Raw genomic sequence first — 57,671 nt, forward strand, 5'->3', positions numbered from 1 at the left:
TGGGTGTGTGTTCTTTGAGAACTCGATAGTGTGTTGATGGATTGTTTATGCCATTTTTTGTGGTGTCGGTTTTGAGTCCGGCACTGTTTTTTGTTGATGCCGCCCTTTTTGGGGTGGTTGTCAGTTGTTTTTTTGGTTGGGATTTTTTCTCTGCTGGGAAGATTGTGTTGAAATCCGCGTTGCCTTCTCTTTTTGGGGGGGTGCGTGTTTTTCTCTGGTTTTTCATGGAGAGTTTGATCCTGGCTCAGGACGAACGCTGGCGGCGTGCTTAACACATGCAAGTCGAACGGAAAGGCCCTTCGGGGTACTCGAGTGGCGAACGGGTGAGTAACACGTGGGTGATCTGCCTCGTACTTTGGGATAAGCCTGGGAAACTGGGTCTAATACCGAATATGACCTCTGGATGCATGTCTGGTGGTGGAAAGTTTTTCGGTACGAGATGGGCCCGCGGCCTATCAGCTTGTTGGTGGGGTAATGGCCTACCAAGGCGACGACGGGTAGCCGGCCTGAGAGGGCGACCGGCCACACTGGGACTGAGACACGGCCCAGACTCCTACGGGAGGCAGCAGTGGGGAATATTGCACAATGGGCGCAAGCCTGATGCAGCGACGCCGCGTGAGGGATGACGGCCTTCGGGTTGTAAACCTCTTTCACCAGGGACGAAGAGTGATTGACGGTACCTGGAGAAGAAGCACCGGCCAACTACGTGCCAGCAGCCGCGGTAATACGTAGGGTGCGAGCGTTGTCCGGAATTACTGGGCGTAAAGAGCTCGTAGGCGGTTTGTCGCGTCGTTCGTGAAATCTTGATGCTTAACATCAAGCGTGCGGGCGATACGGGCAGACTTGAGTACTACAGGGGAGACTGGAATTCCTGGTGTAGCGGTGAAATGCGCAGATATCAGGAGGAACACCGGTGGCGAAGGCGGGTCTCTGGGTAGTAACTGACGCTGAGGAGCGAAAGCGTGGGTAGCGAACAGGATTAGATACCCTGGTAGTCCACGCCGTAAACGGTGGGTACTAGGTGTGGGTTCCTTTTCACGGGATCCGTGCCGTAGCTAACGCATTAAGTACCCCGCCTGGGGAGTACGGCCGCAAGGCTAAAACTCAAAGGAATTGACGGGGGCCCGCACAAGCGGCGGAGCATGTGGATTAATTCGATGCAACGCGAAGAACCTTACCTGGGTTTGACATACACCAGAAAGCTGTAGAGATACAGCCCCCCTTGTGGTTGGTGTACAGGTGGTGCATGGCTGTCGTCAGCTCGTGTCGTGAGATGTTGGGTTAAGTCCCGCAACGAGCGCAACCCTTGTCCTGTATTGCCAGCGGGTTATGCCGGGGACTTGCAGGAGACTGCCGGGGTCAACTCGGAGGAAGGTGGGGATGACGTCAAGTCATCATGCCCCTTATGTCCAGGGCTTCACACATGCTACAATGGCCGGTACAGAGGGCTGCGATACCGTGAGGTGGAGCGAATCCCTTAAAGCCGGTCTCAGTTCGGATCGGGGTCTGCAACTCGACCCCGTGAAGTCGGAGTCGCTAGTAATCGCAGATCAGCAACGCTGCGGTGAATACGTTCCCGGGCCTTGTACACACCGCCCGTCACGTCATGAAAGTCGGTAACACCCGAAGCCGGTGGCCTAACCCTTGTGGAGGGAGCTGTCGAAGGTGGGATCGGCGATTGGGACGAAGTCGTAACAAGGTAGCCGTACCGGAAGGTGCGGCTGGATCACCTCCTTTCTAAGGAGCAAACAACATGCCTGTTTCGTGGCCGTTTGTGTCACGGTGGGTGTTTGTTCATTGGGTGAAACATAAACAAGCTTCTGCTGCTACAACATCATGTTGTGGTGGTGGGGGTGTCGTGCCTGGGTGACTGGGTGCGGGGTCAACACACTATTGGGTCCTGAGAGAACACACGTTCTTTCTGATGCTCATCATTGCGCTGCCTTGGAAGCAGCCGGCCGTGGGTCGGTGGGGTGTGTGGGTGGTGGGTGTGTGTTGTTTGAGAATTGCACAGTGGATGCGAGCATCTTTATTTTTTGAATGTTTTGTAGGTTGTTGTAAGTGTGTAAGGGCGTACGGTGGATGCCTTGGTACCAGGAGCCGATGAAGGACGTGGTAGGCCGCGATAGGCCTCGGGGAGCTGTCAAACGAGCTGTGATCCGAGGGTGTCCGAATGGGGAAACCCAGCACCCGTGATGGGGTGTTACCCACTGCTGAATGTATAGGCGGTGTGGAGGGAACGTGGGGAAGTGAAACATCTCAGTACCCACAGGAAGAGAAAACAACAGTGATTCCGTGAGTAGTGGCGAGCGAAAGCGGAAGAGGCTAAACCATGCAGATGTGATACCCGGCAGGGGTTGTCTGTGTGGGGTCGTGGGGTTCATCTTCTCAGTGCTGCCGTGCTGGGGGTGAGTAAAAAAATCACATGCTAGGTGAAGTGGCCTGGAATGGTCTGCCGTAGACGGTGAGAGTCCGGTAGCTGAAAGTGTGTGGTCTCACTTGATGGGTTCCCAAGTAGCAGCGGGCCCGTGAAATCTGCTGTGAATCTGCCGGGACCACCCGGTAAGCCTGAATACTCCCTGGTGACCGATAGCGGACTAGTACCGTGAGGGAAAGGTGAAAAGTACCCCGGGAGGGGAGTGAAATAGTACCTGAAACCGTGCGCCTACAATCCGTCAGAGCCGTTGGGTCCTTTGGTGGGCCGGTGGTGATGGCGTGCCTTTTGAAGAATGAGCCTGCGAGTTAGTGGCACGTCGCGAGGTTAACCCGTTGTGGGGTAGCCGTAGCGAAAGCGAGTCTGAATAGGGCGACCTTCAGTGGCGTGTTCTAGACCCGAAGCGGAGTGATCTACCCATGGCCAGGGTGAAGCGTCGGTAAGACGACGTGGAGGCCCGAACCCACTTCAGTTGAAAATGGAGGGGATGAGTTGTGGGTAGGGGTGAAAGGCCAATCAAACTCCGTGATAGCTGGTTCTCCCCGAAATGCATTTAGGTGCAGCGTCGCATGTTTCTCACTGGAGGTAGAGCTACTGGATGGCGGATGGGCCCTACAAGGTTACTGATGTCAGCCAAACTCCGAATGCCAGTGAGTGAGAGTGCGGCAGTGAGACTGCGGGCGATAAGGTTCGTAGTCGAGAGGGAAACAGCCCAGATCGCCGGCTAAGGCCCCTAAGCGTGTACTAAGTGGAAAAGGATGTGGGGTCGCGAAGACAACCAGGAGGTTGGCTTAGAAGCAGCCACCCTTGAAAGAGTGCGTAATAGCTCACTGGTCAAGTGATCCTGCGCCGACAATGTAGCGGGGCTCAAGTACACCGCCGAAGCCGCGGCACTCACACAAGACACTCCAGCGGATCTACGGGTCTGTTGGTGGTGGTGTGGGTGGGTAGGGGAGCGTCCTGCACCCAGGGAAGCCACGGAGTGATCCAGTGGTGGAGGGTGTGGGAGTGAGAATGCAGGCATGAGTAGCGAAAGCGAAGTGAGAAACTTCGCCGCCGAATGATCAAGGGTTCCTGGGCCAGGCTAATCCGCCCAGGGTGAGTCGGGACCTAAGGCGAGGCCGACAGGCGTAGTCGATGGACAACGGGTTGATATTCCCGTACCCGTGTTTCCGCGCCCGTGATGAATCACATGTACTAACCATCCAAAACCGCCGAGAAGACCTTCGGGTCTCGAGTGTGGGGCTGCATGGGACCTTGTGTGGTAGTAGTCAAGCGATGGGGTGACGCAGGAAGGTAGTGGGGCCAGTCAGTGGTTGTACTGGTGTAAGCCTGTAGGGCGAACGGTAGGCAAATCCGCCGTTCACATAGCCTGAGAGGTGATGCGTAGCCGATTGAGGCGAATTCCATGATCCTATGCTGCCGAGAAAAGCCTCTAGCGAGTGGTGACACGGCCCGTACCCCAAACCAACACAGGTGATCAGGTAGAGAATACTAAGGCGATCGAGAGAACTGTGGTTAAGGAACTCGGCAAAATACCCCCGTAACTTCGGGAGAAGGGGGGCCATTGCTGGTGACGACTTTTGCGGTCTGAGCTGGTGGTGGTCGCAGAGACCAGAGAGAAGCGACTGTTTACTAAAAACACAGGTCCGTGCGAAGTCGTAAGACGATGTATACGGACTGACGCCTGCCCGGTGCTGGAAGGTTAAGAGGACCGGTTAATCCTTCGGGGTGAAGCTGAGAATTTAAGCCCCAGTAAACGGCGGTGGTAACTATAACCATCCTAAGGTAGCGAAATTCCTTGTCGGGTAAGTTCCGACCTGCACGAATGGCGTAACGACTTCTCTGCTGTCTCAACCACAGACTCGGCGAAATTGCAGTACGAGTAAAGATGCTCGTTACGCGCGGCAGGACGAAAAGACCCCGGGACCTTCACTATAGTTTGGTATTGGTGTTCGGTTCGGTTTGTGTAGGATAGGTGGGAGACTGTGAAACCCGCACGCCAGTGTGGGTGGAGTCGTTGTTGAAATACCACTCTGATCGTATTGGATACCTCAACCTCGGACCATGATCTGGTTCAGGGACAGTGCCTGATGGGTAGTTTAACTGGGGCGGTTGCCTCCCAAAATGTAACGGAGGCGCCCAAAGGTTCCCTCAGCCTGGTTGGCAATCAGGTGTTGAGTGTAAGTGCACAAGGGAGCTTGACTGTGAGACGGACATGTCGAGCAGGGACGAAAGTCGGGACTAGTGATCCGGCACCGGCAAGTGGAAGCGGTGTCGCTCAACGGATAAAAGGTACCCCGGGGATAACAGGCTGATCTTCCCCAAGAGTCCATATCGACGGGATGGTTTGGCACCTCGATGTCGGCTCGTCGCATCCTGGGGCTGGAGTAGGTCCCAAGGGTTGGGCTGTTCGCCCATTAAAGCGGCACGCGAGCTGGGTTTAGAACGTCGTGAGACAGTTCGGTCTCTATCCGCCGCGCGCGTAAGAAACTTGAGGAAACCTGTCCCTAGTACGAGAGGACCGGGACGGACGAACCTCTGGTGTGCCAGTTGTTCCACCAGGAGCACGGCTGGTTAGCTACGTTCGGAAGGGATAACCGCTGAAAGCATCTAAGCGGGAAGCCTGTTCCAAGATGAGGTTTCTCACCACCATTGCGTGGTTAAGGCCCCCCACAGACCATGGGGTTGATAGGCCAGAACTGGAAGCCCAGTAATGGGTGTAGGTGACTGGTACTAATCGGCCGAGGACTTACAACACATAAAACCCGCAAACAGTTTTCAACTGATACAAGCGTGTTACGCATCCACTGTGCAATATCTGAAACAACACACGACCCCTGATAAAGGATCGTGACCACCCCACCACGTGGGGTGTGACGGTTTCACATTGTTACGGCGGCTATAGCGGAGGGGAAACGCCCGGCCCCATTCCGAACCCGGAAGCTAAGCCCTCCAGCGCCAATGGTACTGCACCCTAATCAGTGTGGGAGAGTAGGACACCGCCGAACACAACTTGTATCGAGGCCCCGAAGACATCGTCTTCGGGGCCTCGGTCATTTCTGCTTGGATGGCCCCATGGCGTCCGTGGTCGAGACCTATCTGCACCGCATCCAGTCCGCGTGCACCCCGATGGACGCCGGCACACTCGCCGATTACATCCCTCAGCTCGCGGCGGTGGACCCGGACCGATTCGGTGTGTCGGTGGTCGTGCACGACGGTCACGTCTACTCGGTCGGCGACAGCACCATCGAGTTCACCATCCAGTCGATATCGAAGGCACTCACCTACGCATTGGCACTCCGTGAACGTGGATTCGACGACGTCGACGCGCAGATCGGTGTCGAACCCTCCGGTGAGGCGTTCAACGAGATCAGCGTCGACCACCGGACGCGTCGTCCCCGCAACCCCATGATCAATGCCGGCGCCATCACCGCGACAGCGCTGCTCCTGCAGCGCCCGCACGACGACGAGGGCACTCGCGATGACTCCGGCACAGCGGTGGACGAGGCGTTCGCGCTCATCCTCGAGTTCTATTCCGGCTGCGCCGGGCGACACCTGACCATGGACGACGAGGTATATCGGTCCGAGATGGCGACCGGTTCCCGGAACCGGGCAATCGCCTACATGTTGGAGAGCTTCGGGGTGTTTCCCTCCGATCCCGAGGCGGCGGTCGACCTCTACGTACGGCAGTGTTCGGTGACGGTGACCTCCGACGACCTCGCCGCCATCGGGTCCACTCTCGCCAACGGTGGGGTGAACCCTCGAACGGGTCGTCGGATGCTCGACACCGCGGTCACGCGGCGTGTGTTGAGCGTGATGACCACATGCGGGATGTACGACGGAGCCGGCGACTGGGTCACGACCGTGGGATTACCGGCCAAGAGCGGGGTCGGCGGTGGGATCCTCGCGGTGCTACCCGGTCAACTGGGTATCGGCGTGTATTCGCCCCGGCTCGACGAGCACGGCAACAGCGTTCGCGGCGTCGAGGCGTGTCGACACCTCTCCGACGATCTGGGCCTGCACATGTTCAACGTCGCACGCGAGAGCCGTGTGACGATTCGTTCGACCTACGACGGGCACGAGCTCGACCTCGGTGCCGGTCGGTCGGAGGTCGAGCGCGCCTACCTCCGGGCCCATCGGCATCGTGTTCGGGTGTTGGAACTCCAGGGTGACCTGACGTTCTCCGGCGCCGAGAGTGTCGTCCGCCGTGTGGAGTCGTTGCGCCCCGACGCCGATGTCATCCTGATCGACCTCACCCGGGTCGGGGTGATCGATGACGTGTCGCGCCGGTTCATCGTGGGCCTGCGCGCCACGCTGTTGGCCGACGACACCGAATGGGTGATCGTCGACCCCGACGGTGTGGTGGACGCCGGGGCCCGGCAGACCGCCCGATCCGCCGCGGCCGACGCCCCGGTCTCGTCGATGGCCGAGGCCATCGAGCGTGCCGAGGACATCCTCCTCAAGAGGGCCGCCGACCGCACCGCCTGACCGACCGCATCATCAGGCGTCGTACACCGACAGGCAGGCCCAGGCGGCCAGGGTCTGTGCATCGACGACGCCGCCTGTCCGGATCGCCTCGACGATCTCGTCTCGTGTCCACCACCGGCCGAGCAGGTCCTGCTCCTCGTGTTCGAGGCGTGCGGTCCCCGGTCGGGGATCGTCGGCGAGCACCACGGCCGAACGCTGGGAGGTGAAGCCCGGTGCGACGTCGATGACCGACAGGACCCTGAGGTCGTCGGACTCCAATCCGGTCTCCTCGAGCAGTTCTCGCCGCGCAACAATGAGTGCGTCGTCGCTGTCGGGGGAGGTCCCGGCGGGGAACTCCCAGCGTCGCGCCGACACCGGGTAGCGGAACTGCTCGACGAGGTAGAACTGCACGACGTCGTCGTGTGTGCGACGTGCGATCACCACCGCGCCGAGTGGTCGGTCGACCACACCGAAGATCCCGGCGGTGCCGTCACGCCGACATATCTCGTCCTCACGCACCGACATCCACGCATTGCGGTAGACCTCCCGCGAGGTCACGGTCGCGACGTCGACGGGGGTGGCGTCTGCAGCGGTCGGGTCTGGGGACTGGCGGTCGGTCGGCACGTCCACAGCATCACCTCCGACGCGCGCCGCCCACAAGCGGAGAGCCGGTGCGATGACCGGCGGTGCATGCACCCTAAGGTGAGGTGGTGCGTCTGGTGATCGCTGAGTGCCAAGTGGACTACGTGGGTCGGCTGACGGCCCATCTGCCCATGGCGCGTCGGTTGCTGTTGATCAAGAACGACGGTTCGGTCAGCGTGCACGCCGACGACCGTGCCTACAAGCCGCTGAACTGGATGAGTCCACCGTGCTGGCTCGTCGAACACCCGGCGCCTGCCGAGAGCGACGCCTCGGCGTTGTGGGTGGTGACCAACAAGGCCGGCGAGGAACTACGGATCCTGCTCGGACAGATCCATCACGACTCCGTCCACGAGCTCGGCGTCGATCCGGGATTGATCAAGGACGGCGTGGAAGCGCACCTACAGGAACTGCTCGCCGAACACGTCGGGACCCTGGGCCCGGGCTACACCCTCATCCGTCGCGAGTACATGACCGCCATCGGCCCGGTCGACCTGCTGTGTCGCGACGCCGCCGGTCGCACGGTGGCCGTGGAGATCAAGCGTCGCGGCGAGATCGACGGCGTCGAGCAACTCACCCGCTACCTGGAGCTGCTCAACCGCGACACGACCCTGGCCCCCGTCGCGGGGGTCTACGCCGCGCAGCTGATCAAGCCGCAGGCACGCACGCTCGCCGAGGACCGCGGCATCCGCTGCCTGGTGCTCGACTACGACGCGCTCCGGGGAACCGAGAGCACCGAGTTCCGTCTCTTCTGAGCCGTGCCCAGACATAACAGGCGCGATCGGGGAACGCCACCGACACCACCGTCCGGCGCCCTGCACCGGGTGGAGCGCGGTCCGGCCGGCCTCGGCATCGACCACCACGTCCGTCCGATCCCGGGGTCGCGCGCCACGAAGCCCTACCTGTGCCCGGGGTGCCGTCAGACGATCGCCCCGGGAACCGCCCATGTGGTGGCCTGGCCGGTCGACGACCCCGACGGCGAGGACCGGCGCCACTGGCACACCGGCTGCTGGAACGGCCGCATCACGCGCACCGGATACCGCTGACCCAGGACCTGCGCCGCCTACCGAGAGCGAAGGTCGACAGAACGGGGTGTCAGCGCGTCGATTCGCTGAGATCGGCCTGCGCCCCGGCCGTGTCGCCGCCACGACCGTCGTCGGTGGAGCGCACGACCTTGGCGTCGTCTGACAGGCCCCGGTTGAGCAGATCGGTGCTGTCGGTGTCGACGACATCCTTCTCGTCCTCGAGCTCGGAGAGCAGTCGCGGCAGGTCGTCGAGATGCGTGCGGACCTCGGTGAGCTGGGCCAGCATGCGCGAGCGGAGTTGCCGGGCGCTCTCGACGAGTTCGCCGGACCGGGTGACGCGCTCGGTCGCGATCGAACGTGACTGTGCGAGAAGGCGTTCGGATTCCGCGTTCGCGTTGTCGATGAGTTCGCGCGCGGTGGTCTCGGAGCTGATCTCGAGTTCCTTGATGGCCTGCACGGCCTTGTCGCGGCGGGCGGCCATCGTGACGTCGAAGTCCTCCTGGACCCGCTCGCGCTCGCGGCGGGCCTGCACGTCGATCTCCTCGGCCTCGGCACGGGCGTTCGCGACGATCCGCTCGGCCTCGAGACGCGCGGCCTTCATGGTCCGCTTGTGCTCGGCCTCCATCGCTGCGGTGCGTTCGGCGATGAATGTCGCGTTGGCCTCGCCGGCCGCACGGGCCTCGGCCTCGAGGCGCGTCGCGTCGCCGCGCAGGCGCTGCGCCTCGACCTTCGCCGACGCGAGCTGGGAATTGGCCTCCTCGGAGGCGTCCTCACGCAGCTGCGCGGCCTCTTGTCGGGCCACCGACAGGAGTTCTGCGGACTCCGACTGGGCGTCGGCCCGCATCTCCGACGCCTCGTCGGCGGCGAGCTGCAGCATCCGCGAGATGCGGTCGCTCATGCCCTGGGCGGTGGTGACCGGAACCGACAACGAGTCGACCTCGCGCCGCAGTTGCTCGACCTCGTCGCGCGCGTCGTCGAGGTGCTCGGCGAGTTCACGGGCGTTGGCGGCCGCGGCGTCCCGATCGGCGGCGATGACGCGCATCTCGGCGTCGGTGCGGGCGAAGAACTCACCGACCTGTTCGCGGTCGTACCCGCGCATCGCGATGGCGAACGGCAATCCGGACGACGAGGTGTGGGTCTGATCGGACATGCGGAGGAGTTTACGCGGAGCGGGTCGCGCTCAGACGTCCAGTGCGGCTGAACCGGACGATCGGCCGACCACCGTTGGAGGTCGTCCCATGAGGTCGCGCGCCCGCGGTGACGGGTCCCCGGCGCGGCAGCGGGACGTCGTCAGTGCGCGGCCGGTTCGACCAGCTCGAGCAGCACCCCGCCGGCGTCCTTGGGGTGGACGAAGTTGATACGCGACCCGGCCGTGCCCCGACGCGGTTGTGGGTAGAGCACACGCAGGCCGGCGTCGGTGAGTCGTCGCACCACCTCGTCGAGATCGGTGACCCGCACGGCGAGTTGCTGCAGTCCCGGACCGTTGCGGTCGATGAACTTCGCGATCGTCGACGACTCGTCGATCGGGGACAGGAGTTGGATCTGGGTGCCGCCGGTCGCCGGTGCGTCGGCCGGACCGACCATGGCCTCCACGACTCCCTGTTCGGTGTTCTCCTCCTGATGCAGACACCCGAAACCGAGGTGGTCGGCGTACCAGGTCTTGGCCGCCTCGAGGTCGGGTACCGCGATGCCCACATGGTCGACCGCGGTGACGAGATCGCCGATCAGGGCGGTGGGACCTGAGGCGGGGTTCGGTGCTGGTGAGACCATCGGACAACGGTAGCGTTGGAGTGTCGGTGGCACCACACGCACCACATCGCCCTGCCATCGGTCGGCCCGCCCCGGGTCGCCACATCTTCTCGAGAGGTCGCCATGACATCGGTCATCGTCGCCGGAGCGCGCACACCCGTCGGACGCCTGATGGGCTCGCTGAAGGACTTCAGTGCCGTCGATCTCGGCGCCATCGCCATCCGCGGTGCCCTCGAGAAGGCGAAGGTGCCGGCGTCGGCCGTCGAGTACGTGATCATGGGCCAGGTCCTGACCGCCGGCGCAGGCCAGATGCCTGCCCGTCAGACGGCGGTCAAGGCGGGCATCGGGTGGGACGTCGCCGCGCTGACCATCAACAAGATGTGTCTGTCCGGCATCGACGCCATCGCACTCGCCGACCAGCTCATCCGTGCGGGCGAGTTCGACTGCATCGTCGCCGGTGGCCAGGAGTCGATGACCCAGGCGCCGCATCTGCTCCCGGGGAGTCGCGGCGGGTTCAAGTACGGCAACACCGAACTCGTGGACCACATGGCCTTCGACGGCCTCTTCGATCCGTTCACCGACCAGCCGATGGGCGCGTTGACCGAGCAGGAGAACGACCGCGTCACCTACACCCGTGAGCAGCAGGACGAGTTCGCCGCGCGGTCGCATCAGCGCGCCGCGACCGCCTGGAAGAACGGTCTGTTCGCCGACGAGGTCGTTCCCGTCTCCATCCCGCAGCGCAAGGGCGACCCGATCGAGTTCGCCGAGGACGAGGGCATCCGCGCCGACACCACCGCCGACTCGCTGGGGCGGCTGAAGCCGGCGTTCCGCAGGGACGGCACCATCACCGCGGGCAACGCCTCACAGATCTCCGACGGTGCAGCCGCCGTGGTCGTGATGAGCAAGGAGAAGGCGACCGAGCTGGGGCTGGAGTGGCTGGCCGAGATCGGGCCGCACGGCGTGGTGGCCGGACCGGACTCGACGCTGCAGGCGCAGCCGGCCAACGCCATCGCCAAGGCCTGTGCGCGTGCGGGCATCAGCCCGACCGACCTGGATCTCATCGAGATCAACGAGGCGTTCTCCGCGGTCGGACTCGCCTCGACCGATCAGCTCGGCGTGGACCCGGAGATCGTCAACGTCAACGGCGGCGCGATCGCCATCGGGCATCCCATCGGCATCTCCGGCGCCCGGATCACGTTGCACCTGGCCCTGGAGCTGGCGCGACGTGGCGGCGGCACCGGTGCCGCGGCGCTGTGTGGGGCGGGTGGGCAGGGCGACGCCCTCATCGTCACCGTGCCGAAGGCGCGATAGGGCGACTGTGCCGAAGGTGCGGTAGGGCGACCGTCCCGAGGCGCGACCGAGGTCTGTACTACACGCGGTAGTAAATCGCGGGTGCGTTCGGGCACAATGGTGGGCATGGAATCCTTCTTCGACCTGCGGACCACCGCCAAGCGTTTCCGATTCGTGGCCGTGCTCGAGGCCATCACCTGGTTGGCGCTGCTCATCGCGATGTTCTTCAAGTGGGTCCTGGGGCACACCGAGGCGGTCGCCGTTCCCGGCATGGTGCACGGCATCGTCTTCGTGGTGTTCGTGATCGTGTCGCTGCTGACGGCGATGTCGTTGAAGTGGGCGGGGAAGGTGACGCTCCTCGCGCTGATCTCCAGCATCCCGCCGTTCGGCACGATCGTGTTCGAGCGTTGGGCCGTTCGCCACGGTCACCTCGCCGAGCTGTCGGACACCGGCACGACCACTGCGCGCGTCGCCTGAGCGCACACCCGGTTGCGGCGGCGGTCGGACCCGTGTGACCGTGGGGTCATGATCGTCGCCTTCAGTGTCTCCCCGTCCGGTGCCGACTCGGTGGACGCCGACGGTGGCATGAGTGAGGCGGTGGCCGCCGCGGTCCGCGTGGTCCGTGCGTCCGGCGTGACGCACCAGACCACGGCGATGTTCACCTATCTCGAGGGCGACTGGGACGAGGTGATGGCCGTCGTGCGCGATGCCACCGACGCCGTCGCCGCCCTGGCACCGCGGGTGTCGCTCGTCCTCAAGGCCGACATCCGGCCGGGTTTCGACGGTCAACTTGCCGCGAAGGTCGAACGGATCGAGAGTCACCTGCGATGACGGTCGCCCCCGGCGACACCCTCACGCGGACCCTGCGTCGGCGCCGCATCGCGGTGTCCGCGGTGTTCGGCATCAACGGGTTGCTCGCCTCGATGTGGGTGTCGCACATCCCGGTCATCTCCGACCGGACCGGCGTCGACCACAACACCCTCGGCGGGCTGCTCCTCATCCTCGGCGGGGCCGCGTTCCTGGGCATGCAACTGTGCGGTCCGATCGTCGACCGATGGGGGTCGCGTGGGCTGATCGTCACCGCCGCCGTCGTGCTCGCCGCCGCCACTCTCGGCCCGATCCTGTCGCACTCGGCATGGCAGCTCGCCCTGTCGCTGGCCGTGTTCGGACTCGCCAACGGATCGATCGACGTCGCGATGAACTCCCAGGCCGTCGTCGTCGAGCAGTCCTACCGGCGTCCGATCATGTCGTCGTTCCACGCCTACTTCTCGCTCGGAGGCGTGATCGGCTCCGGCATCGCCGCGGCCGCCCTGTTCGCCGACGTCCCGGTGATCCTCACCGTGAGCATCGTCGCGGTGCTGTCCGTCGTCGCGATCCTCGGCGTGCGGCCCTCCCTCGTCGTCGGATCGGCGCGGACCGACGACGGTCCGGCCGACGCGGGCGCCAACAAGCGCTTCCCGCCGGGACGTCGACTGCGCATCGCGCTCATGGCGGTCGTCGCGTTCGCACTCATGCTGGCCGAGGGCACCGCCTACGACTGGAGTGCGCTGCACCTCGTCGAACGATTCGGCACCACCGACGCCGCCGGGGCGGTCGCCTTCGGCGCGTTCAGCGCGACGATGCTCATCGGTCGCTTCGCCGCGGACTCCGTCACCGCCCGGTTCGGTCCGGTCGCGGTGGTGCGCGCCGGCGCCGCGACCGCTGCGGTCGGCATGGCCGTCGTGATCTGTGCGCCCGTCCCCGCTGTGGCGATCGTGGGGTGGGCGGTCTTCGGCGTCGGCGTGGCGGGCGGTGTCCCGCAGCTGTTCACCGCCGCGGGCAACGTCACCGACCAACCCAGTGGACGGGTCATCTCGACCGTCGTGGGCAGCGGGTACCTGGGGATGCTCGCGGGGCCGGCACTCATCGGGTTCATCAGCCACGAGACCACCCTCGGCTCGGCGCTGTGGCTCGCGGCGGCAGCGATGCTGTTCGCGTGTCTCGCCGGTTCGGTGGTGCGTCGACCGGCGTCGGCGTCGGCGGAGGGGACCGCACGACGGGATGGAACACCGTCGGCGGGGCGTGCCAAAATGGACGTGTGACCCGACCCCAACCACGTCAGCAGGCCGCGGCCGTCGCGCGCGCCGCCGCCATGACCGGAGCCGTCGACCTGTCGGTTCTCAAGGAGCGCGCCGACGCCGCTCGGAACCGCCCCGCGACACCGCAGGCCCCGCGCCCGCCCGCCGGCAACGACGGTGCAGGGACCGTGGCCGCGGTACCCGCCGTCGTCGAGGTCACCGAGGCCACGTTCGAGGCCGAGGTCATCGCGCGTTCCGACCAGGTGCTCGTGCTGGTCGATCTGTGGGCCACCTGGTGCGAGCCCTGCAAGCAGCTCTCCCCGTTGCTCGAGCGTCTCGCCGAGGAGGCGAGCGGGCAGTGGATCCTCGCGACCATCGACATCGACGCCAACCCCCGTATCGCGCAGGCCTTCGGTGTGCAGTCGGTACCCACAGTCGTCGCGATCGCGCAGGGGCAGCCCGTCGCCGCGTTCCAGGGTGTCCAGCCCGCCGCCCAGATCACCGCGTGGGTCGACGAGATCCTCGCCAAGGTCGGTGACCGCCTGACCGGTCTGCCCGCCGCCGATGGTGCCGAGGCGCCCGATCCGGTCGACCCGCGGATGGCCGAGGCGGAGTCGAAGCTCGACGAGGGTGACTTCGACGGCGCGCTCGCCGCGTATCAGGCACTGGCCCAGGCCGAACCGGGCAACGTCGAGGCCGCCTCGGCCGCCCGCAACATCGAGTTCGTCATCCGGGCGCAGGCCGCCGACCCCTCCGTGGTCGACACCGCCGCACCCGACGACATCGAGGGTCAGTTCGCCGCGGCCGACGTCCTGCTGCTCAACCAGCGACCCGACGACGCGTTCGACCGGCTCATCGCGCTGGTGCGCGCGACCTCCGGCGACGACCGCTCGGCGGTCCGCACACGCCTGCTGTCCCTCTTCGAGCTCTTCGATCCGTCGGAGCCGTTCGTCGTGTCCGCCCGTCGCAAGCTCGCCAGCGCCCTCTACTGAGACCGATCGGTGGGTCAGCCGGCGGGCTGGATCCAGATGGCGCCGTTGGCGGGCAACGTCATCCGCGCCGAGGTGGGACGCCCGTGCCACGGGTCGCCGTCGGCGACGATCGAGCCCATGTTGCCCTCGCCGGTCCCGCTGTAGTGCGGGGAATCGGTGTTGAGCACCTCGGTCCACCGGCCCGCCGTGGGCAACCCGACCCGGTAGTCGGTCTGGGTGACGCCGGAGAAGTTGAACACGCAGGCCAGAACGCTGCCGTCGGAGCCGAAGCGTAGGAAGCTGATGATGTTGTTCGCGGTGTCGTTGGCGTCGATCCACGAGTAGCCGTTGGGTGTGGTGTCCTGCGTGTAGAGCGCCGGGGTCTCGCGGTAAACCCGGTTGAGGTCGGCGACCAACGACTCGATCCCGGAGTGCAGTTCGCCCTCCCAGCCGGAGCGCTGGTCCCAGTCGAGGCTGCGCTCCTCCGACCACTCGGCCACCTGCCCGAAATCCTGGCCCATGAACAGCAGTTGCTTGCCCGGGTGAGCCCACATGTACGCCAACGTGACCCGGACGCCGGCGGCTTTGGCGTGCGAATCGCCGGGCATGCGGGTCCACAGCGTCCCCTTGCCGTGCACCACCTCGTCGTGGCTGATCGGCAGCACGAAGTTCTCGCTCCACGCGTACATGAGCGAGAACGTGATCTCGTGATGGTGGTGGCTGCGATGGATCTGATCGCGCCCGAGGTATCCGAGCGTGTCGTGCATCCAGCCCATGTTCCACTTCATCGTGAACCCGAGTCCGCCGAGATTGGTGGCGCGGGTGACACCGGGCCACGACGTCGACTCCTCGGCGATGGTCACCACGCCCGGATGATGTTTGTGGACGGTGGCGTTCATCTCCTGGAGGAACTGCACGGCCTCGAGGTTCTCGCGTCCGCCGTAGATGTTCGGACTCCACCCGCCGTCGGGGCGCGAGTAGTCGAGGTAGAGCATCGAGGCGACGGCGTCGACACGGAGACCGTCGATGTGGAACTCCTCGAACCAGTACAGCGCGTTCGCGACGAGGAAGTTGCGGACCTCGTTACGCCCGAAGTCGAAGACGTATGTGCCCCAGTCGAGTTGCTCACCACGCTTGGGGTCGCTGTGCTCGTAGAGCGGCAGACCGTCGAACCGCGCCAGCGCCCAGTCGTCCTTGGGGAAGTGGGCAGGCACCCAGTCGACGAGGACGCCGATGCCCAGTGCGTGCAGATGGTCGACGAACGCCCGGAAGTCGTCGGGGCTGCCGAAGCGCGACGTCGGCGCGTAGTACGACGTGACCTGGTAGCCCCACGAGCCGCCGAACGGGTGCTCGGCGACGGGGAGCAACTCGACGTGCGTGTAGCCCATGCGAGAGACGAATTCGCCGAGCTCGGTGGCCAGTTCGCGATAGTCGAGGCCGACACGCCATGATCCGAGGTGCACCTCGTAGACGCTCATCGGCTCGTCGGTCGGGGTCGACGACGCGCGCCGCACGGTCCACGCGTCATCGGTCCACCGGTGATCGCTCTCGGCGACGACCGACGCCGTCGACGGTGGCACCTCGGTGCACCGCGCCATCGGGTCGGCCTTCTCGCGGGTGACGCCATCGCTGCCGACGATCCGGAACTTGTAGCGGGTCCCCGGGCCGATGTCGGGGACGAAGACCTCCCACACACCACTCGACCCCAGCGACCGCATCGGGGTCGAGCGACCGACCCAGCCGTCGAACGACCCGATGACGGTGATCCCGCGGGCGTTGGGAGCCCACACCGAGAACGCCGTGCCGGTGACGGTGCCGTCGGGGGTGTCGTAGCTGCGCCCGATCGCACCGAGGATGTCCCACAGTCGTTCGTGACGCCCCTCGGCGAAGAGGTGCAGATCGAGCTCACCGAGGCTGGGGAGGAAGCGGTATCCGTCGGCGACGACGAAATCCGTTGTCCCACCGGCAGCGTCGGGGTAGCTGACGCGGTAGCGATAGTCGATGAGATCGACGATGGGCACCGCGGTGACGAACAGTCCCTCGGACTGGTGGCGGAGAGGGAACTCCTCGCCACCGATGATCGCGACCACTGCCGATGCGTCGGGACGCAGGGTGCGCAGGATGGTGTGTCCGGGCGCGGGATGCGCGCCGAGCACCGAGTGCGGATCATGGTGGATCCCCGTGCGCAACAGGTGCAGATCCTGCGCGGACATCGCCGGGTCCACGGGGTCGGCCGCCGCGGTCGGTCGGTGCGGGGTGGGGGGATCGACTGTGCTCACGAGGTGATGTCCTTCGGGGGGAGACGAAACGCCAGGCGCGCCGCGACGTCGGCGGGCAGCGGTGGCAGGGCGACGATGTGGGCGACCGCGCGCCACGGCTCGAGCCGGACGTAATTCGCCTGCCCCCAGTGGAAATGCTCACCGCTGACCTCGTCGACACCGGAGAAGCGGTCGTTCCAATCGTGTCCGAGGGACGGCATGTCGAGCCACACCGTCGACTCCTCGGCGCCGAACGGGTTGAGGTTGACGACGATCACGACGCGGTCGCCGGTGGTCGGGTCGACCTTCGAGTAGGCGATCAGTGCGTCGTTGTCGACGTGATGGAAGGTGATGTTCCGCAGTTGCTGCAGGGCGGGGTGGCGCCGTCGGATCTCGTTGAGCGAGGTGATCCACGGTTCCAGCGAGTCACCCCGCGACGATGCCGCCTTGAAATCGCGCGGCCGCAACTCGTACTTCTCGGAGTCGAGGTACTCCTCGCTGCCGGGGCGCACGGCCTGTCCCTCGAACAACTCGTACCCGCTGTAGACGCCCCACGTGGGCGCGAGAGTCGCTGCGAGCGCTGCCCGCAACGCGAACATCCCCGGCCCGCCGTGCTGCAGGCTCTCGTGCAGGATGTCGGGGGTGTTGACGAAGAGGTTGGGGCGCGCCTCGTCGGCATGCGCGGCGATCTCGGTGCCGAACTCGGTGAGCTCCCACTTCGCCGTCCGCCACGTGAAGTAGGTGTACGACTGCGTGAAGCCGAGCTTGGCCAGCCCGTAGAGCCGCGCCGGACGGGTGAAGGCCTCGGACAGGAACAACACGTCCGGATCGCGTTTCTTGACCTCGGAGATCAGCCACTCCCAGAAGTCCGGCGGCTTGGTGTGCGGGTTGTCGACCCGGAAGATCTTGACCCCCACCGACACCCAGTAGAGGACGACGGCGAGCACCGCCCGGTAGATGCCTGCCCGGTCGTCGTCGAAGTTGAGGGGATAGATGTCCTGGTACTTCTTCGGCGGGTTCTCGGCGAACGCGATCGTCCCGTCGGGCTGCACGTAGAACCACTCGGGGTGCTCGGCGGCCCACGGGTGGTCGGGCGCGCACTGCAATGCGAGGTCGATCGCGACCTCCATCCCGAGTTCGGAGCTGCGCGTCAGGAAGTACCGGAAGTCGTCGACACTGCCCAGTGCCGGGTGGATCGCGTCGTGGCCGCCGTCGGCCGAACCGATCGCCCACGGCGATCCGACGTCCTCGGGGCCGGGGGTCAGAGTGTTGTTCGGGCCCTTCCGGTTCATCAGACCGATGGGGTGGATGGGCGGTAGGTAGACCACGTCGAACCCCATGTCGGCGATTCTCGGCAGGTCCTCGGCCGCGGTGAGGAAGGTCCCGTGGACCGGTCGGCCCTCGTTGTCCCACCCGCCGGTCGAGCGCGGGAACAGTTCGTACCAGGCGCCGAACAGGGCTCGCGTCCGATCGACCCACACGCGGTATGAGCGGCTCTTGGTCACGAGGTCGCGGACCGGGTACTCGTCGAGCACGGCGACGACCTCGGGCGACAGTGCGGGGCGGACACGGACGGCCACCTCGTGGTCCGAGCGCAGGGCGTCGACGGCATCGGCGATGAGGGTGTGGTGGTCGGGACCGACCAGCTCGAGGGCGCGGTCGAGGAGTCGGGCCCCGACCTCGAGATCGTTGGCGAGCTCCTCGGGGCCCTGACCGGCCGCGAGCTTCTTGGTGACCGCCGAGTTCCAGGTGGTGTAGGGGTCGCTCCACGCGTCGATCCGGAAGCTCCAGTAGCCGACCTCGGTGGGTGTGAACGCCGCGTTGTAGGTGTCGGGTTCGTGCGCGGCGGACATGCGGCGTTCGATCACCATCCCGCGGCGGGGGCCCTCGGCGTGCAGTGTCGCCGCGACGGCGTCGTGTCCCTCGCGCCACACGGTCGCGCTGACCGGGAAGAACTCTCCCACAACCGCTTTGGCAGGAAACTGTCCGGCGTCGATCACCGGCGCGATGTCGTCGATGCCGATGCGCCCGATCACCCGTTGGCCACCCTTCGTGCTCTTCGGTCGCGCCGCGACAGGTGTCGGACGCGCTCACGCTCGCTCTCGCGTGGGTCGCCTCCAACCGTAGGGGATCGGCGGGCGTTTGGCGCCAGGACTCCCCACCGGGTCGGCGACACGCGCCGTTGGCATCAGCCGGCGGTGGTGGGCTCGCTCTGCAATCGGGTCAGCGCCGCGCGGACCACGGCGGGATCGGTGGTCTGCCAGAACGGCGGGAGCGATGCGCGCAGGTAACCGCCATAGCGCGCGGTCACCAGTCGGGGGTCGAGTATCGCCACGACCCCCCGGTCGTCGGTCGCGCGCAGCAGCCGCCCCGCGCCCTGGGCGAGCAGCAGGGCGGCGTGGTTCGCCGCGACGGCCAGGAACCCGTTGCCGCCGCGGGCTGCGACCGCGCTCTGGCGGGCGATGAGCAGGGGATCGTCGGGCCGAGGGAACGGGACGCGGTCGATCAGCACCAACGACAACGACGGGCCCGGTACATCGACGCCCTGCCACAGCGACAGCGTGCCGAACAGACAGGTGGCCTCGTCGGCGGCGAACTGCTCGATCAGCGTGCCGGTGGCGTTCTCGCCCTGGCACAGGATCGGGGTGTCGATGCGCGTCCGGACCGCGGCCGCGGCCTCCTTCGCCGCACGCATGGAGGAGAACAGGCCGAGGGTGCGTCCGCCGGCGGCGGTGATGAGCTGCACCATCTCGTCGAGGGTCGCCTCGGCGATCGACGCGCGACCCGGCGGGTCGAGATGGGCGGCGACGTAGAGGATCGCGCAGCGGCGGTAGTCGAACGGCGACCCGACGTCGAGGCCCTGCCACCGGATGGTGTCGCCGTCGGCCGGTGTCGGGGTGCCGGTGGCCGTGAGGTCGGAGAGGACGGCCGCCGACGCGTCGGCGCCGCGGCCGGAGATCGGCAGCCCCCAGTTGGCGGCAAGGCTGTCGAAGGTGCCGCCGACGGTCAGAGTCGCCGACGTCAGCACCGCGGTCGCCTCGGCGAACAGCGACGACCGCAGCAGTCCACCCACCGACAGCGGCGCGATCCGCAGGGTCCGCCGGCGTTCGTCGCGCACCAGGTCCTCGGCGATCCACACGACGTCGCGACGCTTCGACTCGTCGGGTTCGTCGAACGCACCGAGCAGTCGGACGGCGTTGTCGTGGAGGTCGTCGAGAGCGGTGATCGCCGCCGAGCGTGCAGCGGCACCGGTCGAATCGGTGCCGTCCCGCGCCGGGCCGATCGCCGAGCGTGCCCGCCACAAGCGGTCGCGCAGGGCGGCGAACGTGGCCCCGGCGCCGTCGGGCAACGACGTCCAGCGTCCCGGTGCGGTCGACTCGAGCAGCGCGGCGACGAGTTCCCCGGCGCCGTGGATGTCGTCGACCAACTCCTCGTCGATCAACTTCGAGCACCGCCTCGCGACGCCGGCGACCGTCGACGAGGCGATCTCCGCGGTCGCGACCGAGGTGATCCGGTCGACGAGTTCGTGCGCCTCGTCGACGATCACGACATCGTGTTCGGGCAGGACGTTGAACCCGCTCATCGCGTCGATCGCGAGCATGGCGTGGTTGGTCACCACGACGTCGGCGGCCGACGACCGACCGCGGGCGAGCTCGGCGAAGCAATCGGTGCCGTAGGAGCAGTTGGCCGCACCGAGGCACTCCCGCGCGGTCACGCTGACCTGCCGCCACGACCGGTCCATCACCGCGGTCGGGAGGTCGTCGCGGTCACCGGACTCGGTGTCGCTGACCCATTCGCGCAGACGCACCACCTCGCGGCCCACCCGGGAGGTGGTGAACGGGTCGAACAGTTCCTCGGTCTGCTCCTCTGCCTCGCCGGAGTGGATCTTGTTGAGGCATATGTAGTTCGCGCGGCCCTTGAGGATCGCGAAGCTCGGTTCGCGGCCCAGCGGCTTCCGGAGCGCGGTGGCCAGGCGGGGCAGGTCGCGGTCGATCAGCTGTCGCTGCAGCGCGATCGTCGCCGTCGACACCACCACGGTCGAACCGGACTCGACGGCGTGCCGCAGTGCCGGCACGAGGTAGGCGAGTGACTTGCCGGTACCCGTACCGGCCTGGACGGCCAGGTGCTCGCCGGTGTCGATCGCGTTCGCGACCGCCGACGCCATGGCGAGCTGCCCGTCGCGGTGGCGACCGCCGAGGGCCGACACCGCCGAGGCGAGAAGTTCGGTGACCGGGGGGAGTGCGGTCACGGAAGGGCGAAGCGGGTCGGGACCGCGGGCTCACCCGACGACAGGCTCAACCCCTCCCACGGCAGGCTGACGAGTGCGGACGCGAGATGCTCTCGACTGTCGGTGATCGACGGCAGGTCGTCGACCGGTTCTCCGCCCCGCACCAGCGGGATCTGGAGAGCGGTGGTGGTGAGTCCGTCGGTGTGGGGGACCGGTGACCCCGCCGGGTGGATGATCTCCTCGACGATGGTGCCGGTGTCGCGCGCGGCGCGCGAGGCGGACTTGGCCCCTCCGCGGGACTCCTTGTGGCTGGACCGTTTCGCCACACCCACGCCGTCGACCTCGACCAGCTTGTAGACCATGCCCGCGGTCGGCGCGCCGCTGCCGGTGACCAGTTGCGTCCCCACGCCGTACGCGTCGACCGGCTCGGCGCGCAGCGCGGCGATCGCGTACTCGTCGAGATCGCCGGAGACCACGATGCGTGTGTTCACCGCGCCGAGGTCGTCGAGTTGGGCGCGCACCTGACGGGCGAGCACGCCGAGGTCACCGGAGTCGATGCGCACGCCTCCCAGTCCGGTGCCGGCCACCTCGACCGCGGTCGCGACCCCGCGGGTGATGTCGTAGGTGTCGACGAGCAGCGTGGTGCCCACCCCCAGCGCCGCGATCTGGGCGGCGAAAGCGGCCCGTTCCCCGTCGCCCGTGCCCCCGCCGAGCCCGACATGGGCCAGGGTGAAGGAGTGCGCGCTGGTCCCCGCGCCGGGGACCCCGTACCGGCGGGTCGCCTCGAGATTCGACGTCGACGCCATGCCCGCGATGAACGCCGCGCGGGCGCACGCGACGGCCGCCGACTCGTGGGTGCGGCGCGATCCCATCTCGATGATCGGGCGGGAACCCGCGGCGGTCACCATCCGGGCCGCGGCGGAGGCGATCGCGCTGTCGTGGTTGAGGATCGACAGCGCCAGAGTCTCGAGCACGACCGCGTCGGCGAAGGTGCCCCGCACCGACAGGATCGGTGACCCGGGGAAGAACAACTCGCCCTCGCGGTATCCGTCGATGTCGCCCGAGAAGCGGTAGGAGCGCAGCCAGTCGAGGGTCGCGTCGTCGACGACGTCGGCGAGGCTGCGCAGCTGCTCCTCACCGAACCGGAAACCGGCCAGCGCCTCGATCAGCCGTCCGGTCCCGGCGACGACCCCGTAACGACGGCCGTCGGGTAGGCGCCGCGCGAACACCTCGAACGTGCAACGACGCCGCGCCGTACCGTCGCGCAGAGCTGCCGAGACCATGGTCAGCTCGTAGCGATCGGTGAACATGGCTGTGTTGTCGATGCTCACAATCACCTACCCTGGGGGCCATGCGCGGACTGATGACGACCGCACGATTCCGAGGAGTTCGGACTCCGAGGCGGGATCGGCGAGCGCCGATGCCGACTTTCGGTTCTGACGAGGCTACCCCGGCCGGTACCGCGGTCGCCGACCCCGACACGGCCGAGACGGACACCGAGATCGACCGTCCCTGGGTCACCATCGTGTGGGACGACCCGGTCAATCTGATGCGCTACGTCACCTACGTGTTCCAGAAGCTGTTCGGCTACTCCGAGACCAAGGCGTCGGAGCTGATGATGCAGGTGCACAACGAGGGTCGGGCCGTGGTGTCCAGCGGCGACCGCGACTCGATGGAGCTCGACGTGCGCAAACTGCACGCCGCGGGGCTGTGGGCGACCATGCAGCGCGACAGCTGATCGGGTGCAGAACTGGAGACGTCGAGGACGTGGTGGATCGCAGCGCATCACCGCCCGGCTCGACGCACACGAGAGTGAGCTGATCGCCTCGCTCGTCGGGTCGATGACCGAACTGCTCGACGAGCGCTCGCAGAGCGCGCCGACCGATGACCTGTCGGCCCTCACCGGCATCGAGACCGGACATTCCGCACCTCCCGACGACGCCACGCTCGGTCGCCTGCTGCCCGATTTCCACCGGCCCGATCAGGATCGAGAACTGGTCGCCGACACCGTGACCGGCGATCTCAACGGGGCGCTGCGCAGCGTGCACGAACCGCACATCATCGCCACCAAGATGTCGGCGGCGCAGGTCGTGCTCGACACGTTGCCGCCCGGAGGAGGCGACGTGTCGCTGACCCCGGCCCAGGCCGAGCAGTGGCTCACCGCGGTCAACGACGTGCGACTCGCCCTCGGCGCCATGCTCGGTGTCACCGAACACACCCCTGATCAGCTGCCACCCGACGATCCCCAGGCCGCTCATCTCGACGTCTATCACTGGCTCACGGTGGTCCAGGAGCTGCTCGTCGTCGCCCTGATGGGGAAGTGACGGGTGCGGTGATGACCGGGGCGGACGAGCGACGCCGACGGTGGGTGCCCGGGCCGCGTGACTCCCTCGGCGACGTCGCCGGAGTCACGGTCGGCCAGGCTCACCGGATCGACGACGACGTGACGGTCGCGACCGACGAGACACCGGGCGCCGGGTGGGCGACGGGGACCACGGTCGTCGGGCTCCCCGTCGGTGCGGTGGCCGCGGTCGACGTCCGCGGAGGCGGTCCCGGCACACGCGAGACCGATCTGCTCGACCCGGCCAACACGGTGCAGACCGCGCACGCGATCGTCCTGTCGGGTGGCAGTGCCTACGGACTGGCCGCCGCCGACGGCGTGATGACCGCACTCGGCGAGGCCGGGGTGGGGCTGCCGATGAACGGCTTCGGCGACGTCGTGCCGATCGTGCCCGCGGCGGTCGTCTTCGACCTGCCGGTCGGGGGCTGGACCTGCCGACCCGACGCGGCCATGGGTGCCGCGGCGGTCGCGGCGGCGAGCACCGACATCGTGTCGGGTTCCGTCGGTGGCGGTGCGGGTGCCCGGGCCGGGGTGCTCAAGGGCGGGGTCGGTACGGCGTCGGTGGTGCTCGACCACCCGGCCGCACCCGGTGTCACGATCGCGGCGCTGATGGTCGCCAACCCGGTCGGCGACGTCATCGACCCCGACACCGGTCTGCCGTGGGGGTGCGGACCGGCCGATCTCGACTACTTCGGGTTGGGGCCGGCGTCCCCGGAGGATCTCGAGGCCTATCGGGCACTGCACGCGAAGGCGACGGTGCTCAACACGACCATCGGCGTGGTGGCCACCGACGCCCGCCTCGACCCGGCGTCGACGCGACGGATCGCGATGGCCGCGCACGACGGCATCGCCCACGCGGTCCGTCCGGCCCACTCACCCCTCGACGGCGACACCGTCTTCGCGGTGTCCACCGGGACGGTCGAGACCGTGCGCGCCGCGGCGGTGCCGACCGGGATGAACCCCGACGTCGCGGCGGTGGCCGTGCTGTCCGAGGCCGCCGCGGTCGTGGTGCGTCGGGCGATCGTCAACGCGGTGCTCGCGGCGACGGCGGTGGCGACGATCCCCACCTTCGCCGACACGTTGCCCTCGACGTCGCGTCGGTGACATCTCCTCCGGTGACATCTCCTCGGGGGACATCTCCTCCGGGGCACGAACGCCGGTAACCTCGGCTGGGTGATCGCCTCATGAGCGCGCCGACGCCGGTCCCACCGCTCGGGACGCCGGACCCCCGCCGAACGGGTCCGCTGCACGATCGCGCCCTCTGGGTCCGTTCGGCGGTGGTGATGATCGTGATCATCGGGGTGCTCTACCTCGTCGAGGCCATCGACGCGGCCACGAACATGCGACTCGACGACGACGGGATCGTGCCGCGAGAGTCCGACGGGCTCGCCGGCATCGTGTGGTCGCCGTTCCTGCACGCGGGGTTCGACCACCTCACCTCGAACGCCACGGTGGGGGCGGTGCTCGGTTTCCTGCTGCTGCTCGCACGACGGTTCGTCATCACCACCGCGATCGTCTGGATCGTCTCCGGCTTCGGTGTGTGGTTGTTCGGCCCCGCGCACGTCTCGACCATCGGGGCCTCGGGCATCATCTTCGGCTGGCTCGCGTTCCTCCTCGTCCGCGGATTGTTCAACCGATCGCCGCTGCAGATCGTGCTCGGCGTCGTGCTCGCGCTGATCTACGGGTCGGTGCTGTGGGGCGTGCTCCCGACCCAACCCCAGATCTCCTGGCAGGCACACCTGTTCGGTGCCGTCGGCGGGGTGTTGGCCGCGTCGGTGCTCGCCGGACGTGACCGCCGCCGCGCCCGGTCGGCGCCCGCCACGCCGCCGATGTACGGCGGGAACACATCTCGGTGACACAGCCCGATCCGAGTGCCGCGACCTCCTCGCAGGCCGCGCCGATCGGCATCTTCGACTCCGGTGTCGGCGGACTCACGGTGGCGCGCGCCATCGTCGATCAGCTCCCCGACGAGGACATCCTCTACGTCGGCGACACCGGCAACGGTCCCTACGGACCGCTGCGGATCCCCGACATCCGCGCCCACGCGCTCGCGATCGCCGACGACCTCGTCGACCACGGCGTGAAGGCGCTCGTCATCGCCTGCAACACCGCGTCCTCGGCGTGCCTCCGCGATGCCCGCGAGCGCTACCCGATCCCGGTGATCGAGGTGATCCTGCCGGCGGTGCGTCGTGCGGTGAACACCACGCGCTCGGGACGGATCGGGGTCATCGGCACCTCGGCGACGGTCACCTCACGCGCCTACGACGACGCGTTCGCCGCGGCCACCGATCTCGAGATCACCTCGGTGGCGTGCCCCCGGTTCGTCGACTTCGTCGAACGCGGGATCACCTCGGGACGTCAGATCCTCGGTCTCGCCGAGGGATACCTCGAACCGCTGCAGCAAGCGCGTGTCGACACCGTCGTCCTCGGCTGCACGCACTACCCGTTGCTCTCGGGGGTCATCCAGCTCGCGATGGGCGACGACGTCACGCTCGTCTCCAGCGCCGAGGAGACCGCCAAGGACGTGCTGCGGGTGCTGACCCAGCGCGACCTGCTGCACCCGCACACCGATCGCACTGCGCAGCGGGTGTTCCGCGCCACCGGCGACCCGGTGTCGTTCGCACGACTGTCCACGCGGTTCCTCGGTCCCGCGATCGGCGCCATCCAACACGCGTAAAACACCATCGTCGATGCTGTGTGCCGCATCACGTGGCACAGTGGGCGACATGCGTTTGACCGTCCTGGGGAGCTCGGGCAGTGTGGTCGGGCCCGGTGCTCCGGCGTCCGGTTATCTGCTGACGGTGCCCGATCAACAGCCCGTCGTCCTCGACTTCGGACCGGGGGTTCTCGGAGCGCTCCAGGAGCGGGTCGATCCCAACGAGGTGGCGGTGATGCTCAGCCATCTCCACGCCGATCACTGTCTCGATCTGCCCGGGATGTTGGTCTGGCGGCGCTACCACCCGGTGCCCGCCACGGTGCGCGCGCCGCTCTACGGTCCCACCGGCACGGCCACCCGGATCGGTGCGGCCTCCTCGGAGTACCCCGGACAGATCGACGACATCACCGACACCTTCGAGACCCACGACTGGGTCGAGGGCGAGCCGGTGAAGATCGGCGGGATGACGGTGATCCCCACCCGTGTGTCCCATCCGCCCGAGACCTACGGGCTGCGGATCAGTGAGCCCGGGGGACGGGTGCTGGCGTTCAGCGGCGACACCGCCGTGTGCGACGAGCTGGTCGAGCTCGCCCGCGACGCCGATGTGTTCCTCTGCGAGGCGTCGTGGACCCATGCACCCGCGCAACGGCCGCCGGGTCTGCACCTGTCGGGGACCGAGGCGGGCGAGATGGCCACCCGGGCCGGCGTGAAATCGCTGATCCTGACCCACATCCCGCCGTGGACGCCGGTCGAGGACGTCCTCGACGAGGCTCGCGCAGCGTACTCCGGCCCGATCAGCGTCGCCCACCCCGGACTCGTCGTCGACATCGAGTGACGGTGCCGCGCACCCGCTGCGCCGACCGGCAGGGGAACGTTTGCGCGGTCGGCGTTCTCACCGGTGGCCGGGTCGTTAGAGTTGGTCCGTGAGCAGACGCGCAGACGGCAGAGCAGACGACGAGATGCGCCCCGTGCGCATCACCCGCGGCTTCACCGACCATCCGGCCGGTTCGGTGCTGGTGGAGTTCGGGCAGACCCGGGTGATGTGTACCGCCAGTGTCGAGGAGGGCGTTCCGCGGTGGCGCCGCGGTTCGGGACTGGGATGGCTCACGGCCGAGTACGCGATGCTGCCCGCCGCGACCCACACCCGGTCGCAGCGTGAATCGGTCAAGGGCAAGGTCGGCGGACGCACCCAGGAGATCAGTCGGCTCATCGGTCGCTCGCTCCGGGCGTGCATCGACCTGGCGGCATTGGGCGAGAACACGATCGCGCTCGACTGCGACGTGCTGCAGGCCGACGGCGGTACCCGGACCGCAGCCATCACCGGAGCCTATGTCGCACTCGTCGACGCCGTCGCGTTCCTGAACGAACGCGGCAAGCTCGCCGACCCCCAACCGATCTCGTGCGCCATCGCCGCGGTCAGTGTCGGCGTCGTCGACGGCCGCGTGCGCCTCGATCTCCCGTACGAGGAGGACTCGCGAGCGGAGGTCGACATGAACGTCGTCGCGACCGACGCCGGCCCGCTGGTCGAGATCCAGGGCACCGGCGAGGGTGCGACGTTCGCCCGCCCGACCCTGGACAAGATGCTCGATCTGGCCGCCCTGGGCACGACGCGACTCTTCGAGGCCCAGCGCGAGGCGCTCGACACGCCGCTGCGCGCGGCCGACTGAGCACGAGCGCCATGCCGATCACCCTGCTGCTCGCGAGCCGCAACGCGAAGAAGCTGACCGAATTGCGCCGGTTGGTCGCGACCGAGGGGATCGACGGCGTCACCGTCGTCGGTCTCGACGAGGTGCCGTCGTTCCCCGAGGCTCCCGAGATCGGTGCGACCTTCGAGGAGAACGCCCTGGCGAAGGCGGTCGACGGGTGCGCGGCAACGGGTCTGGCGTGTCTCGCCGACGACTCCGGACTCGAGGTCGACGCGCTCAACGGCATGCCCGGTGTGCTCTCGGCTCGCTGGGCCGGTCGTCACGGCGACGACGACGCGAACCTGCAGCTGCTGCTCGGGCAGATGGGCGACGTCCCCGACGGTCGCCGCGGAGGGGCCTTCGTCTCGGCGTGTGCGCTGGTCACCCCGCAGGGTGCGCAGACCGTGGTCCGAGGCGAGTGGCGGGGGCGTGTCGTGCGAGCCCCACTGGGCGACAACGGGTTCGGTTACGACCCGATCTTCGTTCCCGATGAGGACGACCTCACCCCGCCGGGTTCGGTGGCCGGGCGCACGGCGGCACAGCTGTCTCCCGCCGAAAAGGACGGGTTGAGTCACCGGTCGCGTGCGCTCGCGCGGCTGCTGCCGACGCTGCGCTCGCTCGACGGCTGAGACCGCTCAGGCCGCGAGGACGGCGCGGACCTCACGGGTGCGGATGTGCTCGAAGTAGAACGACAGGAACGGGATGGTCCCGGCGATCAGTGTCAGCACCGTCTTGCCCACCGGCCATCGGACCTTGATGGCGAGGTCGATCGCCATCGCGAGGTAGACGACGTAGACCCAGCCGTGCACGACGGGGACGAAATCGAGCGAGTCCACCCCGAAGGCGTACTTGAGGATCAGCTCGACGACGAGCAGCAACAACCACAGGCCCGTGACCCACGCCATCACCCGGTACCGCAGCAGCGCGCTGGAGATGCGTGCCGGTTCGGCGGTCGGCTTCGCCGAGACGGACTGCTGCGGTGAGGTCACTTCTTCTCCTGCTGTGCGAGTGCGGACAGATAACGGTTGTACTCGGCGAGCTCGCGATCCTCGGGCGGCAGATCGTCGTCGGGGATCACGCGAATCGGCGCCGAGGGACGCTCGGGCAGCAGATCCGCCGGGACCTCGGTCGCGCCCTTCGCTCCGGGCGCGAGCTTCGCGACCTCGTCGGGATCGGCCTCCAGCATCACGAAGCGTCGGTAGGCGTAGACGACGAACGCCGCGAACGCCGGCCACTGCAACGCGTAGCCGAGGTTCTGGCCGGAGCCCGAACCGGACTCGAAACGGGTCCACTGCCACCACGCGAGTCCGAGGCAGGCGAGTGCCGCGAGAACGACCAGCGCGATGAGCGCGGGTCGGTGCCGTCGCTTCACCTGTGCCATGGCATCGACGGTACCCGGGACCGGAATCGGGCAGGTCAACCGGTATCGTGACGCTCGCAACACGAGGGAGTGCAGCACGCGCGAGTGGCGGAATTGGCAGACGCGCTGGATTTAGGTTCCAGTGTCCGAGGACGTGGGGGTTCAAGTCCCCCCTCGCGCACCGTATGAGGCATTAGCGTGGCAGAGATGACATCTGATGGGGTCGAGGTCGACTACCTGGTGGTGGGTGCGGGGGCCATGGGTCTGGCCTTCGTCGACGTACTGCTGACCGAGACCGATGCCACGGTCGCGCTCGTCGACCGCTACGACCGACCCGGTGGTCACTGGACCCGCGCCTACCCGTTCGTCCGTCTGCACCAACCCTCGGCGTTCTACGGCGTGAACTCCGAGAAGCTCGGCCTCGATCGTGTCGACACCGAGGGGTCCAACGCAGGTCACCACGAACTCGCATCGGGACCGGAGGTCGTCGCCTATTTCGACCACGTCGTCACGCGTCGGTTCGTACCCACCGGACGGTTCCACCATCTCCCCATGACCGAGTTCGCCGACGGGGTCGTCACCTCGGTCCTCACCGGGGACCGGCACGACATCCGCGCACGCACCGTCGTCGACGCGACCTACAGCAACGTGACGGTCCCCTCGATGCGGGCGCCGGCCTTCCCGGTCGCGCCCGGTCTGCGTTGGATGGCGCCGAACGAGATGCCCGAGATCGTCACCCCGGCCGACGGGTACGTGGTGGTCGGTGGCGGCAAGACGGGTGTCGACGCGTGCCTGTGGTTGCTCGGCCGCGGAGTCGAGCCCGACGCCATCCGATGGATCGTGCCGCGCGACGCCTGGTTGCTCGACCGTCTGAACATCCAGCCGGTCGAGGCGTTCTTCGACAGCACCGTCGGCGGCTACGCACTCCAGCTCGAGGCCTCGGCCCAGGCCGAGACCGTCGACGACCTCTTCGACCGCCTCGAGCGCACCGGGCAGCTGCTGCGGCTCGATCCCGCGGTCCGGCCGACCATGTACCGCTGTGCCACGGTGTCGCGGGCCGAGCTCGACGAGCTGCGCCGCATCCGCGGTGTGGTCCGCCTCGGCCGCGTGCGGTCGGTGGAGCACGACACCATCACCCTCGACGACGGCGCGATCCCGACCACGCCGAACACCGTGCACATCGATTGCACCGCCGACGGTCTCGAGCGCCGGCCGCAGGTGCCTGTGTTCAACGACGGCCGCATCACGCTGCAGAGCGTGCGCACCTGCCAGCAGGTGTTCAGCGCGGCATTGATCGCCCACGTCGAGGCGACCGTGTCCGACATCGACCACAAGAACGAACTGTGCGAGGTCATCGCCCACCCGGACACCGACATCGACTGGCTGCGAACCACTCTCGCGAACACACGCAGCGTGGCGCGGTGGGCACGGGAGCCCGGACTGGGGGAATGGCTCGAGGCCTCGCGCCTCAATTCCATGCGTATCGGCGACGCCAGTGCGCTCACCGAGGAGCAGATGGCGGTGTCGATGCGGGTGCTGCGGTCGATGGGCCGTGCCATCCGGAACCTCGACCGCCTCCTGCAGACCGTCTGATCCCGGGTCGCCTGCGTGGAGTCACCGGCGCGCGCTGCGCGGTGACGTCGCGGGGTCACCGAGGGCGGCGAGGACGCGCTCGGATTCCGACCCCGCCTCGGCGCTGTAGGTCACGATCATCTCGCCCGGGGCGCCGGCGACGTGCAGTGTCGACCATCGCAGGTCGAGACGTCCGTGTTCGGGGTGGGCGATGACCTTGACGCCGTCGGACTTGCCGCGGACCTCGCCCTGAGCCCACAGGCGTGCGAAGTGGTCGCTGGCCACCGACAGCTCGCCGACGAGCGCGGTCAGCTCGGGATGTCGGCCCGAACTGGCCGACATCGAACGGAGGTTCCCGACGACCTCGACGGCGACGTCGTCGAATCCGAGGTAGATCTCGCGGGCGCCGGGCTCGAGGAACAGTGCGCGGGCCATGTTGTCGCCGATCTGCAGACCGATGTCGCGATGCAGTCGTTCGCCGGCGCTGTTCGCCCCGATGAGGTCGAGGACGCCGTTGGTGACGATCGTCGGGTTCGGCCAGGAGTCGATCAGGACGCGAATCGGTTCCGACGCGGTGGCGACGAGCGGAACGCCCTGGCCGGCACGGGGGTCGGCGAGGTCGGCGAGGTGGGCCCGCCCGTCGGCGTCGAGACCGAGGACGTCGGCGAGGGCGTCGACGACCGCCGGTGACGGATGTCGGTCACGACCACGCTCGAGCCGGATCAGGTAGTCGATGCTGATGCCCGCCCCTGCGGCGACCTCCTCGCGGCGGAGCCCGGGGGTGCGGCGATGGCCGATGGCCAGCAGTCCGACCGCCGCCGGCGACACCCGTTCGCGACGGGCCCGCAGGAACTCACCGAGCTGGTTGTCGGTCATGCGGTGATGCTAGCGACCCATCTCACGCCGAGACAGGTAGTGCGACTACCCGGTAGTGCCACGGTCTACCTCGTGCGATCGGACTCCTCGACGATCGGGACATGACCACACCGAACACATCCATGCTCCCACCGCAGACACTCACCGGACGGGTCGCGCTCGTCACCGGCGCCGGCTCCGGGATCGGCGCCGCCACCGCCCTCGCGCTGGCCGAGGCCGGCGCTCGCGTCGCACTCGTCGGCCGCCGTCGCGACCGACTCGTCGACGTGGCCGAACAGATCGCACACACCGTGCCCGCGGCCCCGCCCGCCACCCTCATCGTCGGCGATGTCGCCGACATCCGGGGCCTCATCGAAGCGGTCCGGCACGCTCGCACCGAGATGGGGGTGCCGTTCGATCTCGTGTGTGCCAACGCCGGGTCGATGCTCGCCGCACCGATCGACTCCGCCGACACCGCCGAGTGGGACACGATGATCTCGACGAACGTCGCCGGGGTGCTCGCGACCGTGCGCGCCACCGTCGACGACCTGACCGAGGCGGGCGCCGCGGGCCGGGCCGCGGATCTGGTGGTGACGAGCTCCATCGGAGCGCATCTCGTGCTTCGCGGGTACGCGGTGTACACCGCCACCAAGGCGGCGGTGACCCACCTCGGCACCAACCTCCGCGCCGAACTCGGGCCGCGCGGGGTGCGGGTCCGCGTGGTGGAACCGGGCATGACCGAGAGTGAGCTCGGTGATCACATGTCCGATCCGGACGCCCGAGAATGGTTGGCACGCTTCGCGATCGAGAACCCGCCCATGCCGGCGTCGGCGATCGCCGAGTCGATCCGGTGGAGCGCGGCCCTACCCGTCGGGGTCAACGTCGCCTCGATGGTCGTGCTCCCCACCGGCCAGGGCTGAGGAGGGTGTGGGCCGAGGGGGTCAGTCGACCTGCATCTCGCCCATCGGGCCCCAGCCGTCGGCACCGATCTTCTCGCTGATGATCTTCGGGGTGTGGGCGAGGTACTGCGGCAGGTCGGTGACGGCGGCCTTGAAGTGATCGCTGTTGACGTGCGCCTCGGCGCCGTCGTCGGCGAAACCCTCGGTCAGCACGTACTCGTTCGGGTCGTCGAGGCTGCGCGCCCAGTCGAAGAACAGGTTGCCCTCCTCGCCGCGGGTGCCCGCGGTGAAGTCGGCGACCAACTCGGGCCACGCGTCGGCGTGCTCGGGCTTCACGGGGAACTTGACGACGATGAAGATCACGGATTCTCTCCTGCACTGGTGGTGGACGGTTCTCTGCCACGGTACGTGGCGGGCTCGCTGGTGATCGGGGTCCTCACGGGGTGAGGATGGCCCGGCCGCGGACGTTGCCGGTGTTGAGATCGTCGATGGCACTCTGGAAGTCGTCGAGGGAGTACTTCGCGGTGTGCAGGGTCACCGCCCCGCGCGCGGCCAGCTGCATCAGGTCGCACAGGTCGTTGTACGACCCGACGAGGTTGCCCACGATGTTCTTCTCGGCCGAGATGAGATCGATCGACGGGACGTCGATGTTCTCGCCGTATCCGACGATGTGGTAGTCGCCGGCGCGACGTGTCATCGCCAGTCCCTCTGCGGTGGTGCCGTTCTCGCCGACGAAATCGATCACGACCTCCGCCCCGTGGCCTCCGGTCAACTCCAGCACCTGCTCGACCTGGGTCCCGTCGGCGACGATGCCGCGGTCGGCGCCGATGGACTCGGCGAGCTTGAGGGCCTGTTCGTTGCGGTCGACGACCACCAGTTCGGCGGGGGTCAGGGCCTTGAGGACCTGGATCCCGATGTGCCCCAGTCCACCCGCCCCGATCACGACGCAGCGGTCGCGCGGTGTCAGGCGCTGCGCGGCCTTGGCCGCTGCGTGATACGCGGTGAGGCCCGCGTCGGCGAGGGCCGCGACGTCGGCGGGCTCGAGCGAGTCGTCGATCCTCACCACGCTGCGCGCGGAGGTCTTGATGTAGTCCGCGTAGCCACCGTTCGTGTCGATACCGGGGAACGCGTTGACCTCGCAGTGCACGTCGTCGCCGGACCGGCAGGCGCGACACAGGCCGCAGGTGATCAGCGGGTGCAGGATCACCTTGTCGCCCTCGGCGACATGGGTGACCGCGGCACCGACCGCGTGGACCCAGCCGGCGTTCTCGTGGCCGATCGTGTACGGCAGTGTGACGCCTGACTTCTCGGCCCACTGGCCCTCGAGGATGTGGAGGTCGGTGCGGCACACGCCGGCGCCGCCGATCTTCACGACGACGTCGAACGGACCCGTGGGTTCGGGGATCGGGAGCTCGGTCATCTCGAGTTTCTGGTGGTAGCCGACCACCTGGACGGCGCGCATCGTGGACATGGTCTCTCCGGTTCTGTGGGGTGGGTCAGGACGCACGCACGGTGAGCGCGGTCAGCGGGACGAACGTCGGGTCGGCGGGTTCGTCGGCGTAGCGGGTACCGAGAAGGCCCTTGCACCAGTGCGCGTTCCCCTCGATGGAGATGCGGGTGGAACGCGCCCGACGCAGGGCACGGGTCACCGCGTCGGGCGCGTAGCTCATCCCGTCGGCGTCGACGAGGACGAGATCGTCCGCGTCGGTGCCGAGACCGATGGCGCGACGACGGCGCCGCAGCGAGCGAGCGGCGTCGTCATCGGGGAGATCGGCCAGGCGCACCGCACCGAGTCGGGCCTCGGTGCGCTCGGGATCGGCGCGCAGCAGTCCGGTCAGCGCGCGTTCCATCGCCGCGGTGTGCGCCTTGCGCGCGAACGTGGCACGCAGCTCGTCGAGGTCGGAGTCCGCCTCGTGTCGGAATGTCCCGCGATATCCGGCGTCGGCGGCCAACCCGGTGTTGATGATCTCCGAGTCGTGGTGGTCGTCGAGTTCGACGACCACCACCGACGTCCACGGCAACGCGGTGAGGGCGTCCTTGGCGTCGGACGCCATGAGGTAGGCGAAGTTCGGCGCGCAGAACGAGGTGGGCAGGCGCAGATGGACCTCCACCGCGCCGTCGGCGCCGGCGTCGATCGACCGCACGAAGCCGAGGTCGGTGATCGGTTCGTCGAGTTCGGGGTCGATCACCGCGTCGAGTGCGAGCCGGATCTCGGCGTGCCGGGTGGTGTCGAGGGTGGGAGCCGACATCATGCACCGACCATCTCGTCGGCGCCCCGGGGGCCGGTGGCGGTCTCGTCGGCGTCGGGCAGCTGCAGTTCGGCGGGCACCGGGATGTCGTAGAGCTTGGCCGCGTTGAGCCCGAGGACCTTCTTCTTCTGGTCGGTGGTGATCTTCGGGTACTCGCTGAGCTCGTCGGGGATCTGGAAGTCGACGAAGCTCTCCACCAACCACTTCGGGGTCCACAGGGCGTAGTCGGAGGAGAAGAAGATGCGGTCCTCGCCCAGCCAGTAGAGGAGCTCGCCCATGATCTGCGCGAAGTACTTGGGGCGAGTGTGCATGAAGGGGATGGCCACGGCGAGGCCCGCGTAGACGTTGGGCTCCTGGGTGGCGATCCAGCAGAAGTCCTCGAGGCGGGGGAGTCCGCAGTGCTCGACGACGAAGTTGAGGTCGGTGAAGTCCGACGCGACGTGGTCGACATCGGCGACGTCGAACGCGTCGCGGTCGAGCGGTCGGATGGTGGGGCCCTTGTGGACGTGGATGTTGCGGATGCCGAGCTCGCGGCACGCCTCGAAGTACCGGTAGGCCCATGGGTCGTCGAGCTTGTAGCCCCGCGACTCCCCGTGCCATTCGGCCGTGTAGAGCTTGACGCCCTTCAGGTTGTACTTCTCGGCGTCGAGCCGCAGCTGGTCCAGTCCCTGCTCGCCGTTGCGCGGGTCGAAATGGTGGTTGTAGGTCAGTTTGTCCGGGTGCGCGGCCGCCAGCTCCGACGCCTCGTCGGTCTGGCCGAACCCCTTGTAGTAGAACTCGCCGAGATGGGCGGGCTGGAAGATCGCATGGTCGACGTGGCCGACCTCGAACAGGTCGTGCATCAGACGGTCGCCGCCCTGGTAGAGGTACTCCTCGTAGCTCCACAGCTCCGACTCCGGCGACAGGTTCCGGTGGTAGTCGTAGAAGCAGTCGATGAACTGTTTGCCGTGGATGTTGCGCTGGTTCTCCGCCCGTGCGTCCCACAGTGCGACGTGGGCGTCGACGATGAAGTAGTTGGTGTCGTCCTTGCGATACATGGCTGCTCTCCCTCTCGTGTGACTGCTGTCACAACGTGTGAGGCCGACAGTAGGAGCGGGACGCGACGTTGCCGACGCCGTTGCAGTCTCACTTTGAGACACGTGCGCATGCCTGCATCCGCCGTCGTCGGGTGACACTGTGTGTAACCGGCGTCACACTGGAGGGCGCTGTCGATGTCGTGCGGGATGTCGGAGGGATGACGGTGGACGAGGGCGTACCGGAACGGAACCGGGTGCATGCCGAACTGGCGCATGCGACACCGGTGTCGAGCCGGGTCATGGCCTCGTGGCAGCGCAGCGAGGACTACGGGATCCCGTTGGATGCGGTCGAGCCTGTGTTCACGGGCACCGAGGACCTCGGCTCGCTGTTCTTCCAGTGCGGCAACGAGGTGCTGACCGATCTGCACCGGACCCTCGCCGACGAACCCGTCAGCCTCATGCTCACCGACGCCGACGGGGTGGTCCTGAGCCGACTCAGCGGTGATCGCGGACTGCTCCGCGCCCTCGACGACGTCCATCTCGCACCGGGGTTCGCCTACTCCGAGCGCATGGTCGGCACCAACGGACTGGGGCTCGCACTCGCCGACCGCGTCCCCACACTCGTCCGCGCCGACCAGCACTACGCGCAGAGCCTCTGCTCGTTCACCTGTGCCGCGGTCCCGATCCTCGAACCCGAGTCGGGCCGCCTCGAGGGCAGCGTCAATCTCACGACCTGGTCGCGGACCTCGAGCGAACTGCTGCTCGCGTTGGCGCGTTCGGCCGCCAGCAACACCACCGCCCTGATGATGGCCCGCTCACACGGACGACACCCGCGACGGACCCCGAGGGGACAGATCTTCCGGGTGGAGGTGCCACGACTGGAACCCGGATCGGGGACGCTGCACGATCTCTCACCGGAATGGAACGCCGCCGTCCGCACCGCGCAGACCGCGATGTCGTCGGCGCGGGTGGTCGCCGCGATCGGCGAACCCGGGTCGGGACGGGCCACCGCCCTCGCACAGGCCGCCCGCCACGCGTTCCCGCGCGATCGCATCCTGTCCGCCGCGGCGCCGGCGCCCACCGACGTCAGCACCTGGCTGGGACTGTGGACCCCCGAGGTCGGCAAAGACCACACCGCGGTCATCGTGCGCGACGTCGACATGTTGCCCGGTTGGGTCGCCGAACGTCTGCGCGACCTCGTCGCCCGCGACCCGCATCCGGACGCCTTCCCGTTCGCGGTGACCGCGGAGCGGTTCGCCGACATCCCGCCCGCGCTCGCCGAACTCGTCGACACGGTGGTCTCCGTCCCCACGCTCCGCGACCGCCCCGACGACATCACCGCGCTCGCGCGCCACATCGCGCGACGGGTGCGTGGTCGCGACGTGGAGTTCACGCCGGCGGCGCGGCGCGCGCTGCGCGGTTTCGACTGGCCCGGCAACGTCGACCAGCTGACCCGGGTCGTGGGTGACTGCGCCGGGCGGGCCGACGTCATCGACATCGGTGCCCTGCCCCCGGAGATCCTGGCCGGCAGCACACGGCATCTGTCCCGCATCGAGGCCTTCGAACGCGGCGAGATCGTCCGTGTGCTCTCCGACGGCACCCCCACGATGGCGCAGGCCGCCCGGGAACTGGGGATGAGCCGCGCGACCCTGTATCGCAAGGTCTCCCAGTACGACATCGGTCTCGCGCGGGGACGCTGACCTGCGTCGACCGCGCCCCGTGCCAGCGGGACCGGCGGCTCGTTGTGTGTTCTCACCATTGCGGGCCGCGTGTGACCGCCCACACACTGGGAGCGCGTGCGTCGGTGACCTCCCTCGGCGGCACGCGGAAAGGGCGGGGCGCGGGTGACCACAGCGAACGAGACCGATGTCGACGTCATCATCGTCGGGGCCGGCCTGTCCGGTGTGGGTGCGGCACACCATGTCCGGGAGGCGATGCCGAACGGCAGGCTTCTCGTCCTCGAGGCCCGCGATCGCATCGGCGGGACCTGGGATCTCTTCCGCTACCCCGGAGTGCGTTGTGACTCCGACATGCAGAGCCTCAGCTACCGGTTCAACCAGTGGACCGACTCGGACTCCATCGTCTCCGGGGCCACCATCCGCGACTACATCGAGAAGACCGCGGTCGCCGACGGCACCGACGAACGGATCCGGTTCTCCCACCGCGTGACCCGCGTCGAGTTCGACAGCGAGACGACCACCTGGACGGTCACGGCCCGGCATCACGACCAGACCGTCGTCGTCACCGGCCGCTTCGTCTACCTCTGCACGGGGTACTACAGCTACGACGCCGGCCACACCCCCGAGATCCCTGGGCTCGGCGACTTCGCCGGCCCGGTGGTGCATCCCCAGCAGTGGCCCGCCGACCTCGACTACACCGGCAAGCGTGTGGTGGTGATCGGCAGTGGGGCCACGGCCATCACCCTGGTGCCCGCGCTCACCGAGAAGGCTTCGCACGTGGTGATGCTGCAACGCTCGCCGACGTACGTCATGGCGTTCCCGCGGCACGACGACCTCGACGAGAAGATCGCGCGACGGATCGGTGCGCGGCGGTCGGCGGTGTTGACGCGATGGAAGAACGTCCTGATCGACACCGTCCTCTACCAGATGTGTCAGCGGTGGCCGCGGTACATGCGGTCGGTCATCCGCAAGGAGAACGCCGCGCAGCTCCCCGCCGACTTCGACCTCGAGAAGCACTTCACGCCGAAGTACGACCCGTGGGATCAGCGGATGTGTCTCGCCCCCGACGGCGACATCTTCTCCGTTCTCGCCGAGGGCAGCGCGTCGATCGTCACCGACACGATCGACCGCGTGACGCCGGATGCCATCACGACACGGTCGGGCGAGATCATCCCCGCCGACGTCGTCGTCACGGCCACCGGACTGCAGATGCTCGCGTTCGGCGGTATCGAGATCGTGGTCGACGGACGCGACGTCGCCCCCTCGGACACGTTGTCCTACAAGGGGATGATGCTCAGTGGGGTGCCGAACCTGGTCTTCACCATCGGGTACACGAACGCGTCGTGGACGCTGAAGGCCGATCTGGTCGGCGAGCACTTCGGCCGCATGCTCTCCCACATGCGCAAGCACGGCCACGACCAGTTCGTGCCGGTGCGGCCCAGCACCGTCGACGAGCGACCGTTGCTCGACTGCGAGGCCAACTACATCGTGCGGTCGATCGACACCTTCCCGCGCGCGGGATCCCGGTCGCCGTGGCAGCTGGGTATGAGCTACTACCACGACGTGCTCACGTTGCGGCACCGTCGTGTGGCCGACCCCGCGATGCGGTTCACCGGTCCCGGCGATCGACGTGGCGCCGCAGTCGGTCACCACGAGCACGTCGAGGCGGTGCGCTGAGCGCCGAGCCGGTCGATCTGTCGCCATGCGACGTCGCTCGCGACGGGCGCGAATAGACTCGCGCAGGTGAGCGCTGAACCGTCCACCCTCTCCGTCGAGCTCCCGGAGCTGACCGTGTCGGCCCTGACATGGGGCCCCACCGACGGTCCGCTGGCCCTGCTGCTCCACGGCTACCCCGATTCGGCCTGGTCGTGGCGGCATCTCGGTCCCGCCCTCGCCGAACGCGGATTCCGCGTGGTCGCGCCGTTCAGCCGGGGATACGCCCCGAGCGGCATCCCCGCCGACGACGACTTCCACATCGGCGCGCTGATGCACGATGTGATCGGCATCCACCGCGTTCTCGGCGGCGACGGTCAGGCCGTGGTCGTCGGCCACGACTGGGGTGCACTCACCGCGAACGCTCTCGGCGCCTACCGCCGGTCGCCGTTCCGGGCGGTCGTGTCGATGTCGGTGCCCCCGGTTCCGGCCATGGTGCGCACCGACTCGCCGCCGGCGGTCGTGGCACGTCGACTCCTGCGTCAGGCGCGGATGAGCTGGTACATGCTGTTCAACCAGATCCCCGGGGTCGCCGAACGCTCACTCGACCGACTCATCCCACGCTTGTGGCACGACTGGTCGCCCGGGCACGACGCCGCCGAGGACCTCGTCCACGTCTTCGACGCCCTGCCCACCGCGGCGCACCGCCGTGCGGTCCTGAGGTACTACCGCGCCCTCACGCGTCCTACCCGCCCGCTCGCGCGGTATCGGGAGATGCACGACGCGTGGCGTCACGCGCCGACGGTGCCGACGCTCTACCTGCACGGTGTCGACGACGGATGCATGCAGGTCGGCTACGCCGGGTCGGTGCGCGACGTGCTGCCCGACGACAGCCGGGTCGAACTGATCGACGGCGCAGGCCATTTCCTGCAGGTCGAGCAGCCCGAGGCCGTCAACCGTCTCGTGGTGGAGTTCCTGACACGCTGACGGCGCTCACGGGCGCGGGGGAGCACCCCCGCGCCCCGCGACGGCGTCAGCGCTTGGCGTAGAGCTCCTCGATCGCGTCACCGTGGGCCTGGTGGATCACGTTGCGCTTGAGCTTCATGGTCGGCGTGATCTCGCCCGACTCGATGGTGAAATCGGAGTCGAGGATCGTGAACTTCTTGATCGCCTCGGCCTTCGACACCTTCGCGTTGGCCTGCTTCACCGCTCCGTCGATCTCGGCGCGCAGCGTCTCGTTGGTCGCCAGGTCGGCGATCGGTGTGTCGGCCGAGAGCCCGTTGCGCTCGAGCCAGCCGGGGACCGCCTCGGCGTCGAGGGTGATCAGCGCGGCGATGAACGGCTTGTTGTCACCGACGACCAGGCACTGGCTCACCAGCGGGTGGGCGCGGATCGAATCCTCGAGCGGGGCGGGGGACACGTTCTTGCCACCGGCGGTGACGATGAGTTCCTTCTTACGCCCCGTGATCGCGAGGTAGCCGTCGGTGAGGGTTCCGATGTCGCCGGTGCGGAACCACTCGCCGTCGAACGAGTCGCGGGTCGCGTCCTCGTTGTGCCAGTAACCCGCGAACACCATGGGGCCCCTGAGGAGCACCTCGCCGTCGTCGGCGATGCGCACCGAGGCGCCGGCGACGGGGCGGCCGACGCTGCCGACGCGCTGTGCGCCCGGCGCGTTGACCGTCACCGCCGCGGCGGTCTCCGACAGGCCGTAGCCCTCGTACACCGGGATCCCGATGCCGCGGAAGAAGTGCCCGAGTCGGTCGCCGAGCGGCGCGCCACCGGAGATGGCATCGGTGCACTTGCCGCCGAGTGCGGCACGCAGCTTGGCGTAGACCAGCGCGTCGAAAACCTTGTGCTTGGCGCGCAGGGCCAGACCGGGCGAGCCCTTGTCGAGGGCGCGGCTGTACTCGATGGCGGTGTCGGCCGCGCGATCGAAGATCTTGCCCTTGCCGCCGTCGTAGGCCTTCTGCTTCGCGCTGTTGTAGACCTTCTCGAACACGCGCGGCACCGAGAGGATGTAGCTCGGCTGGAACTTCTCGAAGTCGGAGATCAGGTTCGCGATGTCGTTGGTGTGGCCCAACAGGACCCCGCTCTCGACCGAGCCGACCGCGACCACCCGGGCGAAGATGTGCGCCAGCGGGAGGAACAGCAGGGTCGAGCGCCCCTCGGACATGATGTCGCCGAGCGTCTCGCGCACGCTCGCGCACTCGCCGAGGAAGTTGCCGTGGGTCAGCGCCACGCCCTTCGGGTTGCCGGTGGTGCCCGAGGTGTAGACCAGGGTCGCCATGCTGTCGGAGGTGAGCGTCGACCGACGTCGGTCGAGCTCGTCGTCGCCGATGTCGGCGCCCTTGCCCGCGAGGGTGCCGAGGATGTCGTCGTCGATCACGAGGGTCTCGCGCAGTGTCGACGAGGCGGCGTCGACGACGTCGGCGTGCGTGCTGCGCATCGCCTCGTTCTCCACGATCAGCAGGGAGGTGCCCGAGTCGGAGAGGATGTACTTCACCTGATCCGACGCCGACGTCTCGTAGATCGCGACCGTGGCGGCCCCTGCGCGCCAGATCGCGTAGTCGAGCACGGTCCACTCGTAACGGGTGGACGACAGGATCCCGACCCGGTCACCGGGCTCGACGCCGGCCGCGATGAGGCCCTTGGCGGTCGCATCGATCTGGTCGGCGAACTCGCCGGCGGTCACGATGGTCCACTTCTCTCCGCTGCGGCGGCGGAAGAGTGGCAGGTCGGGGCGTTCGCTGCGGTAGCGCAGCGGTGCGTCGACGATGGCGGCGTCGTCGGCGACGGTGGTGGTCGAGGGGGTGGTCACTTCGGGCACGAGGGTCTCCAATTCGATCGTTCGACGCAGCCCGAAAACGGACAATCCCGACCTGCGGCAGCACTGTGACACAGATTACCTGGTCTGTTCCCAGGGCAAACCGCGGCTGCACAACCCGCTCGGATGAGTCCCTGCGCCGCAGGTCACGAATAACGGATCGGCCCGCGGGGCGGTTAGAGTGCTCGCGTAGACATCTCTCATCCGGCCGGCCGTGAGGCCGACGGAAATCAACGATCGGCTCAGGTGCCGGGAATCGGCGGGCAAGCAGTGGACGGCAACGGGTCGCAGGCCCAATCGGTGACATTCGCCGATCTCGACATCGAACCCCGGGTGCTGCAGGCACTCAACGACGTGGGGTACGAGAGTCCCTCGCCGATCCAGGCCGAGACGATCCCGCCGCTGATGGCCGGTCGTGACGTCGTCGGTCTCGCCCAGACGGGCACCGGCAAGACCGCCGCGTTCGCGATCCCGGTGTTGTCGAAGATCTCCGGCGGCGGCCGCAAGCCGCGTGCCCTGGTGCTCGCCCCGACCCGCGAGCTCGCGCTCCAGGTCGCCGAGGCGTTCGGCAAGTACGCCGCGCACCTGCCCGACATCAAGGTCCTCCCGATCTACGGCGGCCAGAGCTACGGCGTCCAGCTGTCGGGTCTGCGTCGCGGTGCCCAGATCGTCGTCGGGACGCCCGGTCGCGTCATCGACCACCTCGACAAGGGCACCCTCGACATCTCGGAGCTGGATTTCCTCGTCCTCGACGAGGCCGACGAGATGCTCACCATGGGTTTCGCCGAGGACGTCGAGCGCATCCTGCGTGACACCCCCGACTCCAAGCAGGTCGCCCTGTTCTCCGCGACCATGCCCAAGGCCATCGGCCGGCTCGCGCAGAAGTACCTCAAGAGCCCGGTGGAGATCACCGTCAAGGCGAAGACGCAGACCGCGCAGAACACCACGCAGCGCTATCTGCAGGTGTCGCACCAGCGCAAACTCGACGCTCTCACGCGCGTGCTCGAGGTCGAGACCTTCGACGCGATGATCATCTTCGTCCGCACGAAGTCGGCGACCGAGGAACTCGCCGAGAAGCTGCGGTCGCGGGGCTTCTCCGCGGCGGCCATCAACGGCGACATCGTGCAGGCCCAGCGTGAGCGCACCATCGCCTCGCTCAAGACCGGATCGCTCGACATCCTCGTGGCCACCGACGTCGCCGCCCGTGGCCTCGACGTCGACCGCATCTCCCATGTCGTCAACTACGACATCCCCCACGACACCGAGTCGTACGTGCACCGCATCGGTCGCACCGGACGCGCGGGTCGGTCCGGTGACGCACTGCTGTTCATCACCCCGCGCGAACGTCACCTGCTGCGATCGATCGAGAAGGCGACCCGTCAGCCCATCACCGAGATCGGTCTGCCCAGCGTCGACGACGTCAACGCCCAGCGTGTCGCCAAGTTCGGCGAGTCGATCACCGAGAACCTCGGGTCGGAGAACATCGCCATGTTCCGGCGGCTCATCGAGAACTACGCGCAGGAGAACGATGTGGCCATGGCCGACATCGCCGCCGCGCTGGCCCTCGAGACCCGCGACGGTGGATTCCTGCTGAGCCCCGACCCCCCGGCGAGCGAGCGCAAGGCCGGGGCGGAGCGTCCCGAGCGCCGCCCGCGCGAGGGTGGCACCAACTTCGCCACCTACCGCATCGCGGTGGGCAAGAAGAACAACGTCACCCCCGGCGCGATCGTCGGTGCGATCGCCAACGAGGGCGGGCTGAGTCGCGGCGACTTCGGGCACATCAGCATCCGCGCCGACTACAGCCTCGTCGAACTCCCCGAGGATCTCGGGCGTGAGACGCTGACCGCGCTGCGCAGCACGCGCATCATGAACGTGCCCATCAACCTGAGCAAGGATCAGGGCCCGCCGCGGCAGCGCTCGTCGGCGCGCCAGGGCGGCGGTCGCGGCGGCGACTTCGGCGGCCGACGCGGTGCTCCGCGCGTGGCCGGTCGCGGTCGCAACTGATCCGTACGGCCGGCTCCACCCGCGGGTCTCACCGCCTCCAGGAAACTTTCCCGTAACATCGGCCCGGCTGCGTCCGATGTCACATCCACGGGCTACGACATCGTCGTCGTACCCGACCGGACGTCAGCGTCAGAAATTCTCCTGCAGTAACAAGGATCGGTGAGTTCCCCGGTGTCAGTGGTGGATCCAATCTCGGCGACAGAAGCGGCCGAGCACACACAACAGGGTGCGGCCGTCGTGGTGGACATGCGTCCCCAGGTGGTTCGTCATCAAGGAAGTCTCCCCGGGGCGGTGATCGTGGAGCCGGCCGATCTGACCGCCGCGTTCGAGCCGACCTCCCCCCGTCGGATGCCCTGCGTGTGCGACCTGGACGTCGAGATCGCCGTGGTGTCGGTGCGAGCGCAGGCCCGCCGCATCGCCGAGCAGATCGCCGCGCTGGGCTACACCAACGTGCGCTACGTCGACGGGGACTTCCCGGCCTTCCGTTCGGCGTTGCTCGCCGGCTGATCGAGCCGGCGGTCCGTCACGGCCGCGCGTCCGTTCTGCGCGTCACCGCGCAGAGCGTGGTCATCGAATATCGTGGGCACCCATGAATGCGAAGGTCAGGGCCCGAGCAGGTAGCGTTCTCTCTGCCTCGGTCCATAGACCTGAGGTTCACCTCGAGGTGACCCGACGACCTCGACCGCTGCTGGTGCGGGCGAAGAGGACCTGATGACCGAATCGATGTCCGTCGACGATCGACGCGCACGGGTGTTGCGGCTGTTGCAGTTCCTGCACGAGCTCATCCGTGCGAAGTCCGACGTCGTCCGCAACGTCGACGACCACGAGGCCCTCGTCTGGCTCGGCGACGACAACGGTCTGCCGGTGCGCACCAAGGCTGCACCCGGTGAACGGTTCCTCGAACTGCGCCCGACCGGTGCGGGCGCCGACGGATTCGCCAGCGTCGCGGCCATGCTCGACGACCTCGCCGCACGTCCCGAGTCACTCGAACTCGTGGTCGCGACCGGTCTGCTGACCATCGGATCCGACGCCTCCGCCGACGGCGACGTCCCGGCGGTCAACCAGCATCTGCTCACCCAGGCCGTCGTGGCCGAGCACGATCACACCGCCGACACCATCTCGATCAGCCTGGCCGGCGACTCGGTCCCCGAACTGCAGGACAGTCACCTCCTCACCGGGGTCGAGGGATTCGACCTCGGCCGGTCGGGGGAGGTCGCCGATCTGCTGGCCGCGCAGCCGTCGGTGCTCGCACCCGCCGTCGCCGACATCGTCGAGACCTGGCGCACCACCGTGCCGACGGGTTCGGTGCCCGTGACCGTCACCGCCACACCGGCTCTCGTGCTGCGCAACCGCGGTTCGGGCGCGATCCTCGGCTACTACGAGGCCATGATGGCGTCACTGCGCGATGCCGACGGCGACGCCTCGATCCCCATCGGACTGGCCCAGCTCGTCGAACCGATCGAGTCCGCCGAACGCGTCGCGAGACTGGCGGAGGCCGGCGCGATGTCGGCGGGCGAACTCGTGGAGGACGCGCTCTACCCGTTGGCGTCGAACGTCGAACAGCGCGACATCCTCGCCCAGCTCGGACTCGACAGCGGCGTCGTGGTGGAGGGTCCGCCCGGTACCGGCAAGACGCACACCATCGCCAACCTCATGGCCGCCCTGCTGGCCAAGGGTCAGCGTGTGCTGGTCGTGAGCGAGAAGGCCCAGGCGCTGCAGGTGCTGCGCGACAAGCTGCCGCCGGAACTGCGTGAACTCGCCGTCGCCATCACCGACGTCACCAAGGACGGTTCGTCGTCGCTGGTGGAGAGCGTCGAGGCCATCGCCGCCCGCAAGGGGTCGTTCCAGTCGCGAGTGGTGACCTCCGAGATCAAGAACCTGCGGTCCAAGCGCGACCAGGCGCGCGCCAAGCGCGAGCAGATCCTGCGTGAGATCTGGCAGCTGCGCGAGTCGGAGACCGAGAAGCACGAGTGGGTGGCCGCGGGCTACAGCGGAACCGCCGCGCACATCGTGCGGACCTGCCAGGAGGTCGCCGACCGGTACGACTGGCTGCCCGGGCCCCTCGAATCGGCGCTGCCGCCCCTCGACACCGACGAGATGGACCGTCTGCTGACGTTGCTGCGCGAGCGCGACGACACCTGGGCGAGCCGCCTCGCCCAGCGCCTGCCCGATCTGGAGGCGTTCCTGCCCGGGTCGGTCGAGCTGGACTCGATCTGCGCGCGCATCGCCGAGCAACCCAGCGAGAAGATGGTCGGGAGCGGCTCGCTGCTCGCCATCCTCTCCGACGTCGACAGCGGCCGGCTCCTCGTCATCAAGAACCAGTGCGACCACCTCGGCGCCGCCGTCCGCGAGGTGCGGACGTTCCCCGAGCACCTGCAGCAGATGGCCGAACGCCTGCTCTCCGGTGAGGCCGCCTACCTGTGGAATCGCGTCACCCAGATCTCGGCGGTCATCGACGAGGCCACCCGGCGCGACCGCGACATCGGCACCCACGAGGTGTCGGTCTCGTCCGGTGACGGCACCGCCGGGGCCCCCGCCGGCGCGGCGTCGGTGTTCGACGACGTCGCGCAGTACCTCCGATCGGGTGGTGTGTGGCGCTCGCGCTTCCGCAAGTCGCCGCAGCAGCGGGCCGTCGACGCACTCGGTGTCGTGGCCACGGTCGACGGACGTGCGCCCGCCGACGCCGACACCATGCAACTCGTCGCCGATCACCTCGCCGTGCTCGAGGGAGTCGGTCGCGTGCAGACCGTCCTCGCCGACGTCGACGTCCCCGTCGACACCACCGGGTCGCGGTCGTCGCAACTGGGGCAACTCGTCCGGCTCGACGAGCAGCTGGGCTGGATCTCCGAGCTCCTCACCGGCCGTGACGCACTCGTCCGTCAGCTCGAGTCGATCAGCCCCGGCGGACCCCGCCCGAAGAGCATCGACGAGGTCGCCGAGGTGGCCCGCCAGACCGGTGCGATCGCGGCGACCAACGACGCCGTGCTGGCCCGGCGCGAACTCGACGAGCACGCGCGGGCGCTCAGCGCCGAGGTCGACCAGGGGCCGTCCGACGAGGGCGAGGCCCTCGTGTCGGCCATCGTCGCCGCCGACGCCGACGCCATCAAGGAGTCGCGCCGGGCGTTCAACTCCGCACGTGCACAACGTGATCGACAGGGTGCGTTGGACCTGCTCGAACTCCGTCTGAAGCAGAAGGCGCCCGAGCTGCACCGCCTGTTGCGGGAGACCGCCGACGACCGCGAGTGGGACGCCCGTCTGCGCGAGCTGACCGACGCCTGGTCGTGGCGCCGCGCCTATTCGTGGGCGTCGGACCGCAGCGACCCGAACCGCGAGTCACGCCTCGAGTCCGATCTCGACGCCGTCGAGGCCGACATCGGACACTTCACCGCCGGGCTCGCCGCGGCGTGCGCGTGGCGCGAATGCCTCGAGCACATGTCCGTCGCACAGGTGCAGGCCCTGCAGTCCTACCGCGACCACATCACCAACCTCGGCAAGGGATCGGGCAAGCACGCCGAACGGTTCCGTCGCGCTGCACGGTCGGCGATGACGCAGGCCCAGGGTGCGGTCCCGGCGTGGATCATGCCGATCTCACAGGTCCTCTCGTCGATCACCCCGGAACAGAACTCGTTCGACGTCGTGATCGTCGACGAGGCGAGTCAGGCCGACATCACCAGCCTGTTCCTTCTGTGGCTCGCGCCCCGGGTGATCGTCGTCGGCGACGACAGGCAGTGTGCGCCGGGGACATCCGGTGCCGCCGGGCTCGACGACGTCTTCGCCAAGCTCGACACCTACCTCCCCGACGTGCCGCAGTACATGCGCGACAGCCTCACCCCGCGGTCGAGCCTGTTCTCCATGTTGCGGACACGATTCGGCCACGTCGTGCGGCTGCGCGAGCACTTCCGGTCGATGCCGGAGATCATCGAGTACTCCTCGCGGCAGTTCTACCCGGACTCGCCGCTGGTGCCGGTGCGCCAGTTCGGCGCCGACCGACTGCCGCCGTTGCGCACGGTCTTCGTGCCCGAGGCGGTCGCCACCGGCGACAGCTCGGCGCTGACCAACAGCATCGAGGCCGACGCACTCGTCGAGGCGCTCGTGGCCTGTGCCGACGACGAGCGCTACGCCGGCCTCACGTTCGGTGTGGTGGTGTTGCAGGGCCAACGTCAGGTCGACCTCATCACCCAGCGGCTGCGCGCCGCGCTCACCCCCGAGCAGTGGCACGAGCGGTCGCTGCGCATCGGGACGCCGCCGGACTTCCAGGGCGACGAACGCCATGTGGTGTTCCTGTCGATGGTGGTCTCGGTCGACCGGAACCCGGTGTCGCTCACCAGGAGTGAATCGCAGCGCCGGTTCAACGTGGCGGCGTCGCGCGCGATGGAGCAGCTGTGGTTGTTCCACTCGGTCGCCTCGGCCGACCTCAAGCCGAACGACCTGCGTTACTCGCTGCTGTCGTACATGGAACGCACCGAGGGTGCGTTGGTCGATCCGATGCCGTCGGTGGTGACCGTCGACGAGCGGTGCGAGCCGTTCGAGAGCCTCTTCGAGCAGCAGATCTTCCTCGACCTGACCGCGCGGGGGTATCACGTCAACCCGAAGGTGTCGGTGAACAACCGCGTGATCGATCTCGTGGTCACCGGCGCCGATGCCCGCCTGGCGGTGGAGTGCGACGGTGACGAGTTCACCAGCACGCCCGAGCAGGCCCGCGCCGACATGGAGCGCGAACGCGAGCTACGGCGCTGCGGCTGGCGGTTCTGGCGCGTCCGCGAGTCGGAGTACCTCCTCGATCCCGAGCGCGCCCTGGCCGGACTGTGGACCGAACTCGACGCGCGCGGTGTCGCCGCGCACTCGGTTCCCGACGGCGACGTCGCGCGCGCGGCGGAGGGTTGGGAACCGATCGATCTCACCGGCGGCGACTGACCGCATCCCTCTCGCGGCGCTCAGGTCCCCTCGGGCATCGCCGCGCGCACCGCGGCCACGGTCCCGTCCGGGTCGGGATCGCGGCGCATCACCAGACCACGGGCGAACGACAACCGGTCGCCGTGGTGGCGGGGGACCACGTGCACGTGGGTGTGGAACACCGTCTGGAACGCCGCACGTCCGTCGTTGATCATCACGTTGACCCCGTCGGCGGCGATCGACGACGACCGCAGGGCGGCGCCGATCATCCGGGCGGCGTCGAACAGCCGTGTGCCCATCTCGCTGGTGATGCCGGCGAGATCGGGATGGTGTTCACGGGGGATGACCAGCGTATGGCCCGGTCGTACGGGGCGGATGTCGAGAAAGCCCATCACGTGATCGTCGGAGTAGACCATCCGTGCCGGGGCGGTGCCGGCCACGATCGCGCAGAACACGCACTCACTCATGACCGCCACCCTAAGGTGCGCGTCGCCACCGCCGACGAGACGTGGTGATCGCCCACCACACGGGACGACACGATGAGGCCCGCCACTGCCTCATAACGATTCGGTAACGAACTGTTCTGCGCCTCGGATCGCCCGCCGACGGGGTGCCTCGACGCCGTCACGTGGGGGTTCGTCGGGAGTCGTGGGAGGGTCCGACCGGCCCTGCGAAGTTACCCGCGGGGTTACTCGCGGGTATACCCGGCGGTCACCCCAAAACATGAGGGATCCCTCATTTTCGTGTGCGACGATGGTTCTCGTGCCGCACCGGGTGGACGGCGAGTACACCCCGGAGCACCGTTCCGCACCGCGGAATCGGGACTCCACCGACTCGACCCACACCCGTTGCGCACCAGGCCCTTTCGACCGCCTCGACGATGAGCCAGCGGTCAGCCGAACCGATACTTCCCGCCCGCTCCGACGATCCGCTTCGCGGGCTCGTCGATGCCGTGGCACGCACCACCACATCGAGGAGATCATCAGTGACCGTTCACCAGTTCCGTAGCGGCCCCGGGGATTCGGCAGCATCGTTCCGACCCGACGAGACCTTGATCAGCCGACTGCGGGCCGGTGACCGGTACGCGGTCAGCTTCGGCGGCCAGGGCATCGCGTGGCTCCCGGCGCTGGCCGAACTGGTCATCGACGCCGAGCTCGACCGCTCGGTCGGGCAGATCGTCGACGCCGCCGAGCAGCTGCTGGCTCCCGTCGCCGACGAGCTGGCCGCGCAGCGGCCCGACGGCTTCCATCCGCTCAGTTGGGTCCATGCGCTCGGCGCCGACGAGCCCGTCCCCGCCGAGGCGATCCTGTCGGGCGCCGCGCTGTCGGTGCCCGGCATCCTGCTGTCCCAGCTCGCCGCGGTCGCCGCGCTGCGCAAGCAGGGTCTCGACACCGCCGAGATCCCGGCACACGCCGTCGTCGGTCACTCACAGGGCGTCCTGGCCGTCGAATCGCTCACCGACGACACCCACACCACCACCGGTGGAACGGGTGCGCTCCTCGCCCTCGCCCATCTCATCGGTGCCGCCGGGGCCACCGTCGCCCGGCGGGTCGGCCTGGCCACCACCGCCGACGGCGCGCCGATGATGTCGATCACCAACGTCGTCCCCGACCGCGTCGAGGAACTCCTCACCCGCTACCGCGCCACCATCGCCGACGCCGACCTGCACAACGCGCCTGCACTCGCGATCCGCAACGGTCGTCGCTCGGTCGTGGTGTCGGGGTCGCCGCGGCACCTCACCGCCTTCGAGGCGATGTGCGACATCGTCGCCGCCGGCGAGGCCGCACATCGCAAGCGCAAGGTGATGGGCGGAGCGCCCTTCGCGCCCGTCTTCGACCGCCTCACCGTCGGCATCGCCTTCCACCACGCCGCGCTGGCGCCCGCCCGCGACCTGGTGGTCGCGTGGGCGCAGCGCTGCGGACTCGACACCGACTGGGCCGCACGCCTGGCCGACGCCGTGCTCGTCGACCCGGTCGACTGGGTGTCGACGCTCGACGACGTCGCCGACTCGGGTGTGTCGTGGGTCCTCGACATGGGACCGTCCGACGTCGCGACCCGCCTGTCGGTACCCGTCCTGCGCGGCCGGGGTATCGGCTGCATCGCGGTCGGACTGCGCGGCGGCCAGCGGAACCTGTTCGCCCCCGGCGGTATCCCCGAGGTCGCGCCGCCGTGGTCGTCGTTCGCGCCGACCCTGGCCGAGCTCCCCGACGGTCGACGCGTGGTCGAGACGTCCTTCACCCGACTCACCGGCCGGTCGCCGATGCTGCTCGCCGGCATGACCCCCACCACGGTCGACCCCGCCATCGTCGCCGCGGCGGCCAACGCCGGTCACTGGGCCGAGCTCGCCGGCGGTGGTCAGGTCACCGAGGCGATCTTCGCCGACAACGTCGCCCGACTGACCGACCTCCTCGAGCCCGGACGCCAGGCCCAGTTCAACGCCCTGTTCCTCGATCCCTACCTGTGGAAGCTGCAGCTCGGCGGCAAGCGCCTCGTCCAGAAGGCCCGCGCCGCCGGCGCACCCATCGACGGTGTCGTGGTCTCGGCGGGGATCCCCGAACTCGACGACGCCGTGGCGCTGGTCTCCGAACTGGCCGAGGCCGGCATCCCGCACATCGCCTTCAAGCCCGGCACCGTCGAGCAGATCCGCGCGGTGGTGCGCATCGCCGCCGAGGTGCCCTCGCACCCGATCATCGTCCACATCGAAGGCGGTCGCGCGGGTGGTCACCACTCGTGGGAAGACCTCGACGACCTGCTGCTGGCGACCTACGCCGAGCTGCGCTCGCGCACCAACGCGGTGATCTGCGTCGGCGGCGGCATCGGTACGCCGGCACGGGCGGGGGACTACCTCACCGGCGCGTGGTCGCAGGCGCACGGCTACCCGGCCATGCCGGTCGACGGCATCCTGCTGGGCACCGTCACCATGGCCGCCCTCGAGGCGACCACCTCGCCCGCGGTGAAGCAGCTGCTCGTCGACACCCCCGGATGCGACACCTGGATCGGAGCCGGCCACGCCGACGCGGGCATGGCGTCGGGCCGCAGCCAGCTCGGTGCCGACATCCACGAGGTCGACAACTCCGCCTCGGCGTGCGGTCGCCTCCTCGACGAGGTCGCCGGCGACGCCGACGCCGTCGCCGATCGGCGCGACGAGATCGTCACCGCGCTCGACCGCACCGCCAAGCCCTACTTCGGCGACCTCGCCGCGATGACGTACCGGCAGTGGCTGACCCGATACGCCGACCTCGCCGTCGGCACCGATCCCGGACCGTCGCCGGTGTGGGCCGACATCACCTGGCGGCAGCGCTTCGCCGAGATGCTGCAGCGGGCCGAGGCGCGCATGCACCCGACCGACCGCGGCGAGTTCGCCTCCGCGTTCGGCGACGAGCGCGCCACCGACGCGCCGCACGCCGCGATCGACGTCCTCGGCAGCCTGTACCCGGCCATCGACGCCGACGTGTTGCACCCCGCCGACGTCGCGTTCTTCCTCGGTCTGTGCCGCACGCCCGGCAAGCCGGTCAACTTCGTCCCCGTCATCGACAAGGACGTGCGCCGCTGGTGGCGCAGCGACTCGCTGTGGCAGGCCCACGACCCGCGCTACGGCGCCGACGAGGTCTGCATCATCCCCGGTCCCGTCGCGGTCGCCGGCATCACGACCGTCGACGAACCGATCGGCGCCCTGCTCGACCGGTTCGAGGCACACGTGGCCGGCGACATCGCCGCCACCGGCGCCCAGCCGGCCTCCGTCAGCAGCCGCCTGCGGCGCGGGATCGTCGACGGTGCGGGTGTGCTGGTCGATGTCATCGAGACCGACACCGTGCTGTGGGCCGGACGCATCGTGGCGAACCCCATCGCGCTGCTCGGCGACCGCGCGGGATGGACCCTGCTCGATGGTGACGGATTCGACGCCACCGGTTCGCGTCGCGCCGAGCACGAGCCCACCGGCTCGGTGCTCGAGCGCACCGACGACGGCGTGACCCTCACCGTTCCCGTCGCGACGACACGGGTCAGCATCGCGATGACCGTCGACGCCTCCCTCGCCGACGGCGGCAGCCCCGAGGTGTCGCTCGACGCCGCGGCCGCGGCCATGGGCGCCATCCTCGGTGTCGCCGCGGGCCACGCACTGCCCGAGGTCGTCGACGGTGCCGCGACGACGACCGTCCGGTGGACCGCCGACCTCTCGGCCGACCACTCGGCGGTCACCGCGCACACCCTGCCCGCCCATCTCTCGGCATCGGTGCCCACGGGCAGTGCGGGATTCGCCGTCCCCGACGCGCTCGTCGGACTGACGTGGCCGAGCGTCTTCGCCGCGATCGGCGCCGCCCGGACCTCGGCGGGGACGCCGGTCGTCGAAGGCCTGCTCGATCTCGTGCACCTCGATCACGCGGTCTCCACCGCCGCCGTGCTTCCCCGGGTCGACACCGACCTCGTCGTCGTCGCCCGTACCGGTGAGGTCGTCGACACCGACCTCGGTCGTGTCGTGGAGGTGTCGGTCGACATCACGAGCGACGCCGGTCCGGTCGCGTCGATGATCGAGCGGTTCGCGATCCGCGGTCGCCTCGGCGACGGTGTGCTCGCCGAGCCCGTTCGCGCCGGCGGAGCGATCGACACCGAGACCACCGCCACGCGCAAGCTCGTGCGCTCGGCGACCGTCACCGCGCCCGCACGGATGCACGGCTTCGCCGCCGTCTCCGGTGACCGCAACCCGATCCACACCGACTCCAACGCGGCCCGCCTCGCCGGGCTGGGGGAGCCGATCGTGCACGGGATGTGGCTGTCGGCCGCCGCCCAACACGTCGCCACCGCAACCGCTTCCGCCGAACCTGTACCGGCCGCACGTCCCCTGCTGGGCTGGACGGCCCGCTACATGGGCATGGTCCGCACCGGCGACCGGGTCGCGATCCGCGTCGACCGGGTGGCCATCGACCACGGCTGCGAGATCGTGGAGGTCACCTGCAAGGTCGACGACGCGCTCGTCATGACCGCCACCGGTCGGCTCGCCGCGCCGCGCACCGTCTACGCGTTCCCGGGTCAGGGCATCCAGAGCGCGGGCATGGGGCTCGACGCCCGCAGCCGCTCGAAGGCCGCCCGCGAGGTCTGGGACCGGGCCGACGCCCACACCCGAGCCGCGCTGGGTTTCTCGATCCTCGCGGTGGTCCGCGACAACCCGACGACCCTCGTCGCGAACGGCACCACCTACAACCACCCCGACGGTGTCCTGTTCCTCACCCAGTTCACCCAGGTCGCCATGGCCACCCTCGGTGTGGCGCAGATCGCCGAGCTGACCGAGTCGGGTGGATTCGTCACCGACGCCATCACCTGCGGCCACTCCGTCGGCGAGTACAACGCCCTCGCTGCGTGCGCCGGTGTGTTGCCCCTCGAGGCCGTCCTCGAGGTCGTCTTCCAGCGCGGCGAGGCCATGCACCACCTCGTGCCCCGCGACGCCGACGGTCGCAGCGACTACCGTCTCGCGGCCATCCGCCCGAGTCAGATCGGGCTCGTCGACGACGACGTCGTCGCCTTCGTCACCGAGGTCGGCGCGCAGTGCGGCGAGTTCCTCGAGGTGGTCAACCTCAACCTGCTCGGATCGCAGTACGCGATCGCCGGCACCGTCCGGGGACTCGAGCACCTCGAGGCCGAGATCGACCGTCGCCGTGCGCAGTTCGGCGGCAAGCGGGCGTTCATCCTCATCCCGGGTATCGACGTACCGTTCCACTCCACGGTGCTGCGTGCCGGCGTCCCCGAGTTTCGTCGCCGCCTGCAGGAACTGCTGCCGGAGTCGTTCGACCCCGACGTCCTCATCGGCCGGTACGTGCCGAACCTGGTGCCCCGTCTGTTCACCCTCGACCGCGACTTCGTCGCCGAGATCGCCGCGCTGGTGCCGTCGGACCCGCTCGAGGAGGTCCTCGCCGACTGGGACGCGGCCAGTGCCGACCGCACCGCCCTGGCCCGCACGGTGCTGATCGAGCTGCTCGCATGGCAGTTCGCGAGCCCCGTCCGGTGGATCGAGACCCAGGACCTGCTGTTCTCCCCGCGGGAGACCGGTGGTCTGGGTGTCGAGCGTTTCGTCGAGGTCGGTGTGAAGTCCGCGCCCACCCTCGTCGGACTCGCCGCCAACACCCTCAAGCTCGACGACTACGCCGGGGCCACGGTGCAGGTCCTCAACCTCGAGCGCGACGACCAGGTCGTCCTGGCCCTCGACGCCGATCCCGAGCCCGAACCCGAGGCCGAGGAATCCGATGCCCCCGGCGCCGACGCACCGGCCGAGTCCGCACCCGCCGCCGTCGCGGTGGCACCGGCTCCCGCCGCGGCCGCCGGTGGTCCGCGTCCCGACGACATCACGTTCGTCCCCGCCGACGCGGTCGCGGCCGTCATCGCCCTGTGGACCAAGATGCGTCCGGATCAGATCGGTGCCGCCGACACCATCGAGGCGCTGTGCGACGGTGTCTCGTCACGACGCAACCAGCTGCTGCTCGACATCGGCGGCGAGCTCGGTCTCGGAGCCATCGACGGTGCGGCCGAGGCCGACATGGCGGCGCTGGCCTCCACCGTCAACAGCCTCGCCCGCGGCTACAAGCCGTTCGGCGCGGTCCTCGGTGACGCGATCACAGATCAGCTGCGCAAGGTTGTCGGCCCGCTCAACAAGCGGCCGTCGTACGTCTCCGACCGCGTGTCCTCGGTCTGGCAGCTCGGCCCCGGGTGGGCGTTGCACGCCACGGTCGCGGTCGCGCTCGGCAGCCGCGAGGGTGTCAGCGTCCGCGGCGGCGACCTCGGCGGGTTGTCGTCGGGTCCGATCGGCGGTGTCGACGCTCTCGACGCCGTCATCGACGCCGCCGTCGCCGAGGTCGGTGCGCGACGCGGCGTCAGCGTCGCCAAGCCGTCCGCCGAGGGTGGTGCCGGGGGCACGGTCGATCTCGCCGCACTCGGCGATCTCACCGAACAGTTCACCGGCCGCACCGGGGCACTGGCGAGCGCCGCCTACGCGATCCTCGACAAGCTCGGTCTCCACACCGTCGTCCCCGCCGAGATCGACGACGAGGCCGATCGCACCCAGGCGGTCGTCGACCGCGTGAGCGCCGAGCTCGGCGCGGACTGGATGCGCACCGTCGCACCGACGTTCGACGAACGCACCACCGTGCTCATCGACGACCGGTGGGCCTCGGCCCGCGAGGATCTCGCGCGCCTGTGGGTGACCGACGAGCACGAGCTCGACACCGACTTCGAGCGCATCACCGGTCGCTTCGCCGGTGCCGGCGACGCGGTCGCCCACCACGCGACGTGGTGGCAGGGCAAGGCGCTGCACGCCGCCTACCCGGTGCACGCCCGGACCTACTCCCACATCGCCCACGCCGCACAGGATCCCGCGCCCGGCCGCTGGACCGACGAGATCGCGGTCGTCACCGGTGCCAGCGCCGGATCGATCGCCGCGGCCGTCGTCGCCAAGCTGCTCGGTGGCGGCGCGACGGTCATCGCGACGAGTTCGCGACTGGATTCCGAGCGCATCGCGTTCTTCCGGAAGCTGTACCGCGACAACGCGCGTGACGGCGCGGCGCTCTGGCTGGCCTCGGCCAACATGAGCTCCTACACCGACGTCGACGACCTGATCGCCTGGATCGGTGCGGAGCAGACCGAGAACCTCGGTGGCACCACCGGCGTGGTGAAGCCGGCCATGAAGCCGACACTGCTGTTCCCGTTCGCCGCGCCGCGCGTGGCCGGTGACCTCACCGACGCCGGCGGTCGCGCCGAGCTCGAGATGAAGGTGCTGCTCTGGTCGGTGGAACGTCTCATCGCAGGACTCGGCGCGCTCGGGGCCGATCACGATCTGGCCGCACGCCTGCACGTGGTGCTCCCGGGGTCGCCCAACCGCGGGATGTTCGGCGGCGACGGCGCCTACGGCGAGAGCAAGGCCGCCCTCGATGCCCTCGTGACCCGATGGGGTGCCGAGGAATCGTGGAACTCCACGGTCACCCTCGCCCACGCGTTGATCGGCTGGGTTCGCGGAACGGGGCTCATGGGCCACAACGACGGCATGGTCGCCGCCGTGGAGGCTGCCGGTGTCCGTACCTGGGCCACCGAGGAGATGGCCGACGAGTTGCTGGGTCTGTGTGTGCCGCAGGCGCGTACGGCAGCCCGGGAGAAGCCCGTCGTCGCCGACTTCACCGCCGGACTCGACCCCGCGTCGATCGATCTGAAGGCGCTCGCAGCGGCTGCGGCCGAGGCCGCCGAGGCGGAGCCGACCGACGAGGTCGCCGACACCACCTCGACGGTGGCGGCACTTCCGGCGCCCGCACGTGCCGCGGTGGGCACCACCCCGGCGTGGCCGACGCTCGACGTCGCACCGGAGGACCTGGTCGTCATCGTCGGCGCCGGGGAGCTCGGCCCCTACGGCAGTGCTCGCACCCGCTTCGAGATGGAGGTCGACGAGGAGCTCTCGGCGGCCGGCGTCCTCGAGTTGGCCTGGAACACCGGGCTCATCGTGTGGGAGGAGACCCCGAAGCCGGGGTGGTACGACACCGAATCCGGTGATCCGGTCGCCGAGAGCGAGATCGCCGATCGCTATCACGACGCGGTCGTCGAACGCTGCGGCATCCGCCGGTACGCCGACGAGGGCGCGATGGTCGACAACACCTCGCCGCTGCTGACGTCGGTCTTCCTCGACGAGGACCTCACCTTCGGTGTCGCCTCGGAGGAGGAGGCGCGCGCCTTCGCCGCATCCGATCCCGAGAAGACCTCGGTCGCCCACGACGGCGAGACCGGGGAGTGGACGGTGACCCGACGGGCCGGCACCGAGATTCGCGTCCCGCGCCGGTTCTCGCTCAGCCGCACCGTGGGCGGGCAGATCCCGACCGGGTTCGACCCGACCCGCTGGG

At 68.5% G+C, this 57,671-nt stretch carries 41 protein-coding genes, 1 tRNA gene and 3 rRNA genes (1 of these 45 running past the window's edge); 29 read left to right on the forward strand and 16 right to left on the reverse strand.

The annotated features are described in order from the left end of the window. Positions 1-221: 221 nt before the first annotated feature. From OG579_RS00005 to glsA, 4 genes are all read left to right on the forward strand, one after another. Positions 222-1,737 (forward strand): 16S ribosomal RNA (locus OG579_RS00005). A 318-nt stretch (positions 1,738-2,055) separates the two neighbouring features. Continuing rightward, positions 2,056-5,194: ribosomal RNA gene (locus OG579_RS00010) — 23S ribosomal RNA — on the forward strand. Positions 5,195-5,328: 134 nt separating this feature from the next. Beyond that, a 5S ribosomal RNA gene (gene rrf, locus OG579_RS00015) occupies positions 5,329-5,445 on the forward strand. The 16S, 23S and 5S rRNA genes sit together here, the layout of an rRNA operon. A 67-nt stretch (positions 5,446-5,512) precedes the next feature. Beyond that, complete coding sequence (glsA, locus tag OG579_RS00020) at positions 5,513-6,925, forward strand: glutaminase A (protein ID WP_328857652.1); 1,413 nt, start codon at positions 5,513-5,515, stop codon at positions 6,923-6,925. A gap of 12 nt (positions 6,926-6,937) precedes the next feature. Here the strand turns inward: glsA and OG579_RS00025 are convergent, their stop codons facing one another. Beyond that, entirely contained in the window at positions 6,938-7,534 is a 597-nt protein-coding gene (locus OG579_RS00025) for an NUDIX hydrolase (protein WP_328857653.1), read from the reverse strand. 80 nt (positions 7,535-7,614) lie between these two features. Between OG579_RS00025 and nucS the strand changes: the two genes are divergently transcribed. Further along, on the forward strand, positions 7,615-8,298 hold the full coding sequence (gene nucS, locus OG579_RS00030) for an endonuclease NucS (protein WP_045822361.1): 684 nt from the start codon (positions 7,615-7,617) through the stop codon (positions 8,296-8,298). Between the two features lie 3 nt (positions 8,299-8,301). Beyond that, positions 8,302-8,589 carry an ATP/GTP-binding protein gene (locus OG579_RS00035; RefSeq protein ID WP_328857654.1) on the forward strand — a complete coding sequence of 96 codons (288 nt, stop codon included), beginning with the start codon at positions 8,302-8,304 and terminating at the stop codon, positions 8,587-8,589. Between the two features lie 49 nt (positions 8,590-8,638). On the opposite strand, the gene OG579_RS00040 is transcribed toward OG579_RS00035, so the two are convergent. Together OG579_RS00040 and mce are read right to left on the reverse strand one after the other, a co-directional pair. Continuing rightward, positions 8,639-9,718 (reverse strand): hypothetical protein, encoded by a 1,080-nt coding sequence (locus tag OG579_RS00040; RefSeq protein ID WP_328857655.1) that lies wholly within the window; start codon positions 9,716-9,718, stop codon positions 8,639-8,641. Positions 9,719-9,858: 140 nt separating this feature from the next. Next, complete coding sequence (gene mce, locus OG579_RS00045; RefSeq protein WP_045822310.1) at positions 9,859-10,338, reverse strand: methylmalonyl-CoA epimerase; 480 nt, start codon at positions 10,336-10,338, stop codon at positions 9,859-9,861. 102 nt (positions 10,339-10,440) lie between these two features. Between mce and OG579_RS00050 the strand changes: the two genes are divergently transcribed. The 5 genes from OG579_RS00050 to OG579_RS00070 all read left to right on the forward strand — a co-directional run bounded on the left by OG579_RS00050 (position 10,441) and on the right by OG579_RS00070 (position 14,656). After that, the gene (locus tag OG579_RS00050; RefSeq protein WP_328857656.1) at positions 10,441-11,628 is read left to right on the forward strand and encodes an acetyl-CoA C-acetyltransferase; all 1,188 of its coding nucleotides are present in this window, start codon (positions 10,441-10,443) and stop codon (positions 11,626-11,628) included. Between the two features lie 96 nt (positions 11,629-11,724). Then, positions 11,725-12,084, forward strand: a complete 360-nt coding sequence (locus OG579_RS00055; protein WP_408068787.1) for a DUF3817 domain-containing protein — start codon at positions 11,725-11,727, stop codon at positions 12,082-12,084. Positions 12,085-12,132: 48 nt separating this feature from the next. After that, positions 12,133-12,438 carry a thiamine-binding protein gene (locus tag OG579_RS00060; protein ID WP_328857658.1) on the forward strand — a complete coding sequence of 102 codons (306 nt, stop codon included), beginning with the start codon at positions 12,133-12,135 and terminating at the stop codon, positions 12,436-12,438. Then, positions 12,435-13,688: an MFS transporter gene (locus OG579_RS00065; protein WP_328857659.1), complete on the forward strand. Its 1,254-nt coding sequence runs from the start codon at positions 12,435-12,437 to the stop codon at positions 13,686-13,688. The genes OG579_RS00060 and OG579_RS00065 overlap by 4 nt, the downstream gene beginning before the upstream one ends. 50 nt (positions 13,689-13,738) lie before the next feature. Next, positions 13,739-14,656 (forward strand): tetratricopeptide repeat protein, encoded by a 918-nt coding sequence (locus OG579_RS00070; protein WP_328859098.1) that lies wholly within the window; start codon positions 13,739-13,741, stop codon positions 14,654-14,656. 14 nt (positions 14,657-14,670) lie between these two features. Here OG579_RS00070 and glgB read toward each other — a convergent pair whose 3' ends face one another. From glgB to OG579_RS00090, 4 genes are all read right to left on the reverse strand, one after another. After that, positions 14,671-16,848 (reverse strand): 1,4-alpha-glucan branching protein GlgB, encoded by a 2,178-nt coding sequence (glgB, locus tag OG579_RS00075; RefSeq protein WP_328859099.1) that lies wholly within the window; start codon positions 16,846-16,848, stop codon positions 14,671-14,673. 62 nt (positions 16,849-16,910) lie between these two features. After that, a complete protein-coding gene (locus OG579_RS00080; protein WP_045822315.1) occupies positions 16,911-18,929 on the reverse strand; it encodes a maltotransferase domain-containing protein in 2,019 nt (672 codons plus the stop codon). 152 nt (positions 18,930-19,081) lie between these two features. Further along, complete coding sequence (locus OG579_RS00085) at positions 19,082-21,142, reverse strand: ATP-dependent DNA helicase (protein WP_328857660.1); 2,061 nt, start codon at positions 21,140-21,142, stop codon at positions 19,082-19,084. Then, positions 21,139-22,452 (reverse strand): nicotinate phosphoribosyltransferase, encoded by a 1,314-nt coding sequence (locus OG579_RS00090; RefSeq protein ID WP_328857661.1) that lies wholly within the window; start codon positions 22,450-22,452, stop codon positions 21,139-21,141. Before OG579_RS00090 ends, OG579_RS00085 begins: the two co-directional genes overlap by 4 nt. An 89-nt stretch (positions 22,453-22,541) precedes the next feature. Between OG579_RS00090 and clpS the strand changes: the two genes are divergently transcribed. From clpS to OG579_RS00130, 8 genes are all read left to right on the forward strand, one after another. After that, complete coding sequence (gene clpS / locus OG579_RS00095; RefSeq protein WP_045822318.1) at positions 22,542-22,859, forward strand: ATP-dependent Clp protease adapter ClpS; 318 nt, start codon at positions 22,542-22,544, stop codon at positions 22,857-22,859. Positions 22,860-22,863: 4 nt separating this feature from the next. Then, a complete protein-coding gene (gene aosR, locus OG579_RS00100) occupies positions 22,864-23,445 on the forward strand; it encodes an oxidative stress transcriptional regulator AosR (RefSeq protein ID WP_045822319.1) in 582 nt (193 codons plus the stop codon). A gap of 11 nt (positions 23,446-23,456) precedes the next feature. After that, positions 23,457-24,566 (forward strand): P1 family peptidase, encoded by a 1,110-nt coding sequence (locus OG579_RS00105; RefSeq protein WP_328857662.1) that lies wholly within the window; start codon positions 23,457-23,459, stop codon positions 24,564-24,566. 80 nt (positions 24,567-24,646) lie between these two features. Next, entirely contained in the window at positions 24,647-25,318 is a 672-nt protein-coding gene (locus OG579_RS00110) for a rhomboid family intramembrane serine protease (RefSeq protein WP_045822320.1), read from the forward strand. Continuing rightward, the gene (gene murI / locus OG579_RS00115; protein ID WP_328857663.1) at positions 25,315-26,139 is read left to right on the forward strand and encodes a glutamate racemase; all 825 of its coding nucleotides are present in this window, start codon (positions 25,315-25,317) and stop codon (positions 26,137-26,139) included. The genes OG579_RS00110 and murI overlap by 4 nt, the downstream gene beginning before the upstream one ends. A gap of 49 nt (positions 26,140-26,188) precedes the next feature. Further along, positions 26,189-26,953 carry a cyclic nucleotide-degrading phosphodiesterase gene (locus tag OG579_RS00120; RefSeq protein WP_045822366.1) on the forward strand — a complete coding sequence of 255 codons (765 nt, stop codon included), beginning with the start codon at positions 26,189-26,191 and terminating at the stop codon, positions 26,951-26,953. Positions 26,954-27,041: 88 nt separating this feature from the next. After that, positions 27,042-27,785, forward strand: coding sequence for a ribonuclease PH (gene rph / locus OG579_RS00125; protein WP_045822322.1), 744 nt, complete (start codon positions 27,042-27,044; stop codon positions 27,783-27,785). A gap of 11 nt (positions 27,786-27,796) precedes the next feature. Continuing rightward, positions 27,797-28,432 (forward strand): non-canonical purine NTP pyrophosphatase, encoded by a 636-nt coding sequence (locus tag OG579_RS00130; RefSeq protein ID WP_045822323.1) that lies wholly within the window; start codon positions 27,797-27,799, stop codon positions 28,430-28,432. Between the two features lie 6 nt (positions 28,433-28,438). Here OG579_RS00130 and OG579_RS00135 read toward each other — a convergent pair whose 3' ends face one another. Then, entirely contained in the window at positions 28,439-28,792 is a 354-nt protein-coding gene (locus OG579_RS00135; protein WP_045822324.1) for a DUF3817 domain-containing protein, read from the reverse strand. Next, positions 28,789-29,184 (reverse strand): glucitol operon activator, encoded by a 396-nt coding sequence (locus tag OG579_RS00140; RefSeq protein WP_045822367.1) that lies wholly within the window; start codon positions 29,182-29,184, stop codon positions 28,789-28,791. The genes OG579_RS00135 and OG579_RS00140 overlap by 4 nt, the downstream gene beginning before the upstream one ends. A 78-nt stretch (positions 29,185-29,262) precedes the next feature. Here OG579_RS00140 and OG579_RS00145 point away from each other — a divergent pair. Next, a tRNA-Leu gene (locus tag OG579_RS00145) sits at positions 29,263-29,344 on the forward strand. 26 nt (positions 29,345-29,370) lie between these two features. After that, positions 29,371-30,756 carry an NAD(P)/FAD-dependent oxidoreductase gene (locus OG579_RS00150; RefSeq protein WP_328857664.1) on the forward strand — a complete coding sequence of 462 codons (1,386 nt, stop codon included), beginning with the start codon at positions 29,371-29,373 and terminating at the stop codon, positions 30,754-30,756. 21 nt (positions 30,757-30,777) lie between these two features. On the opposite strand, the gene OG579_RS00155 is transcribed toward OG579_RS00150, so the two are convergent. Continuing rightward, positions 30,778-31,611 (reverse strand): helix-turn-helix transcriptional regulator, encoded by an 834-nt coding sequence (locus OG579_RS00155; RefSeq protein ID WP_328857665.1) that lies wholly within the window; start codon positions 31,609-31,611, stop codon positions 30,778-30,780. Positions 31,612-31,712: 101 nt separating this feature from the next. Here OG579_RS00155 and OG579_RS00160 point away from each other — a divergent pair, with 101 nt between their 5' ends. Beyond that, positions 31,713-32,510: an SDR family oxidoreductase gene (locus OG579_RS00160; protein ID WP_328857666.1), complete on the forward strand. Its 798-nt coding sequence runs from the start codon at positions 31,713-31,715 to the stop codon at positions 32,508-32,510. 21 nt (positions 32,511-32,531) lie between these two features. Here the strand turns inward: OG579_RS00160 and OG579_RS00165 are convergent, their stop codons facing one another. The 4 genes from OG579_RS00165 to OG579_RS00180 all read right to left on the reverse strand — a co-directional run bounded on the left by OG579_RS00165 (position 32,532) and on the right by OG579_RS00180 (position 35,775). Continuing rightward, complete coding sequence (locus tag OG579_RS00165; RefSeq protein ID WP_328857667.1) at positions 32,532-32,852, reverse strand: putative quinol monooxygenase; 321 nt, start codon at positions 32,850-32,852, stop codon at positions 32,532-32,534. Between the two features lie 73 nt (positions 32,853-32,925). Beyond that, the gene (locus OG579_RS00170) at positions 32,926-33,951 is read right to left on the reverse strand and encodes an NAD(P)-dependent alcohol dehydrogenase (RefSeq protein WP_328857668.1); all 1,026 of its coding nucleotides are present in this window, start codon (positions 33,949-33,951) and stop codon (positions 32,926-32,928) included. Positions 33,952-33,985: 34 nt separating this feature from the next. Then, positions 33,986-34,741 (reverse strand): iron-sulfur cluster assembly protein, encoded by a 756-nt coding sequence (locus tag OG579_RS00175; RefSeq protein WP_328857669.1) that lies wholly within the window; start codon positions 34,739-34,741, stop codon positions 33,986-33,988. After that, positions 34,738-35,775 carry an amidohydrolase family protein gene (locus OG579_RS00180; protein WP_328857670.1) on the reverse strand — a complete coding sequence of 346 codons (1,038 nt, stop codon included), beginning with the start codon at positions 35,773-35,775 and terminating at the stop codon, positions 34,738-34,740. Before OG579_RS00180 ends, OG579_RS00175 begins: the two co-directional genes overlap by 4 nt. Positions 35,776-35,972: 197 nt before the next feature. Between OG579_RS00180 and OG579_RS00185 the strand changes: the two genes are divergently transcribed. The 3 genes from OG579_RS00185 (at position 35,973) to OG579_RS00195 (ending at position 40,073) form a co-directional block, all read left to right on the forward strand. Then, complete coding sequence (locus tag OG579_RS00185; protein ID WP_328857671.1) at positions 35,973-37,454, forward strand: AAA-type ATPase lid domain-containing protein; 1,482 nt, start codon at positions 35,973-35,975, stop codon at positions 37,452-37,454. Positions 37,455-37,598: 144 nt separating this feature from the next. After that, positions 37,599-39,110 carry a flavin-containing monooxygenase gene (locus OG579_RS00190; RefSeq protein WP_328857672.1) on the forward strand — a complete coding sequence of 504 codons (1,512 nt, stop codon included), beginning with the start codon at positions 37,599-37,601 and terminating at the stop codon, positions 39,108-39,110. 66 nt (positions 39,111-39,176) lie between these two features. Beyond that, entirely contained in the window at positions 39,177-40,073 is an 897-nt protein-coding gene (locus OG579_RS00195) for an alpha/beta hydrolase (protein WP_328857673.1), read from the forward strand. Between the two features lie 46 nt (positions 40,074-40,119). Here OG579_RS00195 and OG579_RS00200 read toward each other — a convergent pair whose 3' ends face one another. Then, positions 40,120-41,913 (reverse strand): AMP-dependent synthetase/ligase, encoded by a 1,794-nt coding sequence (locus OG579_RS00200; protein WP_328857674.1) that lies wholly within the window; start codon positions 41,911-41,913, stop codon positions 40,120-40,122. Between the two features lie 297 nt (positions 41,914-42,210). On the opposite strand from OG579_RS00200, the gene OG579_RS00205 reads away from it, so the two are divergent. The 3 genes from OG579_RS00205 (at position 42,211) to OG579_RS00215 (ending at position 48,828) form a co-directional block, all read left to right on the forward strand. Continuing rightward, positions 42,211-43,914, forward strand: a complete 1,704-nt coding sequence (locus OG579_RS00205; RefSeq protein WP_328857675.1) for a DEAD/DEAH box helicase — start codon at positions 42,211-42,213, stop codon at positions 43,912-43,914. 171 nt (positions 43,915-44,085) lie between these two features. Next, positions 44,086-44,421: a rhodanese-like domain-containing protein gene (locus tag OG579_RS00210; RefSeq protein WP_055789619.1), complete on the forward strand. Its 336-nt coding sequence runs from the start codon at positions 44,086-44,088 to the stop codon at positions 44,419-44,421. 204 nt (positions 44,422-44,625) lie between these two features. Beyond that, positions 44,626-48,828, forward strand: coding sequence for an AAA domain-containing protein (locus OG579_RS00215; RefSeq protein ID WP_328857676.1), 4,203 nt, complete (start codon positions 44,626-44,628; stop codon positions 48,826-48,828). Between the two features lie 20 nt (positions 48,829-48,848). Here OG579_RS00215 and OG579_RS00220 read toward each other — a convergent pair whose 3' ends face one another. Next, positions 48,849-49,274: an HIT family protein gene (locus OG579_RS00220; protein ID WP_045822372.1), complete on the reverse strand. Its 426-nt coding sequence runs from the start codon at positions 49,272-49,274 to the stop codon at positions 48,849-48,851. 518 nt (positions 49,275-49,792) lie between these two features. Between OG579_RS00220 and OG579_RS00225 the strand changes: the two genes are divergently transcribed. After that, positions 49,793-57,671, forward strand: the 5' portion of a protein-coding gene (locus OG579_RS00225) for a polyketide synthase (protein ID WP_328857677.1). The gene runs 1,397 nt beyond the window's last position; only the first 7,879 of its 9,276 coding nucleotides appear in the window; its start codon is at positions 49,793-49,795; the stop codon falls past the right edge of the window.

Origin of the sequence: Williamsia herbipolensis (assembly GCF_036153515.1) — a bacterium.
GTDB lineage: Bacteria > Actinomycetota > Actinomycetes > Mycobacteriales > Mycobacteriaceae > Williamsia_A > Williamsia_A herbipolensis.

What these genes read in the sequence shown, in the direction of transcription:
- glsA (WP_328857652.1), top strand. Translation starts at nt 5,513, where the DNA reads ATGGCGTCCGTGGTCGAGACCTATCTGCACCGCATCCAGTCCGCGTGC.
- OG579_RS00040 (WP_328857655.1), bottom strand. Translation starts at nt 9,718, where the DNA reads ATGTCCGATCAGACCCACACCTCGTCGTCCGGATTGCCGTTCGCCATC.
- mce (WP_045822310.1), bottom strand. Translation starts at nt 10,338, where the DNA reads ATGGTCTCACCAGCACCGAACCCCGCCTCAGGTCCCACCGCCCTGATC.
- OG579_RS00050 (WP_328857656.1), top strand. Translation starts at nt 10,441, where the DNA reads ATGACATCGGTCATCGTCGCCGGAGCGCGCACACCCGTCGGACGCCTG.
- OG579_RS00055 (WP_408068787.1), top strand. Translation starts at nt 11,725, where the DNA reads ATGGTGGGCATGGAATCCTTCTTCGACCTGCGGACCACCGCCAAGCGT.
- OG579_RS00060 (WP_328857658.1), top strand. Translation starts at nt 12,133, where the DNA reads ATGATCGTCGCCTTCAGTGTCTCCCCGTCCGGTGCCGACTCGGTGGAC.
- OG579_RS00065 (WP_328857659.1), top strand. Translation starts at nt 12,435, where the DNA reads ATGACGGTCGCCCCCGGCGACACCCTCACGCGGACCCTGCGTCGGCGC.
- OG579_RS00070 (WP_328859098.1), top strand. Translation starts at nt 13,739, where the DNA reads ATGACCGGAGCCGTCGACCTGTCGGTTCTCAAGGAGCGCGCCGACGCC.
- glgB (WP_328859099.1), bottom strand. Translation starts at nt 16,848, where the DNA reads ATGTCCGCGCAGGATCTGCACCTGTTGCGCACGGGGATCCACCATGAT.
- clpS (WP_045822318.1), top strand. Translation starts at nt 22,542, where the DNA reads ATGCCGACTTTCGGTTCTGACGAGGCTACCCCGGCCGGTACCGCGGTC.
- OG579_RS00105 (WP_328857662.1), top strand. Translation starts at nt 23,457, where the DNA reads ATGACCGGGGCGGACGAGCGACGCCGACGGTGGGTGCCCGGGCCGCGT.
- OG579_RS00110 (WP_045822320.1), top strand. Translation starts at nt 24,647, where the DNA reads ATGAGCGCGCCGACGCCGGTCCCACCGCTCGGGACGCCGGACCCCCGC.
- OG579_RS00120 (WP_045822366.1), top strand. Translation starts at nt 26,189, where the DNA reads ATGCGTTTGACCGTCCTGGGGAGCTCGGGCAGTGTGGTCGGGCCCGGT.
- OG579_RS00130 (WP_045822323.1), top strand. Translation starts at nt 27,797, where the DNA reads ATGCCGATCACCCTGCTGCTCGCGAGCCGCAACGCGAAGAAGCTGACC.
- OG579_RS00140 (WP_045822367.1), bottom strand. Translation starts at nt 29,184, where the DNA reads ATGGCACAGGTGAAGCGACGGCACCGACCCGCGCTCATCGCGCTGGTC.
- OG579_RS00150 (WP_328857664.1), top strand. Translation starts at nt 29,371, where the DNA reads ATGACATCTGATGGGGTCGAGGTCGACTACCTGGTGGTGGGTGCGGGG.
- OG579_RS00155 (WP_328857665.1), bottom strand. Translation starts at nt 31,611, where the DNA reads ATGACCGACAACCAGCTCGGTGAGTTCCTGCGGGCCCGTCGCGAACGG.
- OG579_RS00160 (WP_328857666.1), top strand. Translation starts at nt 31,713, where the DNA reads ATGACCACACCGAACACATCCATGCTCCCACCGCAGACACTCACCGGA.
- OG579_RS00170 (WP_328857668.1), bottom strand. Translation starts at nt 33,951, where the DNA reads ATGCGCGCCGTCCAGGTGGTCGGCTACCACCAGAAACTCGAGATGACC.
- OG579_RS00175 (WP_328857669.1), bottom strand. Translation starts at nt 34,741, where the DNA reads ATGATGTCGGCTCCCACCCTCGACACCACCCGGCACGCCGAGATCCGG.
- OG579_RS00180 (WP_328857670.1), bottom strand. Translation starts at nt 35,775, where the DNA reads ATGTATCGCAAGGACGACACCAACTACTTCATCGTCGACGCCCACGTC.
- OG579_RS00185 (WP_328857671.1), top strand. Translation starts at nt 35,973, where the DNA reads ATGACGGTGGACGAGGGCGTACCGGAACGGAACCGGGTGCATGCCGAA.
- OG579_RS00215 (WP_328857676.1), top strand. Translation starts at nt 44,626, where the DNA reads ATGACCGAATCGATGTCCGTCGACGATCGACGCGCACGGGTGTTGCGG.
- OG579_RS00220 (WP_045822372.1), bottom strand. Translation starts at nt 49,274, where the DNA reads ATGAGTGAGTGCGTGTTCTGCGCGATCGTGGCCGGCACCGCCCCGGCA.